This is a genomic window from Pseudomonas sp. 10C3, from assembly GCF_036346185.1.
Classification (GTDB): domain Bacteria; phylum Pseudomonadota; class Gammaproteobacteria; order Pseudomonadales; family Pseudomonadaceae; genus Aquipseudomonas.
This window is the reverse complement of sequence record NZ_JASJVE010000023.1, coordinates 1-57,671: the sequence shown is the minus strand read 5'-3', so window position 1 is coordinate 57,671 and position 57,671 is coordinate 1. Positions and strand designations below refer to the sequence as shown.

Sequence of the window (57,671 nt, the reverse complement as noted above, 5' to 3'; positions counted from 1 at the left end):
ACTGGCCGATGTCGGCGAGCGCTGAGATGCGCGTATTTTATTGGACATTACACGCCCTGCTCAGCCATTGGCGTCAGCACCCGGTGCAGTTTTTCAGCGTGCTGACCGGACTGTGGCTGGCGACCAGCCTGTTGACCGGCGTGCAAGCGCTGAACAGTCAGGCGCGGGAAAGTTACGCCCGTGCCAGCCAGTTGATCGGTGGCGAACCCCAAGCCAGTCTGAGCGCACCGAATGGCGCGTCCTTCTCTCAGGAGGTGTTTGTCAGTCTGCGCCGCGCGGGTTGGCCGGTGTCTCCAGTGCTGCAAGCACGCCTCTCGCTCAAGGGGCATGACGATCAGCGCCTGCAATTGATGGGCATCGAACCGGTGTCGCTGCCAGGCGGTTCGGCGGTGGCCGGGCAAGCCCTGGACATGGCGCAGATCGTTGGATTTTTCAGCCCGCCGGGCAGCACCTGGATCGCCCCGCAAACCCTGCAGGTCTTGGGTTATCACGAAGGTGACCAACCCCTGACCGAGAATGGGCTGGCCTTGCCACCGCTGCACAGTCAGGCCGACATGGCCCCGGGGTTACTGCTGGTGGATATCGGCTTCGCCCAACACCTGCTGGGCATGCCTGACCAAGTCTCGCGGCTGTTGTTGCCTAAAGACTTTGCGGCCACACAACCGGCATTGCCTGCTGAACTGGTCGGGCAACTGGTGCTCAAGAGCAGCGGTGAAGAAAACAACTTGTCGCGCCTGACCGAGAGTTTTCATTTAAACCTCGATGCACTGGGCTTTCTGTCGTTCGTGGTCGGTTTATTTATCGTGCATGCCGCCATTGGCTTGGCACTCGAGCAGCGGCGCGGACTGCTCAGGACTCTGCGCGCCTGCGGTGTCAGCGCCCGTATGTTAATCCTCAGCCTGGGCGTGGAGCTGGGTGGCCTGGCCTTGCTGGGAGGCCTCGCCGGGGTCGTCAGCGGTTACTTCCTGGCCAGCCTGTTGTTACCCGATGTCGCCGCCAGCCTGCGGGGCCTGTACGGCGCCGAAGTGGCCGGACAATTGAGCTTGAGCCCGTTGTGGTGGGCCAGTGGTGTGGGTTTGAGTCTATTCGGTGCATTGCTGGCCGGGGCCAGCAGCTTGTTGCGTGCAGCGCGGTTGCCACTGCTTGCCCTAGCCAACGCACAGGCCTGGCATCAAGCCTATGCTCGCTGGTTGCGACGCCAGGCGTGGGTGGCGGCCATCGCAGGCATGACGGCGTTGTTGGCCTTGTTATTGGGTGACAGCCTGGCCAGCGGTTTTGTGCTGATGGCCGCCCTGATGCTGGGCGCGGCACTGAGCCTGCCGGTGCTCCTCAATGCGCTGCTTAAAGCCTTACTGGGCCGCAGTCGTTCGGTATTGGGCCAGTGGTTTCTTGCCGATTGCCGCCAGCAGTTACCGGCGTTGAGCCTGGCGCTGATGGCGCTGTTGTTGGCCCTGGCCGCCAATATCGGTGCGGGCAGCATGACCTCGGGATTTCGCCAGACATTCAATAACTGGCTGGAACAACGGCTGACCGCAGAGCTGTACCTCAACCCACAGAACCCGGCCCAGGCACATAGCCTCCAGACCTGGCTCAACGAGCAGCCACAGGTGCAGGCCGTGTTACCCACCTGGCAGGTCTCGATCCAGCTACAGGGCTGGCCTGTGGATGCAGTCGGCGTGATCGACCACCCGACCTACCGTCAGCACTGGCCGTTGCTGGACACTCAGGCGGACGATCCCTGGGATCAACTGGCCCGGGACGACACCCTGATGCTCAGCGAGCAACTGGCACGCAGGCTCAAGGTTCAGGTCGGCGATCAATTGACGATTCCCACACCACAAGGTCAGTGGTCGCCGCGCATCGTCGCGATCTACGCCGACTACGGCAATCCCAAGGGCCATCTGCTGGTCAACGCTCAACACCTGCTGCGCTATTGGCCGCAGTTGTCGCCCAATCGCTTCAATCTGCGCATCGCCCCTGTGTCGGTGCCGCCGCTGGTGCGCGAACTTCAGTCGCGCTTTGCCCTGGAAGACAGTCGCATCGTCGATCAAAGTCGGCTCAAGGGCTGGTCCACACAGGTCTTCGAACGCACCTTCGCCGCCACTGCCGCGCTCAATAGCCTGACACTGGGGGTCGCGGGAGTGGCGTTGTTCATCAGCCTGCTGACCCAAAGCCAGAGTCGGCTCGGACAACTGGCGCCGCTGTGGGCACTGGGCGTGACCCGACGCCAACTGATGCTGCTCAATCTGGGACAAACCTGGCTGCTGGCAGTACTAACGCTGTCACTCGCATTGCCATTGGGTCTCCTGCTGGCCTGGTGCCTGGACGCGGTAATCAATGTGCAAGCCTTTGGCTGGCGTTTGCCGTTGCAGGTGTTCCCTGCCCAACTGGTGCAGTTGATGGCCCTCGCCCTGCTCGCGACCTTGCTGGCCTCGGCGTGGCCGTTGATCAAGCTGTATCGCAGTCGCCCGGCAGACCTGCTGAGGACCTTTGCCAATGAGGATTAGATGGCCATGGCTCTTGCTCGGCACCCTGCTCTTGAGTGCCTGCGATGATCAAAAGCCGCCCGCCGATGGTTTTGCCGGGCTGGGTAACCAGGCCTCGATGTTTGCTCGAGTCGTCCCGGGCAAGGTGTTCAGTTTTCCTCGAGATCACGGCGCCCACGACGGTTTCCGCATCGAGTGGTGGTACCTCACCGCCAACCTCAAAGATGACCAGGGCCGGACCTTCGGCGTGCAATGGACGTTGTTTCGCAACGCGCTGAGAGCCGATACCCAGGTGCAGGGCTGGAGCAATCAGACGATCTGGATGGGCCATGCCGCCGTGACCTCCGCCAGCCGGCACTATGCAGCCGAACGCTATGCCCGTGGTGGCGTCGAGCAGGCCGGGGTTAACGCCTCGCCGTTCAAGGCGTGGATCGATGACTGGACATTCGACAGCCGGTCGGGCCTCGAAAACCCGCTGGCAAACATGCAACTGCAAGCCCGTGGACAGAATTTCAGTTATCGACTGCAACTGACAACCAGCCAACCGCTGGTACTGCAAGGCGAGCAAGGTTTCAGTCAGAAGTCAGAACAGGGCCAAGCCTCGTATTACTACAGCCAGCCATTTTTCCAAGCTAAGGGCACCGTCGAAATAGACGGCAAGACGTATCAGGTAGCGGGCCCCGCCTGGCTGGACCGTGAGTGGAGCAGCCAGCCACTGACCGCCAATCAAACGGGCTGGGACTGGTTTTCCATGCACCTGGACAGCGGCGAACAACTGATGCTGTACCGGATGCGGCAGAAAAACGGCGAGCCGTATCTGACAGGCACCTGGATCAGCGCTGACGGCCAGACACAGGTATTGAAGGGGCCAGAGATCCAGCTCACGCCACTGACCTCGAGTGACGTCGCCGGGCACGCGCTGCCAACCCGCTGGGGAGTGAAAATCCCCGAAAAACACCTCGACATCACCACAACCGCGCTAAACCCCAATGCCTGGATGAACCTGCGCATCCCGTACTGGGAAGGCCCGGTGCAGTTGAGCGGAAGTCATTCGGGCACCGGGTATCTGGAAATGACCGGGTATTAAGTCGAGCGAGGGCTCACACCCGACACTTCCCGACAGCCGAAGGCACTTTGGCTGCCGGGCAGTCTGCGGGAGACGATCAAATGACCGTGATCAAATGCCTTCCAACGTCCACCGTTCCAGCAAGGTCAACTCGCTCAACACGCGCAGCTCTTCTTCCTCTCGCTCCTGGCGCAAGGCATTCACCTGATTGAGATACTCACCCTCCATTGCCGGGGGTGCCGCTGTGAGGTCTTCGAGTCGGAGATCGAAAGCCGCCAGTCGTTCCTCGAACCGAGCCACATAGTGCTGGTGCAAGTAATCGCTCCAGAAGCGCTTCTGGATCATCGAGTCAACGTACTCAAGCGCCTGTTCACGCTGCAAAACGGTGCCTTCGGCGCTGATGATCGCATCCTCGCTCACCCCCGCTATCCGCCGATAATTCATGCCGTGGGGCTGTGCAGGCAAACCCAGCCGGTCAGCCAGATCCGTTCGATAAGCCAAACGTACCTCGGCTTCATCGACGAGCAATCTCATGCTCTTCCTGGTGGCGATATCTTTCTCGGCGATTGCTTCGACGGCCTCGAGACGAAACAGACTCTTACCCAGCTTGAACAAAACACCGCCTTTGCCTTCCTCGGGCACGTTCAACAGGGCATTTCGGCTGTAGACCTCCACCTGAACATCGCTGAACAGCAAGCGCGCACCGTCTGTGCAGGTTTCACAACCTTGTGCAGCTCGCGCATTCAGAATGCCTCGCAACTCAGCGTCTTCTGCCGCAGCCTCCAGCACCCCAAGTACTTCAATGGTCAGTTCTTCACGGACCCGGTTGAAATCCTCGCTGCCTCGCAATTGTTGAATCAGCGATAGCAGGTCGGGGGCATCGTTGGTCTCCTCAACCCGTTGCCACGCGAGCTCGATTCGGCTGTTCAGTGAATCACTTCCCGGCACTTGCCAGAGATGCACACCCTCCGCGGCCTGCGGATCTGGAGTCGGTGGCTCCGAGTCTGAAGATTCAGGAGCGGAGAATAGATCGTCCGAAGCCTCAGACTCCGAGGGCGACGAGCGACGTGAGTGAAGCGCCCTAATGTCGTCCGGATAATCCGCAAGCAACGAATATCGCTGATTCCAGCCACTGTCATTGACCCATGCGGTCTGCAGATCGTCATGGGAAATCGGATTCCCGTAGGCCCTGACAGTCAAATGTTGGTTGCTGTGGCGTTGGTTCTGCAAAATATGATCGGGTAAATGCACGATCTGGTTATCGGATATGTCGAGTTCCTGCAGTGGAATGTCCTCGACCCACTGCGGCCATTCGGTCAACCCCATCGACTCAAGGGCTAACACGTCCAGTCTCAATCCGCTGCTACCGGCAAAGCTGCCCAATGTATTGCCCGACAGATCCAGCGTCAGCAACCGAGGCATAGCAACGAATATATCCATGGCCTGCTGATTGATCACCATGTCCTGACAAGCTATGGACACATAATTCAGTTGGGCGAACCCGGTCAGCCCCGCAGGCACACGTGAAAGCCCGCCGTTAGTAATAGACAGCTCTTTTAGCCCTGTAAATTTGCTCAAGAACACATCGAACTGCTCGGCATCAGCCGTCACATTGCTTAGGATGATTTCTTCGATTTTGCTGTAGTAATCCGGCAGATCCGGCAGATCGGAGAGGTCAGGCAAGGTAACGGAATCGAGACTAAACGTAGTGCGCGGCTCTGGCATGACGGCTATCACATGCTCGCTGTAGCGCCAGGCACGAGAAAGTTCGTCTGCGATTCGCCCTCTTGTTTGACGTTCCAGCGCAGTCAGCAGCGGATTGGACTCCGAAATATCGACCCAGCCGTCCAGCGCATTGCGCAAAGTGCCAAATGCTTGAATCTGCTCATTCAAACGCGCACTGACCCGCGCTACATCTCGGCCGGCCAACCGGTCGACGTGGCCCGCATCAGCGCTTTCAGGATAAAACGTGCGCAGTCTTTCGCTGAGCGCCTCTGCGCTCTCTTGCTGGTACACAACAGCCGCTGCCATCGCCCCACGTCCACTCAACAGGTAGCCGATTCGGCTATTGGATAGACGGGACGGCACAGTGAAGCTCTGTTTGGCGCGCGATTGGCCGAGAACCCTGGCCGCGTGATCACGTTGACCCATGGCGACTGCGGCCAAACGCTCTCTGAACTGGCTGACGTTCCAGACGCCGGACACGCCAATCGACTCGCGGGCCGAGTCCGGCAACGCCTGCATGACCGCCGTAAAAAAATCAGCAGGCGCGTGTAGCTCGTTGCCCTCGCTGTCATGAGCCTGATAAGTCTTGCCACGCTTGACCAGCGTTTTAACCTGCGATGCCGTCGGGCTGCCGACACGATTAAGCAACTCGCCGCCCGTCGAGCCCTGTCGGACCTCGATCATCAGGTCTGTCGGCCAGCCCGGCAGTTTTTCAAGCGAGACCAGCGCGAGCTTTAGGGTGTCTGGGTGCGCACTGCCCGAGGCAAGGAAAAAACCTTCATAGGCACGGTTCAGTTGTGTTTCCCGTACATAAACACGGGCTTGTCCCGCCAGTCGCGAAGGAATGCGTTGCTGCCCGGTCATCTGCGCAATTTCGGTCGCATTAGCCTCGACAATGATCTCCTTGGCGGCTGCCGTTGTAATGCTCGGAAAGTCCCGTTTGATCACATTGATGAGCGGATCGGCGGAGGCCTCGCTAGCCTGATACTGCGCGTTGAATATTGCGGGCAAGTCCTCGTGCGCACCGGACTGCACCAACTCTTGGTCCAGTCGAAACCGTTTTATGGTGTCCGCCAACTGTGGTGTCGGAGCCTGGTTTCCCAGGTGGATCCTGCGCAGCAGCGTTTCATCGGTCCCTGTGAGTGCCAGAATGTGCTCGGCTGTTTTTTCGGAAAAGGAATCTACCGAATACCCCAACCGCTTGAATAACGTGTTGATCTGCCAGCTGTGCGGGCTTTCGCCCTCGACCCGCCATGCGCCTGCGCCGTTATGTTCAAGGAGGGGCGAATACGTTTCGACATAGACCGGGGGCTTGAGCCGCCAGGTGTTGATCGCCGGATCAAGCGCTATCCGATAGAGTTTGTCGTTCAATGGCAGGTAGTCCTTGCCCTCAAGCGTGATGCGCCCTTCGGCATCCGCCGCGACCCAATCAGGCAGCAGTACGTCAGACTCAAACGGCTTGAGGTCAACCTTCCACAAACGACTCTGACCATTGGCCAGTTTTACTTCGATCAGCGTGTCGATAAAGGCCGAACCTTCAACGGCCGGCACGTGGGACGCCCCGCTCGCCCCCAACGCAACGATCAAGGCGGCATTGCTTGCCACACCAAAAAGGTGCGCCAGCGCTTCCTCGACTTCCGCATGATTCCAGGCCTCGACACCTTCGAATAACTCGTTGAACAGCTGCGCGCCGGCGACCACCATCATGATTTCGCCCACACCCGGAACGAAAAAGGCCGCGAGATTCAGGACACTCAAACCAATGCTCAGAAACTCATCGTAGAAGGCCAGGCTGCTCTTGAAATCCTCATCGTCGGTGCGCACCACCAAGTAGCGCGCATCATCGAGCACTTGTTGCAGTTGCTGACGGTAAAGGGTCAAGAACAGGTTACCCACCAACGGCGTTTCGCCGAAGCTCAGGGTGGCATTTTTATCCAGCGTTTGCGTCCAGATGGCACTTGGACTGGGGAACATTCTCTTGATCAAGGACGTGCCAACTGCGCCCTTCTGCAGAACAGGGTCTGGGGTGAAGACGCGGTAAGGCAGCGAAGGGAAAAGACGTGTGTTCAGGGCTTTGAAAAAAGCTGGCCGCTGCCGTTGAGTGATAAAACGACTGAAGAACTGCTGATAATCCGCTGACCCCAAACGCTCGGTCAGCGCCTTGGCGAAATCAGCAGTTGAGGCGTACTCCTTCAACGGGTGCAGGGGGTCTCCCGGGATATACGCCACGCAGGGCAACGCCTTTCCATCCTCATGGCTTCGATCCGCGCTGATCACCACTATTTTATGGATCGGCGTCTCGAACAGGGTCAATCGTACGACACTCGGCAGTGACGCCTCCGAGCGCTGAGCGGCCACCTGCAACATCATCTGATGGGCACTTTCGCTGATATCCCCTTTGATGCGCGCGACAGTGATTTCAACCGATAGCGCATCCCGCTCACTGACCAGGAACAGCGCTCGACGATTAGCACGTACCGCCACAGGGTTTTCATCCAGCCCGGTGTAGGGCTGAAATACCGAATCGAGGTGATCCTGATAGAGTTGCCCCAGGTTCAGATTGCGACAGGCACGGGCGAACTGTTCAGGGGTAATAGGCAGACGCTCTCCAGAGTGCTCATTGAGGAATACGCCAGAGCCTGTTTTGAAGGCGCCGTCTTTACCCTCGTGCGCTTCGAAGTTTTGCAGCGCAGCTTCGAGCAGACTGCTGCTGGATGTTCTGTAGTCGACGTTGCGGTTAAAGAATATCGCGGTGCGCACATCGACTTTCACGTTGAACCAGTCTTGCAACGCCTTGGTCAACAAAGGCTCGGCGAATGTGTCAATGCTCTGCAGTTCCTCAAGCACCTCGGCGACCCGCGTTCTCGAAAAACTACTGACTGCCATTTGCACCCGCAGGGTTTCACGTAGCGTGGGGTCTGCCTCTTTTAGCCAGGCGGGGGTATTGCTCTTGATGAAATGGAGGTTGGGTTGAACTGGATTTTTAGCGTTTGAACGAGGTGAAACAGTCATAAAACACAACCTGCTGGCATGAATAGGACTGACCACGTTATGCATTCGAAAGGTTTAACTGAGGTACACAATTAGCACCGACGAAATCAGCCCTTCTGTTTTGCATAACCGTGTGGGAATTGGCTAAACGCAGAGGGTGTGCTCTGGGTCGAAAAAATGGTGCCCGGCACGTCGAGAAATAGCGCCTTCGATGATGACTACCTTTACACTTCACCACTTATCCACTCCCAAAGACCAACGTCCATGTCTGAAGACTTCGAAGTCCCCAGTCCGCACGAACATCACCTGAAACACGTCAACGAACACGCCCATGCCAGCGGCGACAATTTCGCGGGCAAGATAGCGGTGATGACGGCGATTATGGCGACCCTCGGCGCATTGCTCAGCTATCAGGCCGGCTCCACGGAGAGCGAAGCGGCCATGGACAAAAACAACGCCGCGATCAAGAAAACCGAAGCGTCCAACCTGTGGAATTACTACCAGGCTAAATCCAGCCGGCAAAACCTCTCTGAACTGGCGATCCATATCCCCGGCCTCGATGCCGCGCATTACACCGCCGAAGCCCTGCGCTATAAAAATGAGAAAGAAATCGTGCGCAAGAACGCCGAGGCCCTCGAAACAGAGGCTCGAGAGTGGGATGAAAAGTCAGAGTTGGCACTGCATCAGCATCACCGCTGGGCGCAGGCGATGACTGCGATTCAGATCGCTATTTCGCTGGCGGCGATTACCTTGTTGACGCGCAAGGAGTGGCTCAAAAAGGTGGCGTACAGCGCAGTGGGTGTCAGTGTCGTGCTGGGCACACTGGCGTGGTTCCATATTTAAGTCGGACCAGAGTCCCTTCTTATCGTCGGCCACGGCAAAGGCCGATTCAATCATCGAGCCGTCCACCCCGCCAGCAAGAACAGCTGCTGGCGGCATGAGCCCTGTCATCAAACGTTCGGTTTCAGCGACCAAGCCAGGTGAACGCGAGATCAATACCGTGTCGCAAGGCCTCGCCGAAGGTGCGCCACTCGCCCATTTCCTCGCCGAGCTTTACCCTGTCATTGCCAGCCTTGAGCCAAATAGTAATTCCGATAGGCGCCATACTTTTTGGATCTCCCCAAATGAAGTCAATCTTTGCTTGCTCTCCGTTCGGATGGATATAGTCCACGGGATAAGGTCTTTCCACAACCAAATGCATGGCAATCTCCTTGAGCCGGCCCCGCGCCGGAATACACAAATAGACCATGAATTGAAATCACGCCACTCCGCGAAGTCCCCCTCTGCCCCATAAAAACAAGGTCCCCCCCCCAAAAAACCGGGGCCAGAGTAGTGGAGCTTGTCGATTAATTTCCCGATGCATGTGACGCCCTATCCCCCTACGTCATTTCCAGGCGCTTTCTTATACCTGTCGCGCCCGGGAGCGTTGATGGCCCTGCGCGGCAGCGAGGTCGACCCGCGACAGCGAAACGCCCGAACCTGTCGGATACACGTCGATGAAAACGTCCGGGAAAAGCTCCCGACCAAAGCCACACGGGAAATTTTATTGAACGATCGGGCTCTGCATGCACTCGAAAAAGTCAGACCACTTACGGCGGCGCGCTCTGATGAGGCGCTTGCGCCGGAGGGGACGGGTGAAAGATCAGAGCACTATGTCCGTTCCAAAACAGGACCTGAAACAGGCTGTGTGAAAACGACTGCGCTCGGCATGAAGCACCGCGGTGGTACGTACCAAGCACCCATAGCCTTGGAGGGTCCGGAACACATAGGGTTTATGCACCATGTGCGGATTAGCTGGAGAGTTACGTTTCGACCATCAACCGGCAGACATCGCGGCGGTTGAACGGATCACCCATCATTTGGCCCCTCGCGGCCCGGACGCCTGGGGTTTTCATAGCCAGGGACCTATTGCCCTCGGTCACCGTCGACTGAAAATCATGGACCTGTCCGAAGGCTCGGCACAGCCCATGGTCGACAATCAGCTGGGGCTGGCGCTGGCGTTCAACGGTGCCATCTACAATTTCCCGGAACTGCGCGCTGAACTGGAAGCACTCGGCTATCCGTTTTATTCTGGCGGCGACACCGAAGTGCTGCTCAAGGGCTACCACGCCTGGGGCGTCGATCTGCTGCCCAAGCTCAACGGCATGTTTGCCTTCGCCATCTGGGAGCGTGACACCCAGACCTTGTTCATGGCTCGCGACCGACTGGGTGTAAAGCCACTCTACCTGTCACACACCGACAAGCGCCTGCGGTTTGCCTCATCGTTGCCTGCGCTGCTCAAAGGCGGCGATATCAGCCCGATGCTCGACCCGGTCGCCCTGAACCACTACCTGAATTTCCACGCCGTGGTTCCAGCGCCGCGCACCCTGCTCGCGGGCATTGCAAAACTGCCACCTGCCAGCTGGATGCGCATCGACGCCAGCGGCAAGACCGAACAGAAAGTGTGGTGGCATCTGCCCTATGGCCCGCATGCCGACGAAGCGAATCTGACCCTCGAAGACTGGAGTGACCGGGTGCTGGACAGCACCCGTGATGCGGTGGCGATTCGTCAACGTGCAGCGGTGGATGTCGGCGTTCTGCTGTCTGGCGGCGTCGACTCCAGCCTGCTGGTCGGCCTGCTGCGGGAAGTCGGGGTCAAGGAGCTGTCGACCTTTTCCATCGGTTTTGAGGATGCCGGCGGCGAACGCGGTGACGAATTTCAGTATTCGGATCTGATCGCCAAACACTACGGCACTCAACATCACCAGTTGCGCATCAACGAAAGCGAAATCATCGAGCAGTTGCCTGCGGCGTTCCGTGCCATGAGCGAACCGATGGTCAGCCATGACTGCATTGCCTTCTATCTGCTCTCGCGAGAGGTGGCCAGGCACTGCAAAGTGGTGCAGAGCGGGCAAGGTGCCGATGAGCTGTTCGCCGGGTATCACTGGTACCCACAAGTGGACGGCGCCAGCGACCCTTATGCGGCCTATCGCGCAGCGTTCTTCGACCGCACGTATGACGAATACGCCGCCACCGTGCAGCCCCAGTGGCTGACCGCCAATGACGCAGCTGGCGACTTTGTCCGCGAGCATTTCGCCCAACCTGGGGCCGACGCCGCTGTGGATAAAGCACTGCGTCTGGACAGCACGATCATGCTGGTCGATGACCCGGTGAAACGTGTCGACAACATGACCATGGCCTGGGGTCTGGAAGCGCGTACGCCGTTTCTCGACTATCGCCTGGTCGAACTGTCGGCCCGAGTACCGGGGCGCTTCAAGTTGCCCGATGGCGGCAAGCAGGTACTCAAAGAAGCGGCGCGAAGGGTGATCCCGGCCGAAGTGATCGACCGCAAAAAAGGCTATTTCCCGGTGCCGGGGCTCAAGCATTTGCAGGGCGACACGCTGAATTGGGTACGCGACCTATTGCTCGACCCGAGTCAGGACCGAGGCCTGTTCAACCCGGCCATGCTCGACAAACTGCTGACCGATCCCGAGGGCGAATTGACCCCCTTGCGCGGCTCCAAGCTATGGCAGCTCGCAGCGCTGAACCTGTGGCTCAGCGAACAAGGACTTTGATCGATGAAACACAATGCTTCGGCTTTTAGCCAACGCCTGTTGCGCGGCCAGGCGCCCTCTTATGAGCGCCTGCAAGCACGCTTCGCGGAAGACGGCAGCGAGCCTGACGCCCAACCTCTGGCCCTGCATTGCGGCTGGGGCCGGCTGCTGATCGGGCACACCTATCCTGACCCGGCGACGCTGGCTGACGACTTGCTCAATGAGAAGCTCGGCGAGCGTGACATCGCCCTGTATGTCGCGGCGCCCCAGCAGGTGCTGGCGCAATCGCCACAACAGCTGTTCCTCGACCCGTCCGATACCTTGCGCCTGTGGTTCAGCGATTACCGTCCGGCACAGCGGGTGTTTCGGGGTTTTCGTATTCGCCGTGCGCAGAACGATGCGGATTGGCAGTCGATTAACAACCTGTACCTGGCGCGGGGCATGCTGCCCATCGCCCCTGCCCTGCTGACCCCGCGCCATCAAGGTGGGCCGGTGTACTGGATTGCCGAAGATGAGAGCAGCAATGCCGTGATCGGCAGCGTGATGGGCCTCAACCATCAAAAAGCCTTTCATGACCCGGAGAACGGCAGCAGCCTGTGGTGCCTGGCCGTTGACCCGCAATGCACCCGGCCGGGTGTGGGCGAAGTGTTGGTGCGGCATTTGATCGAGCACTTCATGAGCCGTGGCTTGAGCTACCTTGATCTCTCGGTGCTGCATGACAACCTGCAAGCCAAAAACCTGTACGCCAAGCTTGGTTTCCGCAACCTGCCGACCTTCGCCATCAAACGCAAGAACGGTATCAATGAATCCTTGTTTCTCGGGCCAGGACCACAAGCAGACTTCAACCCGTATGCGCGGATCATCGTCGAAGAGGCCCATCGACGTGGTATCGACGTACAGGTCGATGACGTCGACGCCGGCCTGTTCACCCTCAGTCATGGCGGACGTCGTGTGCGCTGCCGTGAATCCCTGAGTGACCTGACCAGCGCCGTCAGCATGACCCTGTGTCAGGACAAGAGCATGACCCACCATGCACTCAAGGCCGCAGGCTTGAATTTGCCGGCCCAGCAATTGGCAGGCAACGTCGATGACAATCTGGATTTTCTGAACGAACACGGGCAGATCGTGGTCAAGCCGCTCGATGGTGAACAGGGTCATGGCGTCGCAGTGGACCTGCGCACGATTGAAGACCTCCAGAATGCCATCGAGCGCGCCCGCCCGTTCGACAGCCGGGTGTTACTCGAGAGCTATCACCCGGGACTGGACCTGCGCATCGTGGTGATTGGCTTCGAGGTGGTGGCGGCCGCTATCCGCAGACCAGCCGAAGTCATCGGTGATGGTCACCATGCAATTGGCGCGCTGATAGAAGCGCAGAGCCGACGTCGTGAGGCCGCTACATCGGGAGAAAGCCGTATTCCGCAAGATGAAGAAACCCAACGCACAGTGCGCGACGCAGGGTTCGACTACAACACCGTGTTACCACCGGGTCAGCGCTTGGCGGTCCGACGCACCGCCAATTTACACACCGGCGGTTGCCTGGAAGACGTCACGGCAATCCTGCACCCCGTACTCGCCGATGCGGCCGTACGTGCGGCTCGAGCGCTGGACATTCCAGTGGTGGGCCTGGATTTGATGGTGCCCGCTGCCGACCAGCCGGAGTACGTGTTTATCGAAGCCAATGAACGGGTCGGCCTGGCAAACCATGAACCGCAACCGACCGCCGAACGTTTCGTCGACCTGCTGTTTCCACACAGCCTGCCGGCACACAGCTAACCGCATCGCTTCAGGAGCGCCCCTCATGACCCCTGCAAAAATCCTCGAACCGGATCTGAATTACCTGCAGAAAGTCCTGCTGGAAATGCTCGCGATCCCCAGCCCAACCGGGTTCACCGACACCATCGTGCGCTACGTCGCCGAACGCCTGGAAGAGCTGGGCATTCCCTTTGAACTGACCCGACGCGGGACCATTCGCGCCACCTTGAAGGGCAAGCAAAATAGTCCCGACCGTGCCGTCTCCGCACACCTGGACACCATCGGCGCCAGCGTACGAGCGGTGCAAGACAATGGGCGTCTGTCCCTCGCACCGATAGGGTGCTGGTCGAGCCGTTTCGCCGAAGGCAGCCGGGTCAGCGTATTCACGGACACCGGGGTGATACGCGGCAGTGTCCTGCCCTTGATGGCGTCAGGGCATGCGTTCAACACGGCGGTGGATGAAATGCCGATCAGTTGGGACCATGTCGAGCTGCGTCTGGATGCCTACAGCACCACCCGTGCCGACTGCGAATCGCTGGGCATCGGCATCGGCGACTTCGTCGCGTTCGACCCCCTGCCAGAGTTTACTGAAAGCGGGCATATCAGCGCGCGACACCTGGACGACAAGGCTGGCGTCGCGGCCCTGCTGGCTGCACTTAAAGCAATTGTCGACAGTGGCGCCGAGCCGTTGATCGACTGCCATCCGTTGTTCACCATCACCGAAGAAACCGGTACCGGCGCGGCAGGCGTGCTGCCGTGGGATGTCAGTGAGTTCGTCGGGATCGATATTGCCCCGGTCGCCCCAGGTCAGCATTCCAGCGAACATGCAGTGAGTGTCGCGATGCAGGACTCAGGAGGCCCTTACGACTACCACTTGTCACGGCACCTGTTGCGCCTGGGAGCCGAGAACGAACTGCCGGTACGCCGGGATTTATTCCGCTACTACTTCAGCGATGCGCACTCTGCCGTCACGGCCGGGCATGACATTCGCACCGCCCTGCTCGCCTTCGGCTGTGATGCGACCCATGGGTATGAACGCACCCACATCGACAGCCTCAGTGCCCTGAGCCGTCTACTGGGCGCCTACATGCTCAGCCCGCCGGTGTTCGCCAGCGATGCACAGCCGGCGAAAGGGTCCCTGGAGCGTTTCAGCCATCAGCTCGAACATGATGCCCAGATGGAATCCGACACCCGGGTACCGGCTGTAGAGAGCTTGATCGGTCAGCGCACCGAGGAGGTTTGAGGCATAGGGCGGTGGGAAACCTCCTGCCGCCCGGATGGAAGCATCGTCCTGGGATGTAGCCTGCTGACCTCAACCGCGCTAGCATCGCGGGAATTCATGCGAGAACCCCATGCTGATCCCCTACGACCAACTTGAAGCCGACACCCTTACCCGTCTGATCGAAGATTTCGTCACCCGTGACGGCACCGACAATGGCGACGAGACACCGCTGGAAACCCGCGTGCTGAGGGTGCGTCATGCCTTGGGCAAGGGTCAGGCGGTGATCGTATTCGAACCGGAAAGCCAGCAGTGCCAACTGATGCTCAAACACGACGTGCCCAAGGAATGGTTCGACTGATACCGGTCACGCCGTGGGCTCCGGCTCTTGCTCCGCCAAACGACTGGCGATGCGTCTGAAGACTTCCGCTCGATTGATTTTGATGTGCTTGGGTGCGGTAATTCCCAGCCGGACCTGATTGCCGTTCACGCTCAGAATTTGCACGGTGATGTCATCACCAATTGAAAAGGTCTCTCCAACTTCCCGCGTCAATATAAGCATTTTCCCTGCCCTCTTTTGTTACAAAGAGCAAAGATTGCACGGCGAAATCGGCCTCTTCAATGCATCTGCAGTAAATCAGTAATGCCCTTCATTCCGGCCAGACCGATCCTACGGAATAGGGCCACATGGCGATCAAAACCATAGGAGAAGTCAGCAACGCAGACAGGTTTTGGGTTTCTCAGGCGTTAGAAAATCGTGGGCCGAACAAGATGATGCTGGCGCCGATTACGCAGAGTGCGGCGCCCAGCCAATCGGACGTCAGTGGCCGAACCCGCTCGATCAGCCCCAGCCAACCAATGGATGCAACGATATAAATACCACCATAAGCCGCATAGGCACGTCCGGCGTATGTGGCTTCGATTCGGGTCAACAGCAACGCAAACAGTGTCAGGCTGAGCAGCGCCGGCAGCACCCATAACACGCTCTTGCCCATGCGTAACCACATCCAGAATGCATAACAACCGGCGATCTCGAACAACGCCGCAAGAAAAAACCACAGATAGTTGAGCACGTCGGCATCTCGTCAAGGTTGCAGGGGCAGATGCCGGCAACCCTAACTGCATGCTGGAGGCGGAGCAAGCCTTCGCGAAAACAGTGGCATGCGATCTACTTACTCGCGACCCGGCTTTGCCTTGGCGCGCATTTTTTCGGCCATGGAAATCATCTCGTCGTAGAGCATCTGCGGATTCTTCTGTTTCAGCTGCCAGGCCATGCGTCCTTGCTCGTGGGGCAGGATCATGAATTCGCCTTGGGCGACATGCTCAAAGATGTAGTCGGCAATATCGCTGGCGGTGATTGGCGAGCTTTCCAGCAGTTTGCCAACCTGGGCTTTCATCGCCGGGGTTGGACCACGGAAAGAATCGAGCAGGTTAGTCTGAAAAAACGACGGGCATACCACGTGAACACTGACTTCCTGTTGATGCAGTTCGACCAGCAGGCTTTCCGACAGCGCCACGACGCCGGCCTTGGCCACGTTGTAGTTGCTCATGGCCGGGCCCTGCATCAAGGCGGCCATTGACGCGATATTGATGATCTTGCCCTTGCTCGTTTCCAGCAACGGTAAAAACGCCTTGCAGCCCTTGACGACGCCCATGAGGTTGATCGCGATCTGCCAATCCCAATCCTCCAGCGACAGCTCGCTGAAAAAGCCACCGGAGGCAACGCCCGCGTTGTTGACGATAACGTCTATGCCGCCAAACTTCTCTTCGCACGCTTGGGCGAAGGCCGTCAGCTGGCTGTAATCCCGCACATCACAGCGTTGGATAAAACCGTCGCCGCCAACCTCGCGTACTGACTTAAGGGTTTCCTGCAAGCCAGGCTCATTGACGTCCGACAACGCCAATTGCCAGCCTTCACGGGCCCAGCGCAGCGCGATTTCGCGACCCAGGCCTGACCCGGCGCCGGTGATCATCATGCGATTTTGCATAGGGGAATGCCTTGTTGTTCCGGGGAAGATGAGTCGCAGTGTAGCGAAGGTCATCCCCGTAACACCTCACCATCCAATTGCTGAATACCAAGGGCAAACCCACGGCTTATAAGGCGTTGCGCTGACGCCAATGACGTCTTATCAAGCAGAAATAAACCACCCCATTGATCACCACAACCCCAGCGCCTAACCACAACTGGGTCTGCGGCGTAAGCCCCGCAGGGTAGATCAGCGGAATCAGGTAATGCTCGATAAACCCACCGCTGAAACCTTGATCACCCGCCTTCACGCGCAACTCGTTTTCCAGCGGTGTAAGCGGGCAGTACAGATGACATATCTCGACAGCCGCGCCCCATGCAACCGCCGGAAGGTGCAGTGCAATAAGCCAGCGCCAACGTATCGCCAGTAATCCACCGAACAAGGCAAAGAGAATAAACAGCACATGCATGAGGACAACGGCATCGGCGGCGATGTGATAAAGCACAGTTCTGCCCCCCCATGAAATATTACGACACAGACCACGGACTTTTTTCAAACAGCCGCAGTCGGATCATTTAAGCAGCACACACTTTACGCATTGGGCGTTAACTGCGTGAACTGCAGAAGCCACTCACCAAGAGGGAACTCGTCATGGGCATCGGCACAATTCTTATCATCATCCTGATCCTGCTGCTCGTTGGCGGCCTGCCGGTATTCCCGCACTCCAGAAACTGGGGTTATGGGCCATCGGGCATCATCGGGACTGTTTTGATCATTCTGTTAATCCTGGTCCTGCTCGGCAGGATCTAGTCCGCTGGCTGCAGAACGCCCCGCTTTATAGCGGGGTTTTTTATGGTTCAGCAAAAATAACCGTTTTCACGTCCATAAAAAAAGCAGCCCGAAGGCTGCTTTTTTCATGACATCAACAGACGTTAGTGAGCGACGGCGCCGGTGGCACCCAAGCCAGTCTGCGAGCGGACAAATTGCGGGAAGAACAAGGCACGTTCTCCCTCTGCCGCTTTGGACTTGTCGGTGATGGAGAAGAACCAGATACCGATGAACGCGATGGCGATGGAGAACAGCGCCGGGTATTCATACGGGAAGATGGCTTTCTCGTGGTGCATGATCGTTACCCAGATGGTTGGGCCAAGGATCATCAAGCCTACTGCGCTGACCAAGCCCATCCAGCCGCCAATCATGGCGCCACGGGTGGTCAAGTTTTTCCAGTACATGGACAGCAACAGGACAGGGAAGTTACAGCTTGCCGCGATGGAGAACGCCAGGCCAACCATGAACGCAATGTTCTGGTTTTCGAACAGAATGCCCAGGAAGATAGCCAGAACACCCAGTGCGAGAGTGGTGATCTTCGATACCCGAATCTCATCTTTCTCGTTGGCTTTGCCGCCCTTGATTACACTGGCATACAGGTCGTGAGACACCGCTGTTGCGCCAGCCAGGGTCAAACCTGCAACCACTGCCAGGATGGTAGCGAACGCTACCGCAGAGATGAAGCCCAGGAACAAGCTGCCACCGACTGCATCGGCCAGGTGAATCGCCGCCATGTTATTACCGCCCAACAGCGCGCCAGCAGCGTCTTTGAAGGTCGGATTGGTGCTTACCAACAGGATCGCGCCGAAGCCGATGATGAAGGTCAGGATGTAGAAGTAGCCGATGAAGCCTGTTGCGTAGAGCACCGACTTGCGAGCTTCTTTAGCGTCGCTCACGGTGAAGAAGCGCATCAGGATGTGTGGCAGGCCAGCGGTACCGAACATCAGTGCCAGACCCAGAGAGAACGCAGACACAGGGTCTTTCACCAAGCCACCCGGGCTCATGATCGCTTCACCTTTAGGGTGAACTTTGATCGCCTCGGAAAACAGGGTGTTGAAATCGAAGTTAACGTGCTTCATGACCATGATTGCCATGAAGGTTGCACCCGACAGTAGCAACACCGCTTTGATAATCTGAACCCAGGTAGTCGCCAACATGCCGCCAAACAGGACGTACATGCACATCAGGACACCCACCAGAATCACCGCGATGTAGTAGTCCAGACCGAACAGAAGCTGAATCAGCTTGCCGGCACCGACCATTTGCGCGATCAGGTAGAACGCAACCACCACCAGAGAGCCGCAGGCAGACAGCGTGCGAATCTGGGTCTGACCTAAGCGATAGGATGCCACGTCAGCGAAGGTGTATTTACCCAGGTTACGCAGGCGCTCGGCGATCAGGAACAGAATGATCGGCCAACCCACCAGGAAGCCGATCGAGTAGATCAGGCCGTCGTAGCCGGTGGTGAACACCAGCGCGGAAATCCCCAGGAATGATGCTGCCGACATATAGTCGCCAGCAATCGCCAGACCGTTTTGCAGACCGGTAATTTTACCGCCCGCCGAGTAATAATCTGCCGCCGACTTGGTGCGTTTGGACGCCCAGTAGGTGATGCACAGGGTGAAGCCGACAAACACCACAAACATGGCAATAGCAGCAACGTTCAGCGGTTGTTTTTGCACTGCACCGGTAAGCGCTTCAGACGCCCACAGAGTCGGTGCGAACACAGCAAGGCCAAGGGCCGTTAGTAGTCGCCGGATCATTGTTGGGCCTCCTTCAGAATCGCTTTGTTCAGGTCATCAAATTCACCGTTCGCACGGTATACATAGATCCCGGTGAGGATAAACGCTGAAAGAATCAGCCCGACCCCTATCAGGATCCCCCACGTGATTGATGATTCAGGGCTGATTTTGCCCCCGAGAACCTGTGGCGCATAAGCGATTAAAAAGATAAAGCCCGCATACAACCCAAGCATGATCGCTGAAAGAATCCAAGCGAACCGCTCTCTTTTTGAGACCAGCTCCTTAAAAAGGGGGCTGTTTTGAATCGAGATGTAAATGCTGTCGTTCATTATTTTTGTCCTCGCAGCACAGATGAGTTTGAACGAATTACACTTTAGTCTGGTCCTGAGCGCACTCCAGACGACCTTAGTATTAGAACGACATTAGCTACGATGCGCGACGACGCACGCTTATTTGAATAAAGCAGGGGGATGATTAAGCGAGATGGCGCGGATGGCGGGCAGTTATAGTCAGGCAAAAGGCCATCTTGCAGGAATGCAAGATGGCCTTGAAAGGTGCGACGTAGACGCGTTTAAGCGCTTTTACTTAGTCCACTCGGCAACACGTTCCGGGTGCTTGGCAACCCAGTCTTTCGCGGCGACTTCAGGCTTGGTGCCGTCCTGGATCGCGAGCATGACTTCACCGATTTCATCCTTGGAGTTCCAGGAGAATTTTTTCAGGAAGGCCACCACTTCAGGTGCCTTTTTCTCTAAACCCTTGCTGCCGATGCTGTTCACTGTCTCGGCTGCGCCATAAACGCCTTTTGGATCTTCAAGGAAGCGCAGTTTCCACTTGGCAAACATCCAGTGCGGAACCCAGCCAGTGACGGCAATGGACTCATGCTTTTCTTCAGCGCGGGTCAACTCGGCAATCATTGCAGCGCCGGAACTGGCCTGCAATTTGTAGCCCTCCAGGTTGTAGTCCTTGATCGCTTGATCGGTCTTCAGCATCACGCCTGAACCGGCGTCGATGCCCACGATTTTTTTCTTGAAGGAGTCATCGGTTTTCAGGTCGGCAACACTTTGCGCTTTGACGTATTCCGGGACGATCAGACCAATTTTGGCATCTTTGAAGTTAGGACCGTAGTCGACAACCTTGTCCTTGTTCTTGGTCCAGTACTCGCCGTGCGTGACTGGCAGCCAGGCCGACAGCATCAGGTCGAGTTTACCGGTCGCAACGCCCTGCCACATGATCCCGGTCGCAACCGGCATCAGCTTGACGTCATAACCAAGCTTCTGCTTGATCACTTCAGCCGCCACATGGGTCGTGGCAACGCTGTCAGACCAACCATCGACATAGCCGATGCTAAGCGTTGATTTAGTTTCTGCAATCGCCAGCGTGGAGCTGATCGCAAGTACCAGAGCGGCACCTGCGCCAAGGATTCGTCGAATCTTCATCGTTACTTCCCCGAAAGTGCTAGGCCCGACGACATGTCGAGCATGTTTAACGTTGTTTTTAGGGACCGCAGTTCATGCCCGGCTTTGGAGCGCTGCCGCCCCTTCACGCTTCGCCTGTTCACCTGCACAGACACATTCACCGTGCTGGCACCTTGATAATCAACCTGCAGGGGGATGCCTCCTGCTCTGTCAGCGACCTCAAGGCACCGAGAAACGACATCACCAATCCATCAACGACAAACCACCCTAAATAAGTGGTCTAGTCCGCCCGAACTTTGCATGTCCCTCTTCAGGTCAGCGCCAAAGAGCTTCTCCTGCCCTGGAAAAATACAGGTAACATGCCGGCCTCAGCCCCATTACGGCCCCATCATGCCTGCGATTTCCCGCTTTCCCGTTGCACCTTATCTGTTCGCGTGTCTGCTTGGTCTGTTCGCCCTTTGCGGCTTCTGGTATGGACTGGGGAAGCCGGTGATTCTGCCGGACGCGGCCACGCCTACGCACAAATTGCAGTGCGCCTCGTACACCCCGTTCGACAAGGATCAATCCCCGTTCGACCAGCCCTTCAAACTTCGACCGGAACGGATGGATGCCGACCTGGCCCTGCTCGCCACCCGATTCCAATGCATTCGCACCTATTCCATGACCGGACTGGAAGCCATTCCGGCGCTCGCGCGCAAACACGGGCTGAAGCTGATGCTAGGCGCCTGGGTTAATGCCAATCCCGTGGACACCGCCAAGGAAGTCGATGCACTGATCGCTTCGGCCAATACCAACGCTGACGTGGTCACTGCGGTGATCGTCGGCAACGAAGCGCTGTTGCGCAAGGAAGTGACCGGCTCGCAGTTGGCGAAGCTGATTCTTCAGGTCAAGGGCCAGGTCAAACAACCGGTGACCTACGCCGACGTGTGGGAGTTCTGGCTGCAGTACCCGGAAGTCGCGCCTGCAGTGGATTTTCTGACCATCCATTTGTTGCCGTATTGGGAAGATGATCCCAAGGGCATCGACGACGCTCTGGAGCATGTCGCACAGATTCGTCAGATCTTCGGCAGTCGCTTTGCGCCCAAAGACATCGTGATCGGCGAGACCGGCTGGCCCAGCGAAGGTCGCCAGCGGGAAACCGCTGTGCCGAGCCGAGCCAACGAAGCACGATTCATTCGTGGTTTTGTCGCCATGGCCGAACAGAACGGCTGGCACTACAACCTGATAGAAGCCTTTGACCAGCCGTGGAAACGCGCCGCCGAAGGCGCGGTAGGCGGTTACTGGGGATTGTTCGATGCAGACCGCCAGGAGAAAGGCGTGCTCGCAGGCCCAGTTTCCAACCTGCCTTACTGGCCTTTCTGGCTGGCCGTCAGTGGGCTGTTATTCGCGATGACTTTGGCAGTTGCTGGCCGCGTGTCCACCACACGCGCGGCGTTGGTCTTACCGCTGCTGGCCGCGCTGGGTGCTTGCTGCGTCGGCACCTGGGGCGAGCTGGCACGGATTACTAATCGTTTTGCGGGCGAATGGGTCTGGGCCGTGCTGTTGGTTGGTTTGAATCTGCTGGTGCTGACCCATGCCGCGCTGGCGCTGTCGGCCAAAGACGGCTGGCGGGCTCGCGCATTCCTCTGGTTTGAGGCCCGCGCCGGTTGGTGGGTAACCGCCACGGGGTTCGCCGCAGCGGTGATGATGCTGGCCATGGTGTTTGACCCGCGCTACCGCAGCTTTCCCACGCCGACCCTGATACTGCCCGCCTTGTTCTATCTATTCCGGCCAGTGCGTGTTCCGCGCCGGGAAGTCGCGCTGCTGACGTTCATCGTCGGTGCCGGTGTCGCGCCGCAGTTGTTCCAGGAAGGGCTCGCCAGCCAGCAGGCATTGGGCTGGGCATTGGTCAGCCTGCTGCTGACCGCTGCGCTGTGGCGTTGTTTGCGGGTCCGTCACGCCTGAACAGGCTGGGAATGTACCCATTGTGTTACCGGCCACACAAAGGCCGGTACCCATTCGGGTAACACGGAAACAAATGCTGATGATTTTTATCGACCGCACCGATACGATTTTATTTAAGTTACTGATTTTAAAGGATTTCTATAAACTGGCACGGCTCATGCTATATCTCTTGCACAACAAAAATAAAAACAAAGCAGCAACCCAATAAAAACAATACGTATCGGCTCTGACATAACAAGAACAACACGGACAGAGACGCAGCTAACAGATTTTTTTGGAGTGGAAGGGCTTTACCGGGGTTTCGATCCCGCAACCGGGCAGAGAACAATAAAACTACCTCAGGTAGCTACCAACGGGTTGGGTCACATCAGTGATCAAAGCAAGTCAGCGCTCAAAAAAATACGTTTGCTCTTGATCCCCAATGGGATCGCACAAAACAGCAGTAAAGGGACAGGTCGCCAAAAACAAGAACAGGCCACCCTACAATAATAAAAAAAGAGCACGCAATACGATTAGAGGGGAGCTTCGGCTCCCCTCAGTGCTGTCTGGGGTTTGAGATTCTGGATGTTGAATCAACGCACAGCGCGCGGTGCTCTGACCAACCGCAACCCGGCAATCACTACGGCAAACACTGCAAGGCTCGCACTGTAGAGCACCAGCGCCGGAATCCCGAACAGCACCGCTAGCACTGCCAAACCCCATCCGGCCCGACCTGGCACACAAAAAGCGATGACCGATGTCACCAACGCCGCCCAGGCGATCACCCCGAAATGAATCATCAACCCAAGGCTCGAACGCATCTGGCATTCCCAGTTCAATGCCTCGTTGGCGCAGAGACCGACCCAGCGGGCATCCTCCATCAACGAATAACGTAAACCATAGCTGGCAGCGAGCCAGAGCGGCAGAACGATCAGCAGCACAATCAGTGGCAGACGGCGGGACATGCAATACTCCAGAAACCAACGCGGCCGAAACCGGAAACGGCGCCCAGCATAATCGCCCGACACCCGTATGCAAGGGGCTCCAGCAATAATAAGACTGGCTTTACTGTCAGTTAACGGTACAGAACGTGTATCGTCTCAAACCTATACACGGCGTTCGCTTGCAAGTACGGCACTTTGGCACTACCCCAGTGGTCATAACCTGCGTACCTCACTCAGCACTTTCCCCAAGGGATTTAGTCATGCTCCGTTTTCTGCGCTGCGCTGCCGTTTTCGGCGGCCTCATTTTGAGTGCGTCCGCTCTGGCGGTCGATGTCGACCCGACCAGTTATGGCTTCCCCCTGACCAACCCCTTCGAAGCGACCATTGCCACAACACCTGCGGACCTGCGTCCAGACCTACCGGCCGATGCCGATATCGATCAAGCCGATTACACCCTTAACTTGCGTCCTGAACGCGATTTCACGCTGCCTGACAATTTCTGGGCAGTGAAAAAACTGCGCTATCGTCTGGCCAAGCAAAATCATCCGGCTCCGTTGGTCTTTTTGATTGCGGGCACCGGCGCGCCGTACACCAGTACGCTCAACGAATTCCTGAAAAAACTGTACTACGGTGCTGGCTATAACGTCGTGCAGTTATCGTCGCCCTCCAGCTTCGACTTCATGAGTGCCGCCTCGCGCTTTGCAACACCCGGAGTTTCCAAGGACGACGCGGAAGACTTGTATCGGGTGATGCAGGCCGTGCGTGCCCAACAATCGAACGTGCAGATCACTGATTACTACCTGACCGGTTACAGCCTGGGCGCACTGGATGCAGCCTTCGTCGCCCACCTGGACGAAACCCGACGCAGCTTCAATTTCAAGCGGGTGCTGCTGCTGAATCCGCCGGTCAACCTCTACACCTCGATTACCAACCTCGACAAACTGGTACAGACTGAGGTCAAGGGCATTAATAACAGCACCACGTTCTACGAACTGGTACTGGCCAAGCTGACCCGTTACTTCAAACAGAAAGGTTACGTCGATCTTAACGACGCGGTGCTTTTTGACTTCCAGCAGTCCAAGCAGCACTTGACCAATGAACAGATGGCGATGCTGATTGGAAGCACCTTCCGTTTCTCGGTGGCCGATATCGCCTTCACCTCCGACCTGATCAACCGCCGCGGGTTGATCACCCCACCCAAATACCCGATCAGTGAAGGGACCAGCCTGACCCCGTTCTTCAAGCGTGCGCTGCAATGTGATTTCAATTGTTACATCACTGAACAGGTCATCCCGATGTGGCGTGCACGCACCGACGGCGGCAGTCTGCTGCAACTGGTGGATCAAGTGAGCCTCTACGCGCTCAAGGATTACCTGCACAACAGCTCGAAAATTGCCGTGATGCATAACGCCGACGATGTAATTCTTGGCCCTGGCGACCTCGGTTTCCTGCGCAAAACGTTTGGTGACCGCTTGACTGTTTATCCCTACGGCGGCCATTGCGGCAACATTAACTACCGCGTCAACAGCGACGCCATGCTGGAGTTCTTCCGTGGCTAAACATCTCTTGTTTATCGCTGCCCTGTTGTGCGCAGGCGTAACCCATGCGGCCGATGTCCCACCAGCGGCCCATCCCCCGATCGTTGCCAGGGTCTCCAATCCGGACGGTTTCACCGAACCGTTGAAGTCACTGAAATTCAACCCGGGCCTGGACCAGCGAGAGTTCGAACGCGCGACCCTCAACGCCCTCAACGTCTATGACCCGTTAGAGTCGTGGAACCGTCGGGTGTATCACTTCAACTATCGCTTTGATGAGTGGGTATTCCTGCCGGTGGTCAACGGCTATCGCTACATCACACCGAACTTTTTGCGCTCCGGCGTCAGTAACTTCTTCAGCAACCTGGGCGATATCCCGAACCTGTTGAACAGTCTGTTCCAGTTCAAGGGCCACCGCTCGCTGAACACTACGGGCCGATTGCTGCTCAACACCACGGTCGGCGTCGCCGGGCTGTGGGACCCCGCGACCATGATGGGCCTGCCACGTCAAAGCGAAGACTTTGGTCAAACGTTGGGCTTCTATGGCTTGCCAAGTGGTCCGTACCTGATCCTGCCAATCCTCGGGCCATCGAACCTGCGTGACACCGCGGGGCTGGTCTTCGACTTTACGGCCGAATCGCAGATCAACTTCCTCAATGTCGCCCAGGTCAGCGACAATCACCCGGAAATCTACCTGTTGCGGGCTATCGACCGGCGCTACACCAACAGCTTCCGCTATGGTCAGGCGAACTCACCGTTCGAGTACGAGAAAGTGCGCTACGTCTACACCGAAGCGCGTAAGTTGCAGATTGCTGAGTAAGCAACTGAGCAACTGAGCAACTGAGCAAGCGTCATAAAACGGCCAGCCTGGGTAACAGGCTGGCCGTTTTATTGCCTGCTTTGTTATTGCCCATAACGATCAACTGCCGCTGACAGGGGAAAGCATCAGAATAATTGATAACCAAGGCATAAAAATCGCACCATTCCCTCAACGGGACAGGCATAACATAGTCGCCATTCCCACCTGATCAGGAGCTGCCGTGATGACTCAATTTCGCAACGTGCTGGCGATTCAAGCCGGTCAGCCTACTTCCGACGGTGCCGGCGTGCGCCTGACTCGTGTGTTCGGCGGCGAAAGCATGGAGCTGTTCGACCCGTTCCTGATGCTCGACGAGTTTGGCTCGGACAAGCCCGACGATTACATTGCCGGTTTCCCTGCGCATCCGCACCGAGGTTTCGAGACGGTCACCTATATGCTCGAAGGTCGGATGCGCCACGAGGATCATCTGGGCAACGTAGGCTTGCTCGAAGGGGGTGGTGTGCAATGGATGACGGCAGCCCGCGGGATTATCCACAGCGAAATGCCTGAGCAGGAGGAAGGTGTGATGCGCGGTTTTCAGCTGTGGCTGAACCTGCCGGCCAAGTCCAAGCTCAACCCCGCCAGCTATCAAGACATTCAACCGCAGAACATTCCCCGGTTGACCACGAAGGCTGGTGTGGAAGTGGTCGTGATCGCCGGGCAGTTCGACGACGGTCAGGTGCAACAGGCGGGTGCAGTGCAGCGCCCGGATACCGAACCGTTTTATTTCGACCTGCACATCCCCGCTGGCGCGAGCATCAGCCCGCAGATTCCACAGGGCCACCGCGTGCTGCTGTACGTTTACGAGGGCACCCTTGAACTTGCTGGTCAGCCACAAACAATCGACACCTGTCGTCTGGTACGCTTGTCTGACGTCGGTGAGTTGCAACTGCACAGCGCCTCAGGGGCAAAGGTGTTATTGATCGCAGGCAAGCCGTTGCGTGAGCCCATCGTGCAATACGGCCCGTTCGTGATGAACACCCGAGAAGAGATCGAGCAGGCATTGCGTGACTTTCGCGATGACCGCCTGACCGCCTGATCGACCGCGTAGTCGTTGGCATTGCAGAGACGGAGGATGACGCAGCATCCATAAAAATGTGGACGAATCCATTCCCCGTTATCGGTCTTATCGTTAACGGGGAATGGATTCATTGCAGAGAGGCGTTCATTGCTGGGTTTTGTGATCCAGTGCCGCGTAGAAATGGGCGCTTTGTTGCAGATATTTGGTGGTGTAGCTCTGGGTGACATTCGATTTTTTGTCGCTGATCTCGACACTGGCGCTGGCAGGCAGGGCGACAGCGGCGGAGATGGCGGATGCTGCAATGACAGAGAAGATATTGAAGTTCATGTCGTAAGCCTCGGATGTTCAGGTTGGATAACTGCCGTTTAAGGCCGTGACTCAAACTTACGCCCGGGGGTCTGATCTCAGAAATGCTTTGTACTGGTAGCCCATATCAACTCAATTAATAACAGGCTGCAGCGCCCGGAAAACGGGGCTTAAGCCTATTATTCAGGGGTTAGCGGGTGAGGAATCTGAAGTCAGAGGGTGAGTCGATGTCCATTTTTTGCACGGTTTCGCCCAAAAGACCGGTCTTGGTGTCGCGGCGGAGGATAACGATCTGGTTGCTTTTCTGATTGGCAATCAACAGAAAATGACCACTGGGGTCAATGCTGAACTCGCGCGGCTCAGTGCCCTCGACCGAGCGCCGCTGGACTTCCTTGAGCTGGCCGGTCGCCGGGGCGATGGAAAATACCACTAGCTGATTGGCCTCTCCCCGATTGGCGACATACAGAAATTTACCGTCCGCCGAGCTGTGTAGGCCTCCTGCGCTATTTTTCTGCTGCACGCTCTTGTCAGCCAGATCAATCAGCTGGGTGCGCTTGAAAACCCCGTCGTGGTAATCGAACAGCGCCACCTGCGCCGACATCTCCAATGTCAGATAGGCGTGCTTGCCGTCGTGACTGAACAACACATGGCGAGGCCCGCTGCCCGCAGGTAATTCCACCGCAGGGTTCCTGACGGGTTGAAGGGGTTGCCTGGCCTTGCTGTCGTATCGATAGACAAACAGCTTGTCGGCCCCCAGATCGCTGGCGATCAGGTACTTGCCGTCCGGTGTCGGTACGACCGAATGCACATGGGACGACGCTTGGCGCTCTGGATCGATATGGCTGGCCGGATGGCTGCTGGTTTGCGCAACGGCGGACAGCTTGCCCGACGAATCCACCGGCACCACTGCCAGCGCGCCGCCCGGATCGGGGTGCACGGCGTAGTTGGACACGAACAGGAAGCGTCCGTCAGGGCTCAGACTGGAATGGGTCGGCTCATCGCCCTTGCTCTCGACCTGATTGATCGGTGTCACTTCATGGCTTTTACCATTGATGGCGAAGCTGCTGACCTTGCCCACGGTGTTGCGCTGACCTGGACCGTTCTCATTGACCACGAACAGGCGGCGCTGATCGTCGGAAAGCGTCAGCCAGGACGGGTTTTCGCTTTTGATCACTTGGCGCGGGTGCAGGTCGATCTTTCCACTCTGACTGTCGAACCGGTAGCGGTAGATGCCTTCACTGTTACCTTGGGTGTATGACCCCACCAGCACATCGTACTCAGTGACATTTTGCGCTAAAACGGGGAAAGCGCTGATCCCACTCACCATCACCAGCCAGGGCAGAGTTTTACGGTTCATGAGCAGTTCTCTAATTGTTGGAGGTGTTGGGCGCCCTACTTGGCCAATCGCGCTATCGCCATCGATTCTATGACAGCGCCCGTGATGCAATCGTTTTATCGCGGCGTGTTATCAAGGTTTGGGCAGCGCGAATGCCATCACGTAATCGCCCTTCCGGGTGCCGAGCGAACCATGACCGCCAGCCATAATCAGCACGTATTGGCGACCGTCTCCACCGGTGTAGGTCATGGGCGTGGCTTGACCGCCCGCTGGCAGGCGGCCCTCCCACAGTTGTTTGCCGTTGCGGATGTCATAGGCCCGCAGGTATTGATCCAGCGTACCGCCGAGGAACGACACGCCACCGGCGGTGCTGATCGTGCCCCCCATGCTCGGCACACCCATGGGCAACGGAACCGGCAGCGGCGCACTGTCGCGAACTGTACCGTTCTTGTGTTTCCAGATCACTTTATGGGTGGTCAGATCAACCGCCGCAACGTAACCCCAGGCCGGTGCCTGGCACGGCAACCCCACGTGTGAAAGCAGTGGCGACAGGATCACCCCATACGGCGCGCCTTTGTTCGGCTGCACGCCTTGGGTTTCACTTTTGCGTGCAGGGCCGCCCTGCATGGCGGAGCGTGGCACCAGTGTCGAGGTGAAGGCCATGTAATTGGGCGAAAGAAAGGCAACCTGCCGCACCGGATCGACGGAGATGCCGCCCCAATTGAAGACGCCGACATTGCCTGGATAGATGATCGACCCCTGAGTCGAGGGTGGCGTGTAAATCCCGTCATAGCGCAGCGAACGAAACGTGATGCGACACAGCATCTGATCAATCGGAGTCACGCCCCACATGTCCGCTTCGCGCAGGCGCGGCGGCATCATGTTCAGCGCCGACATGGGCTGGGTTGGCGAGGTGAAGTCACCCTCCACCGCACCCTGCGGCACAGCGGTTTCCTTGATGGGCACAATGGGCGTACCGGTGCGGCGGTCGAGGACATAAATGCTGCCCTGCTTGGTCGATGCCAGCAGGGCCGGCTTGATCCCGCTCTCGGTCTTGAGGTCCATCAGTGTCGGCTGCCCGCCGACGTCCATGTCCCACAGATCATGGTGGGTGAACTGAAAGGTCCAGCGCACCTTGCCCGTGGCAATGTCCAGCGCGGTCACGCCGGCGCTGTACGGCTCAGGCTGCTGGCGATCACCGCCCCACTGATCCGGCGTATGGTTGCCCATGGGCAGGTAGAGCATGCCCAGCTTTTCGTCGACGCTCATCACCGACCACATGTTGGGCGAGTTGCGGGTGTAGGTCAGGCCGGGCAGGATTGGCTCGGTGTTGTCGGGGTTGCCGCTGTCCCAGTTCCATACCAGCTTGCCGCTGCGCACGTCGAAGGCACGAATCACCCCCGACGGCTCGTCGATGGATTCATTGTCGGTGACATGCCCGCCAATGATCACCAGATCGCGGGTGACCGCAGGTGGCGATGTAGAGTAATACCCGCCCGGGGTGAAGTCCCCGATATTGCGGGTCAGGTCGACCGAGCCTTGATCGCCAAACTCTTCGCACAGCGTGCCGTTATCCGCGTTCAGGGCGATCAGCCGGGTATCTGCGGTGGGCACAAAAATGCGCCTGGGACAGGTGTTCTTCACCGCCACGACGGCTTTGCCAGAGGGGGTTTTGCCAGAAAGCGCTTTACCCTCAGGGCTTGAGGGATACGCCCCGACATCATGGTAGGCCACTCCACGACAGGTCATGTGCGCCCAACCTTTAAAGTTGGCGGCATTCTGCGTGCTGAGTTTGGGATCGAAGCGCCAGATTTCTTTGCCGGAATCCGGGTCCAGGGCAATCACCTGGCTGTGCGGAGTGCACAGATAGAGCATGCCGTTAACCTTGAGCGGGGTGTTCTCGGCAGTGGTTTCCTGCGGATCGTTGGGACCCGGCAGATCGCCAGTGCGAAAAGTCCACGCGAGTTGCAGCTGATGCGCATTGTCCGGGGTAATTTGCGCCAGAGGTGAATACCGGTCACCGAACGCACTGCGCCCGTATGACTGCCAATCGCCGTCAGGCTGCTTTGGCGCACTCTGCTGCACACCCGCATCGGCACGTGCCAACTCACCCTTGATTTCATCGTACTGCGTGTATTGACTGGCCCATGCTGCAGCACCGGCAACCAACACTGCCAGGCTCAGACTGGCAGTGGAAAACCGTTGATGTTCCGGCCTCAAAGGACGCCGAACAGCCGGCAACAACAGTACGATGCCCAGGACAAACCACAAGGACAAGCGCGGAACCAGCTGCCACCAATCCAGCCCGACTTCCCACCACGCCCACAGCGTGCTGACGAGCAGCAGCACGGCATACAGCCCAATCGCCGCACGCCGCGCCAGAATCAGCAACACCCCGCTCAACGCAAAGCCGGCCCCGGCAAGTACGTAATAAAACGACCCGCCCAACTGCGCCAGCTTGACGCCCCCGGTCACCATGACCAGTCCTAACGCCAGCAACACCGTCCCGACCAGAGTCGGTAACAGGCCCGCACGTTTCTTTATTGCACCTTGGGTGCTCATAATGGATCTCCCTATCGTTTGTGGCTCAAATCCGTTGAGCCGATGTGAAACGCAGTATAGCTGCCGTAAGAAACTCGACCCGTCGACGCGAATCAGTCCCGCCCGGAAGCGTCGTCGACGTCGACGTCTTCGTCCACATCATCATCGCTTGGCGTAAACGCGCTGAGGCACACGATCCGGTGATCAGCACTACCATCGCTGAGGGTCCAGCTCTGCAATTGCGTATCAAACGTCGCTGCCTGCACCTGCGCAAGGCTGAAACGCCAGATTTTGCGCTCGCGACCGTCTATTGCCTCAACCTCCAGATGTTCGTCGCCCAGAGAAAACTCCCAGGCATGCAGCCCGTCAATTTCCAACATGTTGGCCGTTTGCAAGGCCGCAAGCAGGGTTTGGTTAGTGCTGGTCATAACGTTCAATCGCCTGAGTTAAAGGACGAATGATAGGCCAAACGGCGGGACGTTCCCACGCACTGCCAATCTCTGTTTATGAATGACCCTGAATTCCCCACCGAATCAGCCCATCGCAGCCGTTGACGCCACCCCATCCACCAATCGCTGAATGCCCAGCGGGTTGGCGTTTTTTAGGGCGGCGGGCAGTGCGCTGTCCGGGTAGTTCTGGAAACACACCGGGCGCAGGAAACGATCGATCGCCAACGTCCCCACCGACGTCCCACGGGCATCGGAAGTCGCGGGATAAGGCCCGCCGTGCACCATCGAATCGCACACCTCGACCCCGGTCGGATAACCGTTAAGCAGGATACGGCCGACTTTCAGTTCCAGCAGCGCAGTGAGTTCGCTGAACTGCTGCAGGTCGCCCGGTTCGGCGATCAAGGTCGCGGTGAGCTGACCGTGCAAGCCGTGCAGGGCTTCGCTGAGTTGGGCTTGATCGACGACTTCCACCACCACGGTGGTCGGGCCGAATACTTCTTCCTGCAACACCGCGTCGCCGTTGAGCAACAGGCTGACATCGGCCTTGAACAGTTGTGGCCGGGCCTGATTACCCTGCTGTTCACTGCCTGCCAGGTGCGCGATGCCAGGGTGCGCCTGCAATGCCTGCAAACCTTTGGCATAGCTGCCTAGCGTGCCCGCATTGAGCATGGTTTGCGGCGCTTGATCGTTGATCTGCGCGCTGAGCTGTTGCACGAATTCGCTGAACGCGGGCGAGCGCAGACCAATGACCAGACCGGGATTGGTACAGAACTGACCACACCCCTGAACCACCGACGCAGCCAGTTCGCCGGCAATGCTTTCGCCGCGTGCAGCCAGGGCCTCGGGAAGGATGATCACCGGGTTAATGCTGCTCATCTCGGCGAACACTGGAATCGGTTGTGGGCGCGCTGCCGCCATGTCGCACAGGGCGCGGCCACCTTTGAGCGAGCCGGTGAAGCCCACGGCCAGAATCGCCGGATGTTTGACCAGCGCTTCACCCACGCCGGCGCCGTAGATCATGTTGAACACGCCGGCCGGCATGCCGGTCTTTTCCGCCGCGCGGATGATCGCATCAGCGACCTGTTCGGCGGTTGCCATGTGCCCGCTGTGGGCCTTGAACACCACCGGGCAACCGGCCGCGAGGGCCGAAGCGGTATCGCCACCGGCCGTCGAGAACGCCAGCGGAAAGTTACTGGCGCCGAACACGGCAACCGGGCCCAGGCCGATGCGGTACTGACGCAGGTCCGGGCGTGGCAAAGGTTTGCGTTCCGGCAGCGCCTGATCGATTCGCGCACCGTAGAAATCTCCACGGCGCAGGACCTTGGCGAATAAGCGCATCTGGCCACTGGTACGTCCGCGTTCGCCCTGGATACGCCCGGCAGGCAGCGCGGTTTCACGGCAAACCATGGCAACGAAGTCATCGCCCAGCGCGTCGAGTTCATCGGCGATGGCGTCGAGGAATTCAGCCCGTTTCACTGCGCTCAATTGACGATAGATCGGGTACGCGGCAGCGGCTGCCTTGGCGGCGCTGTCGACTTCTTCGAGGGTGGCCTGATAGAAGTCGTGGGGCAGCTTTTCGCCGGTGCTGGCGTCGACGCTGTGCACGATGACCTGGCCGGCAGCGCTACGCTGGCCGCCGATGTAGTTGTAACCAAGAATGTGGGACATGAACGGTGCTCCTTAAAGGGTGCCAATGGCGCCGGGCTGAAAAGCCGCTTCAGCCGGGGCGATGCCGTTGATCAACGGGGCGCCGAAGTCGGCCTGACTGATTTCGAACGTATCCCCTGGCCGAGCGCACACGCCGTCGGCAAAAGACAAGGTCGCGGTGCCGAAGAAATGAATGTGCACATCGCCCGGACGCAGGAATTGGCTGTACTTGAAGTGGTGGTATTCGAGGTTCTCGAAGCTGTGGCACATATTGGCCTCGCCACTGAGGAACTCTTTTTCCCAGAGCACCGTGCCGTCACGAAGGATCCGGCTGGTGCCCGACAGGTGTTGCGGCAGTTCGCCGACCCGTAACTCCGGGCCAAATGAACAGGCGCGTAATTTGGAGTGAGCGAGGTACAGGTAGTTCTTGCGCTCCATCACATGGTCGGAAAACTCATTGCCGATGGCGAAGCCCAGACGGTACGGCGTGTGGTCAGGACCAATCACATACAAACCGCTCAACTCCGGCTCTTCGCCAGCATCTTCAGCGAACGGCGGCAGCGGGAACGAACGCCCTGGGCGAACGACGATGCCGCCGTCGCCTTTATAGAACCATTCTGGCTGCACTCCGGCCTGGCCAGCGGTCGGTTTACCACCCTCAAGACCCCATTGAAAAATGCGCATGCTGTCGGTCAATGTCGCGTCATCAACCGTGTGCTGGTGCATTTTGTCCCGCGTCGCAGCACTGCCCAAATGTGTCAAGCCAGTACCGCTAACCAGCATGTGTGCCGGATCGGGATGGTCCAGCGGTGACAGAATGCGCAGGTCTTGCAGCAGTTGCGGGTAATCGTGATCGGTACCCAGCCCTTGACGTTCGACCTGTTGCACCAGACTGACGCCCGCCTCAATGGCGGCCAGCGCCAGTTCGCGAACGCTGGCAGCGCCCACCACTTCGCGCACCCGCTCGCCGTCCACCACGCCAACCCGACGCTGGCCATTGCTCAATTCGAACTGTACTAAACGCATGTGCATGCTCCCTTCTTTGCAGGATTCAAGGACGGCTGGCAGGCTGAGCCCTTTGGCTTCGGGCGCTGGCAGCAAATTCGGTCGGAGCCAGAGCGTGTTTACGCTCAAGCAGGCGGTAGACGATGCCAGTCAGGAACAAACCGAAGACCATGACGCCAGACAGGAAGTACAGGCCCGACGCAAGGTTGCCGGTGTACTCCTTCAGCGCGCCGATCACGAACGGTCCGATGTAACCGCCGAGGTTGCCGACCGAGTTGATCAGGGCGATACCGGCCGCCGCGCTGGCCCCGGCAAAGAATCGTCCCGGCAAGGTCCAGAACACTGCCGTGCAGGAAAACAACGCAAACGCTACCAGGCACAGAGCGGCCAGTTGTAGCACCGGCATCGTCAGCCAGGCGCTGAGAAACAGGCCAATGGCGCCGAGCACATACAGCACCGCCAGGTGTCCGTAGCGGTCATTCAATCGGTCGGAGCTGCGCGGGATGATCAGCAAACCGATGATGCCGAAAATATAGGGCACCGCCGAGACGAAACCGGTGCTCAGGTCGCTGCCGCCGAACTGCTTGATCAAGGTCGGCAGCCACAAGCCCAGTCCATAAATGCTCAGGGTCACGGGCAGGTAGAACAGCGCCAGGAGTAACACGCGCTTGTCTTTAAGGGCATGCAACGGATTGCCGTGACGGGTCTGGCCGTACTCTTCCTGGTCCTTTTTCAGCTCACCGGCCAACCAGTTCTTCTCGGTCTGGTCCATCCACTTCACCTGTTTCGGACCATCCGGCAACCAACGCAACACCGGCCAGGTCAGCAGAATCGCCGGGGTGCCTATGACGATGAACAGCCACTGCCATCCGTGCAGACCCAACACACCATCCATCCCCAGCAGGCCACCGGAAACCGGCCCGGTGATCATCATGGCAATGGGTTGCGACAGGATGAACAAGCCGAGGATTTTGCCGCGATGGCGAACCGGGAACCATTGGGTGATGTAGTACAGCACCCCCGGAAAGAAGCCCGCCTCCGCCGCGCCCAGCAGCAAGCGCATCACGTAGAAACTGTGCGGCCCTTGGACAAACGCCATGCCGATGGTGATCGCGCCCCAAGTGATCATGATGCGGGCGAACCAGCGGCGGGCACCGAAGCGCTCAAGCATCAGGTTGCTGGGGATCTCCAACAGGAAGTAGCCGATAAAAAACAGCCCGGCGCCCAACCCGTAGGCGGCATCACCGATGCCCAGGTCCGCGCCCATGTGCAGTTTGGCGAAGCCGACGGCAGAGCGATCAACGTAAGCAATCAGGTACAGCAGGATCAGGAAGGGAATCAGTTTCAGGGTGATGCGGCGTATAAGCCGGAGTTCCTGGCTCATGAAGGTGGTCTCCAATTGTTTTTGTTATGGAACCTCGGGGATCGCCTCTGCACCTTACAGCACTGGCAGGGTCGTCCCTCGCTGGAAATCGACTATATAGTATTACTATTTAAGCCACAACTCTTCCAAATACAGGTTTTTAGGCTTACTTTAACCAAAGAAAACGCCATTAAGTCTTACAATAAGAGTGATGATCATGTCTGATTCCGAAAAAAAACCACCCCTGCGTTCTGCCCAATGGTTTGGTACTGCCGACAAAAACGGCTTTATGTACCGCAGCTGGATGAAGAATCAGGGCATCGCCGATCATCAATTCCATGGCAAGCCCATCATTGGTATCTGCAATACCTGGTCGGAGCTGACGCCGTGCAACGCACATTTCAGGCAGATCGCCGAGCACGTCAAACGTGGGGTGATCGAAGCCGGCGGCTTCCCGGTGGAGTTCCCGGTGTTTTCCAACGGCGAATCCAACCTGCGCCCTACCGCCATGTTCACCCGTAACCTGACGAGCATGGATGTCGAAGAAGCGATCCGTGGGAACCCTATCGATGGCGTAGTGCTGCTGACCGGCTGCGATAAAACCACCCCGGCACTGCTGATGGGCGCCGCCAGTTGCGACGTGCCTGCCATCGTCGTCACCGGCGGGCCGATGCTCAACGGCAAACACAAGGGCAAGGACATCGGCTCCGGCACCGTGGTCTGGCAACTCAGCGAACAGGTAAAGGCCGGGCAGATCAGCCTCGACGACTTCCTCGCGGCTGAAGGCGGCATGTCCCGTTCGGCAGGCACCTGCAACACCATGGGCACCGCTTCGACCATGGCCTGCATGGCCGAAGCCCTCGGCACTTCCCTGCCCCATAACGCGGCGATTCCCGCAGTCGATGCACGACGCTACGTGCTCGCGCATATGTCGGGCATGCGTGCGGTTGAAATGGTCCGTGAAGACCTGCGTCTGTCGAAAATCCTCACCAAAGAAGCCTTCGAAAACGCTATTCGGGTCAACGCCGCCATCGGTGGCTCGACCAATGCGGTCATTCACTTGAAGGCGATTGCCGGACGTATCGGCGTCGAACTGGACCTCGACGACTGGACCCGCATGGGTCGCGGTATACCGACCATCGTCGACCTGCAACCCTCGGGGCGCTTCCTGATGGAAGAGTTTTACTACGCGGGGGGGCTGCCTGCGGTGCTGCGTCGCCTCGATGAAGCCAATCTGTTGCCCAACCCGGATGCCCTGACCGTCAACGGTAAAACCCTACGCGACAACAACAAAGCCGCGCCAATCTATGGCGAAGATGAAGTGATCCGTACAATCGACAACCCGATTCGCGCCGACGGCGGCATCTGTGTGCTGCGCGGCAACCTTGCACCACTGGGGGCCGTACTCAAACCTTCAGCCGCCAGCGCCGAATTGATGCAGCACCGTGGCCGGGCCGTGGTGTTCGAGAACTTCGACCACTACAAGGCACGGATCGACGACCCTGAACTGGACATCGACGCCAGCTGCGTCATGGTGATGAAAAACTGTGGACCGAAGGGTTATCCAGGCATGGCCGAAGTCGGCAACATGGGTTTGCCTGCGAAACTGCTGGCTCAGGGCGTGACCGATATGGTGCGCATCTCCGACGCGCGCATGAGTGGCACCGCCTATGGCACGGTGGTCTTGCATGTGGCACCGGAAGCCGCTGCGGGCGGACCGTTGGCGGTGGTGCATGAAGGTGACTGGATCGAACTCGACTGCGCCAACGGCCGTTTGCACCTGGACATCTCCGATGCTGAACTGGCCGGGCGCCTGGTCGACTGGCAAGCGCCAGAGGGATTACTGCTGGGCGGTTATCGCCAGCTGTACATCGACCATGTGATGCAAGCCGATCAAGGCTGCGACTTCGACTTCCTGGTCGGCTGTCGTGGCGCCGACGTGCCACGTCATTCGCACTGAGTTTGCGGGATAAATAACAGGGCGACGATACTATCGTCGCCCTGTATGCCCCCCTGCGCGATGCTATTATGCGCAGCACTTATTGCTCAGGAACGACTCGCCCCTCATGGACTACCGTAAGCCCTCCGTCCGCAAAAGCATGCATGCCCGAATCGTTCAGGACATCGGCATGCAGATCGTATCCGGCCGCTTCAAGCCCGACGATAAACTGCCTGCCGAAACGACCCTGTGCGAAGAGTACGCAGTTAGCCGGCCGGTGCTACGTGAAGCCACGCGGGTGTTGGTCGCCAAAGGTCTGGTGTATTCCCGGCCGCGGGTCGGCACAGTGGTCAAACCACGTCGCGAATGGCATTTGCTCGACCCGGACGTGCTGCATTGGGTCATGCAAAGCAGCCCGCAAAATGAATTCTTCAACCTGCTGACCAGCGTGCGCAGCATCATCGAGCCCGCTGCGGCCGCCCTCGCCGCCCAATACGCAACCGATCAGGACATTGCTTCGATTGGCGAGGCCTACCAACGCATGGAAGCCGCGCCGACGCCTGAAGCACTGTTGCAGCCAGACTTGGACTTCCACAGCAGGATCGCCGACGCCACCCATAACGACCTGCTCGCCCACCTGTGCAACATGCTGTCACTGGCCCTGCGCGAAGCGTTGAAACACTCCAACCAACGACCAAACCTCCATGAGCTGGCGATGCCGCGCCACAAAGCGATCCTGACCGCCATCGAAAACCGCGACGCCCTCGGCGCACGCCATGCCACGCTGGTACAACTGGATGACGCAAGAAGCGCCCTGAACGTGGTGTTGGGGCAGGATGTGGCGTTGTAACAGAAACCAATCCTAACTCGGCAATAAAAAACCGCAGCCCTTGAGCTGCGGTTTTTTTATTGCGGACGACTTCAGTGAGAGAACAACGAGTTCCCGACCTTGCCCGCCATGCTCTCCGGTTTGATCAGGAACCGCGCCAGTGCTGGCAGTAGCCACAGGGCACCGAACATGTTCCACAGGAGCATGAAGGTCAGCATCAGGCCCATGTCAGCCTGAAACTTGATTGCCGAGAAGATCCAGGTGCAAACCCCGATAGAGAGGCACAAGCCGGTAAACAGCACCGCTTTACCGGTGGACTTCAAGGTCTCGTAATACGCTTCCTGCAGAGGCAGACCGGCACGCAGGAAGCTTTCCAGACGGCTGTAAACGTAGATCCCGTAATCCACACCGATGCCCACACCCAGCGCGACCACCGGCAAGGTCGCGACTTTCACCCCGATGCCCATGAAGGCCATCAAGGCGTTGCCCAGTACGGACGTCAGCACCAGCGGCAGGACGATGCACAAGGTCGCCGCCCATGAACGGAAGGTGATCATGCACATGGTCGCCACGCAGAGGTAGACCAGGATCAGGATCGTCAACTCCGACTCCTTGATCACTTCGTTGGTGGCCGCCTCAATCCCGGCATTGCCCGCGGCGAGGAGGAATTGCAGACCATCCTTGTCGTTGTCTCTGGCGAAGTCCTTGACTGCATGCACCGCGCGATCAAGGGTTTCGGCCTTGTGGTCGTTGAGGAACACCAACAGCGGTGCCAGCGAGCAATCGTTGTTGTACAGGCCGTCAGCGCGGGAGATGGAGTTGTTCAGCACGTCCTTGTTACGCGACAGGGATTCCCATTTCAGGTTGCCCTCGTTCATGCCCTTGATCATCTGCTTGGACACGGTCACCAGGGAAATCGCCGACTGCACGCCTGGGGTGTTCTCCATCTTCCAGGTCAGTTCGTTGATGGCAGACATCGTCGGATAGGCCGAGCAGCCTTCTGGCGGGGTCTTGACCATCACCACCAAGACATCCGAGCTGGTGGAGTAGTTTTTGATGATGAAACTGTTGTCTTTGTTGTAGCGCGAGTCCGGACGCAGTTCCGGCGCCCCCTGATCGAGGTCACCGATTTTCAGGTTCTGGCTGTACCAGAGCCCACCACCGAAGGCCAGCAACGCCAGGCCAATAGACACCGGCGCAACTTTTGCGCTGGCGAAATTCGACAGCAGGCGCCAGAACGGATGCTCACGCACCGCATCCTTTTTGCTGCGTTCAACGGCTTTCTTGCTGATGCCGACATAGGAAATCGCCACCGGCAACAGGATCAGGTTGGTGAAAACGATGACCGCGACACCAATCGACGCGCCGATGGCCAGCTCGCGGATCACGCCGATGTCGATAATCAGCAAGGTGATGAAACCCACTGCGTCGGCAAGGATCGCGATCATCCCCGGCAAAAACAGTTGGCGGAACGTCCGTCGAGCAGCGGTCAAGGCGTTGTCGGCATCGCTGGACTGCATGGCGATGCCGTTGATTTTTTGTACGCCGTGGGAAATACCGATGGCGAAAATCAGGAACGGCACCAACATCGAATACGGGTCCAGGCCGAAGCCCACCACGTGCATCAACCCCAATTGCCAGACCACCGCAATCAGCGTGGTGCTGAGCACCGCGATGGTGCTGCGGATACAGCGCGTGAACCAGATGAGCAGCACCAGGGTGATCAGGAAAGCCACACCAAAAAACAGGACCACCATGATCAGGCCATCGATCAGGTCGCCGACTTTCTTGGCGAAACCGACGATGTGCACCTTCACATTAGGGTTCTGCGCCTGGAACTTGTCGCGAATTTTCTCTTCGAGCTGATGGGAAAACTGCCGGTAATCGAGGGCAAGCAGCTTGCCTTGATCATTCGGGTCCGGGTAGGACTCGAGCAACGGAATATCCACGATGCTCGATTTGAAATCGTTGGCCACCAGTCGACCGACCTGACCCGACTTGAGCACGTTGTTGCGCAGTTGATCAAGGCTGTCTTCGGACCCGTTGTAGCTTTGCGGGATGACTTCACCACCAGCAAACCCTTCTTCGGTCACTTCGGTCCAGCGCACGCTAGGACTCCACAGCGACTTCAACCCGGATCGATCAACGCCGGAGATGTAGAACACCTCGTCATTGATCAGTCGCAGGGTCTCCATGTACTCCTTCGTGAAGATGTCGCCGTCCACCGCTTCCACGGAAACCCGTACGGTATTGCCGAGGTTGGCCAGATCGTTGCGGTGTTCAAGCATCTTCTGGATGAAGGGATGCTCGAGCGGAATCATTTTTTCGAAACTGGTCGAGGGCCGAACCAACGTCGCCTGATAGAACAGAAAGGTACTGACCAGCAGGCAGATAAAGACCACTACCGGGCGATTGTTGAAAATCAACCGTTCAAGGAACGTCGCCTTGTCTTGATGATGAAGTGGTTGATGATTGGTCATGCGAAAACTTCCTCGCCTTAATAGGTCTTATTGTTGGACCAGCTCAGCGCCGGTTGGCGAGGTAACGCGAACGCCACCCTGTCCTACCAGAATCAGATCGCCCTTATCGTCGGCGGTCACGCCTGCCAGGGAGATGCGGTCAGGACGATTGGACACCTTGAACGAAACGCCGTCGTCAGTGCTGCGCATCACACTGCCGCCATTGCCCACCACTACCAGCGAGCCGTCAGACAGCAGGGCCGCATTCGACAGGCCGAACTCCAGCGGGCCACGTGCGCCCTTGAGTTCGATGGTGGTCCAGGTAGTGCCGAAGTCAGTGGACCGAAACAGGTTACCGCGCAGGCCGTAGGCCAACAGCGTGCCGGATCTGGCAGTGCCGATCACACCGAACAGGGAACCCTGATAAGGGCTTTGTACGCGCTCCCAGGTTTGTCCCTCGTCGGCAGAACGGAACATGCTGCCCATTTCCCCAACAATGAACAGACCCGAATCCTTGACCTGGGCGATGCCGTTGTAGTGGTACTGGTCCTGGTTGTCGATTCGGTCGCTGACATCGGCCCAATGCGCGCCGCCATCAGTGGTCGTCAGCAAGGCGCCATAGGCTCCCACGGCAAAACCTGTCTGGGCGTCCTTGAACCAGACATCCAGCAAGGGTGCTTCGCGGTTGAGGTCTTCGAATTGCTTGGTCCAAGTCGCGCCTGCATCGGCACTGGCAAGAATCTGTGCATCGTGCCCGACTGCCCAACCATGCGTGTCGTCGACAAAATAGACCGCCGTCAGCAACTGCCGGCTCGGCACTTTGGCCTGAGTCCAGGTCTTGCCCTGATCATCGGAATACAGAATGTGGCCCCGGTCGCCCACAACGATCAGCCGCGCACCGGCATGGGTCACGTCGAGCAATAACCCGTGAGAGGATTTGGGCGATTCGATGGAAAAAGTAGAGTCTTCAGCCGTGCTTTGCGCAGCCTGCAAGGGCGCGGCAAAACCAGATACCGACAGCGCGCCGAGCAGCGAGATGGTCACTGAGAGTGCCGCCGCCAGGGACTTGCCTTTACGTAACGCCGATGGACGACCTATAGCCGCATCCACATCGGACTGGGTGCGCCGATTTACAGGCTCACTCATAGACCTCTCCCCCGTTATTGTTATTAGGTCGACCTCAAGGTGTCCCAGAGGGCCGCAACCGCTCTAGAAAAACCCTTTGGAAGCAGACCTATCCTATCCAGCTTTAGAAACGTATGACAATCGACATGACGTTATCTTTTGTTAAGCCGGGCATGCGTGATTGATGGCTTATTCGTTTGCTTGATGACCAGGGTGCGAGCGGACATACCCTATCAAGAAGGGCACGCCTGATTGCAAGACTGCCCGTCCCGGCAGATCGCGCACCTGTGTGGTGACACGCGAGACTGCGATGAAGGGGCCAGGGCAGTCTCACTGCCCCCTACCGGGTACCGCGCCGGCGCAAGGCAGCTGGTTTGAACTCGCTTTCATCAGGGCTGATCTGGCTGAAGTCGATGGTATTAGGCTCCTCATTGTCCAGGTTCTGCACGTGATAGCGACGGGCCTGAAGATCGTGAAATACGTCCAGTGCAGACCAGGTGGTGGGCAGTTCGTAGTAGTTTTTCAAGTAGGCCATCGATACCCGCCACAATTCGCCGCGGCTGTCGTACTGATCGACCACCGCCGCTTGCCAGCTGTCCTCATCCAGATACAGGGTCCGTCTGGAATAGATATGCCGTGCGTTCGGTTTGAGCGTGCCCTCCACCACCCACACCCGATGCAACTCGTGACGCGTATAGGCAGGGTTCAAATGGCCCGCCTGCAACAATTGCTTGTAACTGACCTCCGGGCTGGACACCTTGTAGTTGTTGTAGGGGATGTAAATTTCCTTTTTGCCCACCAGCTTCCAGTCGTAACGGTCCGGCGAACCGTTGAACATGTCGGTGTCATCAGCCGTGCGTAAACCGTCGGCAGCGGGGATTGGCGTGTCATAAGCCAGATTCGGTGCGCGCCGCACCCTGCGCTGGCCTGCGTTATACGCCCAGGCCTGACGTGGCTCCTTAACCTGATCAAGGGTTTCATGCACCAGCACCGCAGAACCGGCAAGACGCGCCGGGCTTTTGGTGAACGACAGGTAATAGAACATCACGTTGCCCAAGCCGGCGTAAGAGCCATCGGGTTCATAAAACTTGAACTTGGCCTCCTGCTGCGACGTGATCGGACTGAAACTGCCATTACGCTGTACAGCCACTTCCGACGCACGACGCACCACATAGGTACCGCGGTAGCGGGCAATGTGGTTCCACAGCGCTTCAACCCCGCTTTGCGGCATCGGGAACGGAATACCTCCGTATGCATCGACAAAGCCGTTGCCGCCACCGATCAATTTGGCGCTGCCGGCGTTCTTGCGGGTGTTGTCATAGACCCATTGCGGTGCCGCTCCGGTGCGGCGAGTGGTGTAAACCGGCATCTGGTAGCTGTTCGGGTACGTTTCGAACATCGCGATCTGACCCGGCGTCAGACTTACTTTGTATTGGTCCAGATTGGCCTTGGTGATGGTGAACAACGGCGTGTCTGTGCCAAAGGGATCGACATGCGGTTTGCCGGGGCCTTTGTAACCCGCAGGCGCTTGGGTGAGACCACCACTCCAGGCCGGAATGGTGCCCGCCGCGTTGCCAGCCTTTTCAGCGCCCAGTGGGGTCAGGCTTTTATCCCACGCAGCAGCGTCCGCGGCCTGGACAGTGTTGGCCGTCAGCGTCAGGACAAAGGCGACTGCCATTGACCGATGCGTCTTGAGCATCTGTTTCATGAGCATCTGCACTCTCCTTGATTTCAAAACGAATATTTGACGTTCAGCCCGATGTTGTCCCGGTCGCGAATGGCACTGTTCTGCCCTGCCCCGTAAAACTCGGTGTATTGCAGCTCGGCTTCCAGACGGTTCTGGTAGTTGGCCCTAACGCCGAGGGTGTAAGCCTTGCGTCCCTCGATGAAATTGCCGGTCTGGTGAGAGTTGCCCTCGAAGTCATCCTTGTAGATAACGAAGGGCGACAGGTTGACCCCCGCATACGCATCGTTCCAGGTGCCCTGGAACATCAGCGTGTAGCCAAAAGCGTTTTTATTGACCTGGTCGTCTCGGTCATGGCCATTGATGTACGGAACGTTGCCACGGCTGGAGTAATAACGAGTGCTGCCATCCCAAGCGGTATATTTCAAGCTGCTACCGCGCAAGTGTTCGGAAGACAGCTCGGCGACGCCGGTCAGCGAATCAAAACTCATTCGTGGGCCGAAGTTGTAGATCGTGCCCAATGAGGTGTTGAACATTTCGACGCGTTCGGCGTTATGGATCCTGTCCCCCAGCCTGACGTCATTACCGCCGATATTGACCAGGGCACCCGAGGCCATTTGTGGGGCCTGCATCAGCAAATCGCCGAGTAAATCGCTGGTGGTGGCGATACCAATCGGCATGTTCGGCCGATAAGCCAGTTCCCCGAACAACGAGGCGTCACCCAGAGTCGTGTTGAAGCTGACACCAAACATGCGGATGTCTTCAGCGTATTCGCGACGCCCCTGGACCTGATTGGCGACGTCCATGGTGGCCATTCCCCCCACCGCCGAGGTCAGGGTGCTGCGATAGGCTTGGGCCAGTGGCGAATTGGGGGCGGCAGCCAGTGCCGCCTGCAATTGCGCCACGCTGATACCGGCCTGAGCGGCCACCGCCTGTTGAATCGCAGGCGTGGTCGCGGCGGTCAGCTCGGCCAGATTCAACCCACTGTAGCTGCCCAGGTCAGCGTAAATGGTCGGTTCTTTGGCGTGATAGTTGACGAAGTAAAAGCCGAATTCGGTGGCGTTGAGCTGTTCGGCCAGATAGCGGAAAGCCACGCCGTATTGCCCGTCGTTTCTCGCGTTGATATCAGGCCCGATCGAGGCCACCTTGAAATTGCCGACGGCGTCAGCACCACCTCCGCCTTGCAGGCCCCCGGCACCCGCCGCACTGAGGCCCTGATACAAACCGTTGAGTTCGGTCAGCTGCGGCATCACCGCATAGGCCGTATTGCCACCATCGGCAAACAGATCGGTTTCCGAAAAATAGGTGCCCACCGGATCAACCTGGGTTTCCTTCCAGCTGAATTGGTAGAAGGTTTCCATCGACAGGTTGTCGCTCAACCCCACGTTGAAATTCAGCGCCTCGATGGGCACCAGTACCTCCTTGAGTTCAGAGCCAGGCAACCGGAATTGCGCAGCATTGATCGGGTTGGTGGTGTTGACTCCACCTCGATAGAAAAGCCCCTCGCCCCAGTTGAATACTTGTCGGCCCAGACGCGCCGTCAGCGGCAAATCACCGACCTCCCAATTACCGTAGACATAGGCATCGAGAATTTGTGCATCGCGCCCGGCACTGTGACGAGTGGCATAAGTGAAGCTGTCGTTATGCGGAAAGTTCTGACTGGGTTGCGACGGATTATTGTTACCCGAGTAATCGGTGCGCTTATCCATAATCTGTGTGTCATAGAACGCCGAGCCACGTACGAAAGCTCCATAGTTCTTGTAGGAAACTTCCAAGTCACTCGTAACTTTATAAACCTCCGAGACCAATCCGGTATCAAAGTTACGATTACCGTCATTGATATTGACATCATCATTAGTCTTGTCCCGGCCTTGCACTCGCCAAAGCTGCCCATAAGACAATGTGGTATCGAACGAGCCTTTGATTTCATCATCGGCGAAACTGAACTCGACAGCCTCGACCTCCACGCCGCCCAGCAAGGGCAAAAGCCCGGCAAAGGTAAAGCCCGCAACCCTTGGTGCGAAAAGCAACCGCGCCCTGACAGGTCCCTTCTCCATAATGACTTACTCCCTGAAGTTACTTATTTACATGCATTAATTATTTTTATAAGAAACATCCCTTTAGCTTGTAGGAAATTTCACAAGTTAAACGCACGCAAGCCGTTCTCAAGTTAAAAACCCGCAATCCGGATGCCAAATGTAATAACAAAGGAGAGGATAAGTGTTACAGAACAAAAAACCAATCATTAAGGCAATAACATACGCCGTTCAACGCACGGAGAATATCCCAAGCAGTATTTCAGGAGCGAATACAATCCGACACACACCGAAAAGTTAGTAACTGCATGTGAGTTATCCGTCCAAGACAGGCCGTCGATACTTTCTTTACGCAAAAAAATGTTACCCCATTGTTTGCGGGTAACACTTTTCAGAGGGGACTATCCATTGTGCCTGTTGCTGGCGAAGGCGATGAATCAAGCCAGACTTTTGCTCACCACCTCATACACGTCGCTCGACAGATCGCCCGAAGCACGAATGCGCTCCAGTTCGGCCTTCATCAGGGCCTGACGGGCGCTGTCGTATTTGCGCCAGCGTGTCAGCGGTGCCAATTGGCGCGAGGCGATCTGTGGATTGAAGGCGTTCAGCTCAATCACCAGGTCCGCCAGGAAGCGATAGCCCGAGCCATCCGCCGCATGGAAGTTGATCAGGTTCTGACCGGCGAATGCGCCGACCAACGCACGAACCTTGTTCGGATTTTTCATCGTGAAGGCCGGGTGCGCCATCAACGCTTTAACCCGTTGCAGGCCACCGGGCAAGGTGCTTGCAGCCTGGACGCTGAACCATTGGTCCATGACCAGCGGATTGTCCTTGAAGTTGTCGGCAAACGTGGCCAGGGCCTTGGCTTTCTCTTCGGCGAATGGCGAGTTCACCAACACCGCGAGCGCAGTCAAGCGCTCGGTCATGTTGTCGCACGTATCGAACTGCTCAAGGCAGGCCGCAAGCACCTGCGGTTTGCCACTGAGCATCAGGTACGACAGGGCGATGTTTTGCAGGCCACGACGGGCAAAATGCTCGGCCTCGGCGACATAAGCGGTCTTTTTCGACAGCTCGCGGTTGGCCTGGTAACGCTGCCATAAGCCCTCGAACAGGCTGTCGGCCAATTGCTTGCGGGCAAACTCGCGGGCGGCATGGATCGCGTCCACGTCGGCGACTTCGCTGATTTCTGTCAGATAGGCCTCGCCCGGCAACGACAGCATCTCGGCAACCATGGCCTGATCAAGCTGATCGTCAGCCAGCACGCTGTTCAACGCAGTGACCAGACGCTGATCGAGCACCAGGGCCTCACCCTTCTGGTGTTGGCCGATCAATTCCTGCAGCACCTGTACCGACAGTTGCTGGCCTGCTTCCCAGCGATTGAAGCCGTCACTGTCATGCTGCATCAGGAACATCAGTTGGTCACGGTTGTACGGGAAGCTCAGTTTCACCGGTGCCGAGAAACCACGCAGCAACGACGGCAGCGGCTTTTCAGCGATGTCGACGAAGGTGAAGGTCTGCTCGGCTTCGTTCACCGAAATCACCCGCGAGGTGCCCGACGCCGTTGCTTCTCCGGACAGACGCAAGGCGATTTCGCCGCCCTGCGCATCCATCAAGCCGAGCGCCACCGGGATCACGAAGGGTTGTTTTTCCTGTTTGTCCGGGGTCGTCGGGTAGCTTTGACGGAAAGTCAGGCTGTAGGTTTTCGCCGCGCTGTCATACGCCTCGCTCACCGCCAGACGTGGGGTGCCCGCCTGGCTGTACCAGCGTTTGAACTGGGTCAGCTCGACGCTATTGGCGTCTTCCATGGCTTTGATGAAGTCATCACAGGTCACGGCTTGACCGTCATGGCGTTCAAAGTACAGGTCGCTGCCTTTACGGAAGCCCTCGGTACCGAGCAAGGTGCGCAACATGCGCACCACTTCCGAGCCCTTCTCGTACACGGTCAGGGTATAGAAGTTGGAAATCTCGATGAAGCTGGCCGGGCGCACGGCGTGGGCCATCGGGCCGGCATCTTCGGCGAACTGGTGGGTACGCAGGTAAGCGACGTCTTCGATGCGCTTGACCGTGCGCGAGTTCATGTCGGCCGAGAACTCAGCGTCACGGAAGACCGTGAAGCCTTCCTTCAACGACAGCTGGAACCAGTCGCGGCAAGTCACGCGGTTGCCCGACCAGTTGTGGAAATATTCGTGGGCGACCACCGCTTCGACCCGCTGGTGCGCGGCATCGGTGGCGGTTTCGGCGCGGGCCAGCACACAGCTGGAGTTGAAGATGTTGAGGCCCTTGTTCTCCATGGCGCCCATGTTGAAGTCGTTGACCGCCACGATCATGAAGATGTCCAGGTCGTATTCGCGACCGTAGGTCTCTTCGTCCCAGCGCATGGACTTCTTCAGGCTGTTCATGGCGTGCTCGCACTTGTCGACGTTTTCAGGCTCGACATAAATGCGCAGTGTCACGTCGCGCTGGTTCATGGTGGTGAACACGTCTTCGATGCACCACAGATCGCCGGCCACCAGCGCGAACAGGTACGCCGGCTTCATGAACGGATCTTCCCAGGTCGCCCAATGCCGACCGTCCTCTCCCGGGCCACTGGCAATCGGGTTGCCGTTGGACAGCAGTACCGGATAGCTGTGCTGCTCGGCGCTGACGGTGGTGGTGAACTTGCTCATCACGTCAGGTCGGTCGAGGTAATAGGTGATCTTGCGGAAGCCTTCGGCCTCGCACTGGGTGCAGAACATCCCGCTGGACTTGTACAAGCCTTCCAGCGCGGTATTGGTTTCCGGGTGAATCCGTACCGAGGTGTCGAGGGTGAATTGCGCAGCCTTGGGTTGCACGGTCAGCTGGTCGGGAGTCTGTTGGTAGTCGCCGACACCCAGTTCAGTGTCGTCGAGCTTGAGCGACAGCAGTTCGAGCAACTGCCCATCCAGCACCAGCTGCGGCAGACCGGCACCGCGCGCCGGGTTACGACGCATCACCAGTTGCGCATGGACCAGAGTGTGGTCCTCGAACAGTTCGAAGGTCAGGTGCGTCTCGTCAATGAGGTACTCAGGCGCCTGATAGTCTTTCAGATAGATCATTTTCGGTTGTTCTGTGCGCATGCTGGAGTCCTTACTGATGCACGGCGAGCTGATAAGCCGTGTACTTACGAATATTGATCACGCCGGTATCGAAGATCAGGTACTGCCCCTTGATCCCCATCAGCGTGCCTTCAGCGATCGGGTTCTTGTCCAGATTGAAGCTGACGATCTTGGTCGGATAAGCCTCGACCGGGTAACGAATTTCAATTGGCTCGACGTCATGCAAGAGTTGGACGGCCTGCAGGCCGAATCGTTCTTGCAAGCCGAGCAAGCCTTCGCCACAGGTGTCGAACAGTTGCTGGCGAACGGCTTTAAGGTCCACCGGCGGTGCATCGCCCTTGAGCAAGGCACGCCAGTTGGTACGGTCGGCCACCTGACTGCGCAACAGGTCTTCGACAAAACCGGACTGCTGCCGCGTCGCGACGCGCACAATCGGCACCGCCTGACTGGCCCCCTGATCAAGCCAGCGGGTGGGCAATTGCGTGGCGCGGGTGATGCCTACCTTGACCCCGGAAGAGTTGGCCAGATAAACCACATGATCGGTCATGCAGAACTGCTCGCCCCACGCCGGATCACGGCAGGTGCCCTGTTCGTAGTGGCATTTTTCCGGGCTCATGATGCAAATATCGCATTGCGCCAGTTTGGTCATGCACGGGTAGCAATACCCTTGGCTGAAGCTGGTCTTGGTCTTGCGCCCGCAATGGGTGCAATTGATCGCGCCCAGGTATTCCAGGCGCACCGTCTTGCCGATCATGGGGTTGACCGGTATGTCCGTGTCGCCCAGACGAAAACCGTACTGCACCCACGGCGCGTCGAGACGCGCCGACATTTTGCTGATTGCACCGCGGCCAATCTCGATCAATGGATAGCATCCGACTTGAACAGGATGTTAGGCACTGTTATCGATTTTGAACTGCATTCCTGCGGTCCCATATAGCCGGTGCGTTGTTCCTCGGGCAAGTTCTGGACTTCCCAGGCGATCAACGCTTGCAAGGACAACTCACGCTGTTCCTGGGACAGCTTGCGACCGTCGGACCACTTGCCGATTTCCACTGCCAATTTCAGGCTTTGGTAAATGTCCGGGGTAATGTTTTCGATCATTTCAACAAAAGAGGACATATCACTCTCCACAGTAAGGACACAATTTTAACCAGCCCGGCGAGCTAAAGCTCCGCCTACAAGACCCGTAACACAACCGATGATCAGGCCGCCGACATGAGCGCCGTTGGCGATGGCGCCGAAGCCCAGCATGCTGATCAGACCCGACAGGCACAGCAGCAGCCAGACCAGCATCATGATCAGTACGCCGCGAGGCAGACGATAAACAGGGTTCGGCGCCAGCCACTGGAAGATCCAGCAATGGCCGAGCAGGCCGTAGAGTACTCCCGAAAGCCCGCCAAACAGGGTCGGCCCACTGACCAGATATTGGGTGTAGTTGGACACCAGGCTGAACAGCAAGGTCAGCCCGAGCAAGTGCCAACTGCCCTCGCGCGACTCGATCCGCCGCCCCAGTTCCCAGTACCACATGCCGTTCATCGACAGATGGAGAATACCGAAATGCACCAGCATCGGTGTGACCAGCCGCCACCACTGCCCCGCTGCCAGACTGTCGGCCAGTGGCATGAAGGTGATGTAGTCACCCCGCACGCGGAAGTCGAGAAAAGTCAGCCAGCTCAGGGTGTCAAACCGGTCACCGAGCAGGGTGACGGCGCCAACCACCAGGCACAGCAGCAATACCAGTGTCGTAACCGGGCTGTTGCGCAATTGTTGGACAAAGCCCGGCCGGGCGTAGGTCGCCCCCAGCTCGACAGCGGGCAATTCATAGGCGGGATCGCCTTCGGGGAAGCGTTGATACAGCACTCGGATGTCATCTGCCAACTGCGCATTTGGCACCCACAAGACCTGCTCGCCCGCCTCCTCGCTGACCCGATGGGGCACGCGCAGGCGTCGCAACAAACCGACGAAGCCGCTCAAGTCAGTGGTCAACGGCAAGCGTAGTACTGCGACAGGACTCATTGCACAGCCTCTGGACGTTCAACATCGACCCAGACGAATTTGCGTGGGTCGATGCAGGTTTCCTGGTCCAGCCGATAGGCGACCAGCTTGCCGTAAAGCACGGCGCTGTAATCCAGACAGGCCAGGTTCGGCCGGATTGGGGCGGGGTTGCCACTGCGCCAATAATGGCCAACGAACAGCAAGGGTTCGTCGATGCCGTAGCGTAACAAGGCATTTTTTTCGAGTGGCGACAACGGTGTCTTCGCGACCAGATCAGGCAAGGCGTCCGGCTGAAACACGACGTCGCCGTACGTTTGCGGGTCGTCTTCCCAAAACTTGGTGCGGAAAAACGCACGGGTCAGGCCATCGCCGCCGGTCAGGGTCAGGCCATGCGGCAGGCGCATGTCTGTCCCCCGCAGCAGACGGTCGAAGACGTTGCTGGCGAAACTGCCGGGCTCGGCGGACGCCTGAACAAAGTGCTCATCTATACAACCGTCGCTGTACTGCGCCCGTAGCGGCTCGATCAAACCCGCGTCCCAACAGGCGTGAACCATGCGAAACCGCCCGGCATCGATAAACAGCGGCATCGTGTAGAACCACGCGAGGAAGTCATGCCAGTCCTGAGGATGCTGGTCGAACTGGCTCAGGGTTTCCTCAAGCAGCCGCGCGTGACGCGGCGTATGTTCGCGCACGAATTGCTTGTGGCTGCCCGGCAAAGCCGGCGTGCTCCAGCCCAACGCATTGAATTCATGGTTGCCCATGATGCAGTGGGCCTGGCCCGCTTCGACCATGTCATGAACGATGTGCAGCGCTTCGCGGATTCGCGGGCCACGGTCGATGATGTCGCCAAGAAACAGCGCGATACGTTCAGGGTGACGCCAGACGCCCGCCTGAAAACGGTAACCGAGGGTGTCGAGCAAGTGCTCAAGGGTATGGGCACAACCATGCACGTCACCGATCAGATCATAGCTACGCGCGGGATCGAGCATCAATCGCCTCCACCACCGAGCCGGCTGCCCCAGCCAAGCTTGGTGCGGCAGACTTCGTAATAATTGTGATCAAGCGGATGAATCAACCGCAGCTTTTGCGGCTTCTTGCTGATGTTGATCGTATCACCGGGAGCGCAGGTGAAATGGTTCTGCCCGTCACACGAGACTTGCGGGTAGATCTGCATGTCTTTGGACACGACGATCTTCAATTCGCTGTTGCCATCGACCACGATCGGCCGGCCTGACAGGGTGTGCGGGTACATTGGCACGATGACGATCGCGTCGAGTTTGGGGTGCATGATCGGCCCGCCCGCCGACAGCGCATAGGCAGTCGAACCGGTCGGCGTGGCGACGATCAGGCCGTCGGCCTTCTGGCTGCAGACGAACTGGCCGTCGATATACAGCTCGAACTCGATCATCCGCGTCGATTTACCGGGGTGCAGTACCACATCGTTGAGCGCATCACCCTGACCAATGGCGTCGCCATGGCGCCGTACTTCGGCCTGAAGCAGGAAGCGGTTCTCCACCAGATAGTGGCCGTCGAGCACTTCGGCGACTTTCACTTCCAGCTCATCGGGACGGATATCGGTGAGGAACCCCAGGCTGCCCCGGTTGATCCCCAGCACCGGCACGTTATGACGCGCCAAGGCCCGGGCAGCACCCAAAAGGCTGCCATCACCGCCGACGACGATGACCATGTCGCAGACTTCGCCCAGCATTTTACGCGTCGACGTCTGCAGACCATGCCCCGGCAAGACTTCGGCGATGGTGTCTTCGAGGATCACGTGCATGTGCCGCTCGAGCAGAAACGCCTTCAGTCGGCGAACGGTATCAAGCACCTGCGAACTGCCGAGGCGACCAATGATGCCGATATTGCGAAATTGCTCCATGGGGCTCCTGCGGGATTCGATACGACTCAAAGAAAGCGATTATGGGTGAAAGGCCTGCCCAGCGGCAAACCGGTGCGGATTATTTGCCTGCCCGGACATCCTCGCGAATGACCCAACCCCCTCAACACAGGCTATTCTCGCTGAATGACTTTATTCCCGAGCCTACTCGACCTGCCCCGCCAGTTGCGCCACCCCGAAGTGCGCGACCTGGCGTGGGTCATCCTCGCACCGCCGATGCTTGCCGAAACGCCCTGGCCCCAGCGTCACCCCCTGACGGGCAGTGATTGGGTGCAAGCGCCGCACACCCTGGCCGACTGGTTACTGCGTCTGGATCAGGACAGCAGCGCCCTGAATCACTGGCTGGCACTGGGCGCGACCCGACGCCTGGGTCTGTATTACGAGCGGCTGTGGCAATTTGCCGTGCAGCAGGCACCCGGCGTTGAAATGATCGCCGCCAATTTACCTATTCGCCTGGCCGGTCACACGCTGGGGGAGCTGGACATGCTTCTGCGTGACCGGGACGGCGTGCACCACGTGGAGTTGGCGATCAAACTCTATCTGGGGCCGCAACGGGGCGATGGCAAGGACCCCGCGCAATGGTTGGGGCCCGGTTGTCATGACCGACTGGACCGCAAGCTCGCGCACCTGAGCCAGCATCAACTGCCAATCTCGGCACGACCCGAGGCCCGTGAAGCCCTTGATGCACTGGACATTCGCCAGTTCAGCGCTGAACTGTGGCTGGGGGGTTACCTGCTTTATCCATGGCCCGGGAAAGCACAATCACCGGCGGGCGCGCACCGTCAGCACCTGAATGGACGCTGGCTGCATCAGCATGACTGGGCAGATTTCATCGCGCAAAGCCCCGCAGGTCGTTGGCAACCCCTGCCGCGCCATGCCTGGCTGGCTCCCGCCCATTACAGTGAAGCGCAGACCTGGCAGGCCGATCAGTTACAGGAGTGGCTGCTGCAACTGGACCCGCTGGCGCCAGCACAGCTCTTGGTGCGCTTGACCGAAAACGGTGGCGGCGATTGGGAAGAGGCCGAGCGCCTGTTCCTGGTCTCGGATCAGTGGCCCTATCTAGGGAATACCACCAACGCCGTCGCCTCAGTCGCCGTACCAATGCCGCCGGCTTGAGCGTTCGGCCGGAATCTATGCAGTGATAGGTGATCAGACTTTTTTGGTATTGGGCAACAGAACCGTAAAAATCCCCAGCAGTGGCAGGAACGAGCAGAGCGAGTACACGTAGATGATTCCGTGGATATCGGCCAGGTAGCCGAGCAACGCTGCGCCAATCCCACCGAAACCGAACATCAAGCCAAAGAACACCCCAGCAATCATCCCCACGTTGCCCGGCACCAGCTCTTGAGCAAACACCACAATGGCGGAAAACGCCGAGGCCAGAATGAAGCCGATGATCACGCTCAGCACGCTGGTCCAGAACAGGTCCGCATAGGGCAGCATCAAGGTGAACGGCGCCACCCCAAGGATCGAGAACCAGATCACCGTTTTACGCCCGACTTTGTCGCCTATAGGGCCGCCAAAGAACGTACCGGCGGCCACCGCACCGAGAAACAGGAACAGGTGTAGTTGCGAACTGGCCACCGACAGGTCGAATTTCTGGATCAGGTAAAACGTGAAATAGCTGGTGAAACTGGCCATGTAGAAGTATTTGGAAAACACCAGAAAGCCGAGGACCATCAACGCGCCGGTCACCCGCTTTTTCGACAGGCCATGGGTCGCTTGCTGCCCTGCCTTGAGTTTGAACAGGTTCAGGTGCGCGCGGTACCAACGACTGATCGCGTACAGCAAACCGATGGCAAACACCGCGAACAGCCCGAACCAGGCGACATTGCCTTGGCCAAACGGAATGATGATGGCTGCAGCCAGCAGTGGGCCAAATGCCGACCCTGCGTTGCCACCGACCTGAAAGGTAGACTGAGCCAGGCCAAAGCGGCCACCCGAGGCCAGTCGGGCGATACGCGACGCTTCCGGGTGAAATGTCGAAGAACCAACGCCGATCAATGCCGACGCCAGCAGAATGAGCGGAAAGCTGCCGACCATCGACAGCATGACAATCCCTACCAGCGTACAAATAGCACCGGCCGGCAATAGCAGCGGGTTCGGATGACGATCCGTGTAATAACCCACCCAAGGCTGCAACAGCGACGCCGTGATCTGAAAGGTCAGGGTAATCAATCCGACCTGAGTGAAGGTCAACCCGTAGTTGGCCTTGAGCATTGGATAGATCGACGGCAGTACCGCCTGAATCAGGTCATTGATCAAATGCGCCAGAGCCACGGCACCAATGATGCGCATGACCAGAGGACTGCTTTGGCTCGCTGCCAAGGGCGGGACCGGGCTGGACTGAATATTGCTGATAGCCATGAAGATCATCCGTAACAATGGGTATGCGCTTTACAACCGTGATTGCAAAGGATGCCGCCAACAGTGGCGGCGCCAATGTGCCACTTTTTAGCGCATGAATGCCATTTTTTGTTGCGGACTCTGCCTGGCTGGCAAAATTTATCCTCCCTGATGCCAGTGCATCCAAAAGCATCAGTAGAGGTATTCGCTAAGCGACAGATCCCTGCGGCGACACTTCGAATTCATCTGAGCCATCAGCCCCGTGCAAGGAAACCTTCGACGTCTCCGGCAACGCCAATCCGCCCGCCAGCGCCAGCACTGCGACGGCCATCAGGTAAAAAGCCGGGGACAGGTTGCTGCCGGTCGTGGTGATCAGCCAGGTGGCAACCAGTGGCGCGGTACCACCAAAAATCGTGTAGGCCATGTTGTAGGTGATCGCCGAGGCGGTGTAGCGCGTACGTGTAGGAAAGGTTTCGGAGAGCAAGGCCGCCGTGACCACACCACAGAGCACTGCTCCCACCGCCAACAACATTACGCCGATGATCGACGCAATGAACGAGCCGGAACTGGCCATCAGGAATGCGGGATACACCACCACAAGCAACAACACGCCAGCGCTCGCTATTGTCGCCCGCCGCCCGACCCTGTCGGAAAACATCCCGGCCAATGGGCAGATCGCGGCGGCAAAAATCAGCGCAACCACCGACACCAGCAATGCCGTGGCCCGGCTCAGACCGCCTGCGACTTGCAGGTACGTGGCGAAATAGGTGGTGAACATATAAAACGAAAGCGCCGTCAACGACACGAACGCGCCCAGGCAGCAGATCGCGGCACCATGGGTACGCAGGGTTTCGCGCAATGGGGAATGGGCCACTGCAGCCTCGTTGGCGACGGCTTGAAACGCCGGGGTTTCATCCAGTTTCCAGCGCAGATACAGCCCGACCAACCCCAACGGGGCTGCCAGCAGAAACGGCAAACGCCAGCCCCAAGTGCTCATGGCGTCCAGCGACAGCGACGACTCCAGCGCATAGGCCACCACCGCCGCGCAGGCAAAGGCGGAGAACGTCGAGACCGGCACAAAGCTGCCATACCAGGCGCGCTGGGTGCGCGGTGCATGCTCCATCAGATAAGCGCAGGCGCCAGCGTATTCACCCCCGGCGGAAAACCCCTGGGCACAGCGAATCAACGTCAACAACACCGGCGCCAGCACGCCAATTGCCGCGTAATTGGGCAGCACGCCAATCAACGTCGTCGCACCCGCCATCAGCAGGATGGTCAAGGCCAGGGTTTTCTTGCGCCCTACCCGGTCACCGAGCATGCCGAAGAAAATACCGCCCAAGGGCCGAAAAGCGAACGCCACAGCAAAGACAGCGAACGTCTTCAACAACGCGGCGCTGGGGTCGCTGCTGGGGAAAAACTGCTGAGCGATAGTCGTTGCCAAAAAGCCGTACACCGCAAAGTCGAACCACTCGACAAAATTGCCAATGGCCGCCGCACAGATCACGCGTCTCAAGGTGGCAGGGTCTACAGCCTTCATTGCTTGGGTTGTCATGCTGACCTCGGCGCGCTCATCAGGAAGGTATCGATTAGAAGTTATCGATTATCGGGGCCGCGCCGAGATGTACGTGCTCCACATGTGTCATCCGCATACTCAGGGCCGACCCGTTACCAAATGAGATTCGCAGGATTCATGCCATGAGACTCAGAGCGTGGTCCTCGCCGCCATCCCGCGCCGCCCCTGCAAGCCGCCGGTGTGCACAAAAATCAAGCGAGTGCCTCGGGCCAATAACCCTGCTGCCACCCGATCATGCAAAGCCAGTAGCGCTTTGCCGGTATACAGCGGCTCCAGTGGCAGGCCGCTGTCGGCTTCACTGACGGAGATGAAGTCCAGCAAGTGCGGATCGGTCCTGGCAAAGCCGCCGCGGCTCGCGTCCAGCAGGTAATAGCTGCAATGGCGCTCGTTAGCCCGCTCGATGACAGCAGAGACGTGCTCGGCGACACCGTGGTCGTCCGGCACCGCCAGAGCGCCATAGACCGGGTGGGCGCCCGTTTCAGCCAGGACCAGCCCGGCCAGGGTGGTTCCGGTGCCTGCCGCCAACCACCAGGCGTGATAATCGTCCCAACCCAGTTGACTCAATTGGCTGCGCGCTTGAACCACCAAATCGGCACAGCCCAAAGCACCGGGCAATCCACCACCGCCTTCCGGTACCGGGTGCAGGTGCGGGTAAAGTGCTTGCCATGGCAACCAGAAATCCGCCTGATGCCGAGCCCGATAACCGGCGTAACCCAACCAGTGCAGCTGCATGCCAAATGCCTGCAAATCAAGACTTGTCGGGGTGTCTTGCGCATGGCCGCGCAGCAGGCCGACGGTGGGGAAACCGAAGCGTTTGCCCGCTGCGGCCAAGGCATGCAGGTGATTGGAATGCGCACCGCCGAGGCTGATCACGCCTTCAGCACCGGCCTCGGCTGCCGCCGCCAGATGATGAGTCAGCTTGAACCACTTGTTGCCGGAGATCAGCGGGTCGATCAAGTCCAGACGAAGGACAGCCACCTCGACACCAGCCTGTTTTAGCCAAGGCAGATGCAAGGGTTGGAGGGGGGCGTTGGGCGGGTGGCTGTCTCTTATACACATCT

General features: G+C 58.3%; 45 protein-coding genes (1 of these 45 running past the window's edge). 16 read left to right on the top strand and 29 right to left on the bottom strand.

Annotated elements, in window-relative coordinates:
- The 3 genes in view from QN399_RS20820 to QN399_RS20810 are tightly spaced (at most 1 nt apart) and all read left to right on the top strand, a layout consistent with a single transcriptional unit that may run on beyond the window.
- Positions 1–25, top strand: the final stretch of a protein-coding gene (locus QN399_RS20820; protein ID WP_322217272.1) for an ABC transporter ATP-binding protein. The gene continues 644 nt to the left of window position 1, outside the view; 25 of the gene's 669 nt are visible here — the last part of the coding sequence; its start codon lies beyond the left edge, outside the window; it ends in the stop codon at positions 23–25.
- 1 nt (position 26) lies between these two features.
- Positions 27–2,507: an FtsX-like permease family protein gene (locus QN399_RS20815; protein ID WP_330201548.1), complete on the top strand. Its 2,481-nt coding sequence runs from the start codon at positions 27–29 to the stop codon at positions 2,505–2,507.
- Positions 2,497–3,573 carry a lipocalin-like domain-containing protein gene (locus tag QN399_RS20810; RefSeq protein ID WP_330201547.1) on the top strand — a complete coding sequence of 359 codons (1,077 nt, stop codon included), beginning with the start codon at positions 2,497–2,499 and terminating at the stop codon, positions 3,571–3,573. The genes QN399_RS20815 and QN399_RS20810 overlap by 11 nt, the downstream gene beginning before the upstream one ends.
- A gap of 90 nt (positions 3,574–3,663) precedes the next feature.
- Here the strand turns inward: QN399_RS20810 and QN399_RS20805 are convergent, their stop codons facing one another.
- Positions 3,664–8,289: an NEL-type E3 ubiquitin ligase domain-containing protein gene (locus QN399_RS20805; protein WP_330201546.1), complete on the bottom strand. Its 4,626-nt coding sequence runs from the start codon at positions 8,287–8,289 to the stop codon at positions 3,664–3,666.
- Between the two features lie 243 nt (positions 8,290–8,532).
- Between QN399_RS20805 and QN399_RS20800 the strand changes: the two genes are divergently transcribed.
- A complete protein-coding gene (locus QN399_RS20800) occupies positions 8,533–9,111 on the top strand; it encodes a DUF4337 domain-containing protein (RefSeq protein WP_322180538.1) in 579 nt (192 codons plus the stop codon).
- A 121-nt stretch (positions 9,112–9,232) separates the two neighbouring features.
- Here QN399_RS20800 and QN399_RS20795 read toward each other — a convergent pair whose 3' ends face one another.
- The gene (locus tag QN399_RS20795) at positions 9,233–9,469 is read right to left on the bottom strand and encodes a hypothetical protein (RefSeq protein WP_322180540.1); all 237 of its coding nucleotides are present in this window, start codon (positions 9,467–9,469) and stop codon (positions 9,233–9,235) included.
- Between the two features lie 580 nt (positions 9,470–10,049).
- On the opposite strand from QN399_RS20795, the gene QN399_RS20790 reads away from it, so the two are divergent.
- From QN399_RS20790 to QN399_RS20775, 4 genes are all read left to right on the top strand, one after another.
- Positions 10,050–11,822, top strand: a complete 1,773-nt coding sequence (locus QN399_RS20790; protein ID WP_330201545.1) for an N-acetylglutaminylglutamine amidotransferase — start codon at positions 10,050–10,052, stop codon at positions 11,820–11,822.
- A 3-nt stretch (positions 11,823–11,825) separates the two neighbouring features.
- The gene (gene ngg, locus QN399_RS20785) at positions 11,826–13,574 is read left to right on the top strand and encodes an N-acetylglutaminylglutamine synthetase (RefSeq protein WP_330201544.1); all 1,749 of its coding nucleotides are present in this window, start codon (positions 11,826–11,828) and stop codon (positions 13,572–13,574) included.
- Between the two features lie 25 nt (positions 13,575–13,599).
- Positions 13,600–14,796 (top strand): osmoprotectant NAGGN system M42 family peptidase, encoded by a 1,197-nt coding sequence (locus QN399_RS20780; protein ID WP_322180692.1) that lies wholly within the window; start codon positions 13,600–13,602, stop codon positions 14,794–14,796.
- Positions 14,797–14,905: 109 nt separating this feature from the next.
- A complete protein-coding gene (locus QN399_RS20775; protein ID WP_219061558.1) occupies positions 14,906–15,133 on the top strand; it encodes a YheU family protein in 228 nt (75 codons plus the stop codon).
- Between the two features lie 6 nt (positions 15,134–15,139).
- On the opposite strand, the gene csrA is transcribed toward QN399_RS20775, so the two are convergent.
- The 4 genes from csrA to QN399_RS20755 form a co-directional block, all read right to left on the bottom strand.
- The gene (gene csrA, locus QN399_RS20770; protein ID WP_322180696.1) at positions 15,140–15,334 is read right to left on the bottom strand and encodes a carbon storage regulator CsrA; all 195 of its coding nucleotides are present in this window, start codon (positions 15,332–15,334) and stop codon (positions 15,140–15,142) included.
- Positions 15,335–15,512: 178 nt separating this feature from the next.
- Positions 15,513–15,845, bottom strand: coding sequence for a YnfA family protein (locus QN399_RS20765; RefSeq protein ID WP_322180698.1), 333 nt, complete (start codon positions 15,843–15,845; stop codon positions 15,513–15,515).
- 99 nt (positions 15,846–15,944) lie between these two features.
- Positions 15,945–16,760, bottom strand: a complete 816-nt coding sequence (locus QN399_RS20760; protein WP_322180700.1) for an SDR family oxidoreductase — start codon at positions 16,758–16,760, stop codon at positions 15,945–15,947.
- A gap of 106 nt (positions 16,761–16,866) precedes the next feature.
- Positions 16,867–17,244, bottom strand: a complete 378-nt coding sequence (locus QN399_RS20755) for a DUF2784 domain-containing protein (protein ID WP_322217357.1) — start codon at positions 17,242–17,244, stop codon at positions 16,867–16,869.
- A gap of 146 nt (positions 17,245–17,390) precedes the next feature.
- Here QN399_RS20755 and QN399_RS20750 point away from each other — a divergent pair, with 146 nt between their 5' ends.
- Complete coding sequence (locus tag QN399_RS20750) at positions 17,391–17,549, top strand: DUF3309 family protein (RefSeq protein ID WP_322180704.1); 159 nt, start codon at positions 17,391–17,393, stop codon at positions 17,547–17,549.
- Between the two features lie 122 nt (positions 17,550–17,671).
- Here the strand turns inward: QN399_RS20750 and QN399_RS20745 are convergent, their stop codons facing one another.
- The 3 genes from QN399_RS20745 to QN399_RS20735 all read right to left on the bottom strand — a co-directional run bounded on the left by QN399_RS20745 (position 17,672) and on the right by QN399_RS20735 (position 20,745).
- Positions 17,672–19,330, bottom strand: coding sequence for a cation acetate symporter (locus tag QN399_RS20745; protein WP_322180706.1), 1,659 nt, complete (start codon positions 19,328–19,330; stop codon positions 17,672–17,674).
- Positions 19,327–19,638: a DUF485 domain-containing protein gene (locus tag QN399_RS20740; RefSeq protein WP_322180708.1), complete on the bottom strand. Its 312-nt coding sequence runs from the start codon at positions 19,636–19,638 to the stop codon at positions 19,327–19,329. Before QN399_RS20740 ends, QN399_RS20745 begins: the two co-directional genes overlap by 4 nt.
- Positions 19,639–19,890: 252 nt before the next feature.
- On the bottom strand, positions 19,891–20,745 hold the full coding sequence (locus QN399_RS20735; protein ID WP_322180710.1) for a glycine betaine ABC transporter substrate-binding protein: 855 nt from the start codon (positions 20,743–20,745) through the stop codon (positions 19,891–19,893).
- A 369-nt stretch (positions 20,746–21,114) separates the two neighbouring features.
- Here QN399_RS20735 and QN399_RS20730 point away from each other — a divergent pair, with 369 nt between their 5' ends.
- Complete coding sequence (locus QN399_RS20730) at positions 21,115–22,668, top strand: glycosyl hydrolase family 17 protein (protein WP_322180712.1); 1,554 nt, start codon at positions 21,115–21,117, stop codon at positions 22,666–22,668.
- Between the two features lie 572 nt (positions 22,669–23,240).
- Here QN399_RS20730 and QN399_RS20725 read toward each other — a convergent pair.
- Positions 23,241–23,612, bottom strand: a complete 372-nt coding sequence (locus tag QN399_RS20725; protein WP_322180714.1) for a hypothetical protein — start codon at positions 23,610–23,612, stop codon at positions 23,241–23,243.
- Between the two features lie 239 nt (positions 23,613–23,851).
- Here QN399_RS20725 and QN399_RS20720 point away from each other — a divergent pair, with 239 nt between their 5' ends.
- The 3 genes from QN399_RS20720 to QN399_RS20710 all read left to right on the top strand — a co-directional run bounded on the left by QN399_RS20720 (position 23,852) and on the right by QN399_RS20710 (position 27,024).
- On the top strand, positions 23,852–25,150 hold the full coding sequence (locus QN399_RS20720; RefSeq protein ID WP_322180716.1) for a serine/threonine protein kinase: 1,299 nt from the start codon (positions 23,852–23,854) through the stop codon (positions 25,148–25,150).
- A complete protein-coding gene (locus QN399_RS20715; protein ID WP_322180718.1) occupies positions 25,143–25,946 on the top strand; it encodes a VacJ family lipoprotein in 804 nt (267 codons plus the stop codon). Before QN399_RS20720 ends, QN399_RS20715 begins: the two co-directional genes overlap by 8 nt.
- Positions 25,947–26,169: 223 nt before the next feature.
- Complete coding sequence (locus QN399_RS20710; RefSeq protein ID WP_322180720.1) at positions 26,170–27,024, top strand: pirin family protein; 855 nt, start codon at positions 26,170–26,172, stop codon at positions 27,022–27,024.
- Positions 27,025–27,150: 126 nt separating this feature from the next.
- Here QN399_RS20710 and QN399_RS20705 read toward each other — a convergent pair whose 3' ends face one another.
- The 7 genes from QN399_RS20705 to QN399_RS20675 all read right to left on the bottom strand — a co-directional run bounded on the left by QN399_RS20705 (position 27,151) and on the right by QN399_RS20675 (position 35,674).
- Positions 27,151–27,333, bottom strand: coding sequence for a hypothetical protein (locus QN399_RS20705; protein ID WP_322180722.1), 183 nt, complete (start codon positions 27,331–27,333; stop codon positions 27,151–27,153).
- Between the two features lie 169 nt (positions 27,334–27,502).
- Positions 27,503–28,669, bottom strand: coding sequence for a lactonase family protein (locus tag QN399_RS20700; protein ID WP_330201543.1), 1,167 nt, complete (start codon positions 28,667–28,669; stop codon positions 27,503–27,505).
- A 111-nt stretch (positions 28,670–28,780) separates the two neighbouring features.
- Positions 28,781–31,210: a glucose/quinate/shikimate family membrane-bound PQQ-dependent dehydrogenase gene (locus QN399_RS20695; protein ID WP_330201542.1), complete on the bottom strand. Its 2,430-nt coding sequence runs from the start codon at positions 31,208–31,210 to the stop codon at positions 28,781–28,783.
- 92 nt (positions 31,211–31,302) lie between these two features.
- Positions 31,303–31,617 carry a DUF5629 family protein gene (locus tag QN399_RS20690; protein ID WP_322180728.1) on the bottom strand — a complete coding sequence of 105 codons (315 nt, stop codon included), beginning with the start codon at positions 31,615–31,617 and terminating at the stop codon, positions 31,303–31,305.
- A gap of 105 nt (positions 31,618–31,722) precedes the next feature.
- Positions 31,723–33,306 carry an aldehyde dehydrogenase (NADP(+)) gene (locus tag QN399_RS20685; RefSeq protein ID WP_322217370.1) on the bottom strand — a complete coding sequence of 528 codons (1,584 nt, stop codon included), beginning with the start codon at positions 33,304–33,306 and terminating at the stop codon, positions 31,723–31,725.
- Positions 33,307–33,318: 12 nt separating this feature from the next.
- Positions 33,319–34,311 carry an AraD1 family protein gene (araD1, locus tag QN399_RS20680; RefSeq protein ID WP_330201541.1) on the bottom strand — a complete coding sequence of 331 codons (993 nt, stop codon included), beginning with the start codon at positions 34,309–34,311 and terminating at the stop codon, positions 33,319–33,321.
- 25 nt (positions 34,312–34,336) lie between these two features.
- On the bottom strand, positions 34,337–35,674 hold the full coding sequence (locus tag QN399_RS20675) for an MFS transporter (RefSeq protein WP_330201540.1): 1,338 nt from the start codon (positions 35,672–35,674) through the stop codon (positions 34,337–34,339).
- Positions 35,675–35,870: 196 nt separating this feature from the next.
- Between QN399_RS20675 and QN399_RS20670 the strand changes: the two genes are divergently transcribed.
- Both QN399_RS20670 and QN399_RS20665 read left to right on the top strand, forming a co-directional pair.
- The gene (locus QN399_RS20670) at positions 35,871–37,613 is read left to right on the top strand and encodes an IlvD/Edd family dehydratase (RefSeq protein WP_330201539.1); all 1,743 of its coding nucleotides are present in this window, start codon (positions 35,871–35,873) and stop codon (positions 37,611–37,613) included.
- A 106-nt stretch (positions 37,614–37,719) separates the two neighbouring features.
- The gene (locus tag QN399_RS20665) at positions 37,720–38,442 is read left to right on the top strand and encodes a FadR/GntR family transcriptional regulator (RefSeq protein WP_322180738.1); all 723 of its coding nucleotides are present in this window, start codon (positions 37,720–37,722) and stop codon (positions 38,440–38,442) included.
- Between the two features lie 71 nt (positions 38,443–38,513).
- Here QN399_RS20665 and QN399_RS20660 read toward each other — a convergent pair whose 3' ends face one another.
- The 10 genes from QN399_RS20660 to QN399_RS20615 all read right to left on the bottom strand — a co-directional run bounded on the left by QN399_RS20660 (position 38,514) and on the right by QN399_RS20615 (position 52,673).
- Positions 38,514–40,901, bottom strand: a complete 2,388-nt coding sequence (locus QN399_RS20660; RefSeq protein ID WP_330201538.1) for an RND family transporter — start codon at positions 40,899–40,901, stop codon at positions 38,514–38,516.
- Between the two features lie 27 nt (positions 40,902–40,928).
- Positions 40,929–42,026, bottom strand: coding sequence for a YCF48-related protein (locus QN399_RS20655; protein WP_330201537.1), 1,098 nt, complete (start codon positions 42,024–42,026; stop codon positions 40,929–40,931).
- A 319-nt stretch (positions 42,027–42,345) separates the two neighbouring features.
- On the bottom strand, positions 42,346–43,704 hold the full coding sequence (locus QN399_RS20650) for a DUF1329 domain-containing protein (protein WP_330201553.1): 1,359 nt from the start codon (positions 43,702–43,704) through the stop codon (positions 42,346–42,348).
- Between the two features lie 32 nt (positions 43,705–43,736).
- Positions 43,737–45,746, bottom strand: coding sequence for a DUF1302 domain-containing protein (locus QN399_RS20645; protein WP_330201536.1), 2,010 nt, complete (start codon positions 45,744–45,746; stop codon positions 43,737–43,739).
- A gap of 416 nt (positions 45,747–46,162) precedes the next feature.
- Positions 46,163–48,820, bottom strand: a complete 2,658-nt coding sequence (pepN, locus tag QN399_RS20640) for an aminopeptidase N (RefSeq protein WP_330201535.1) — start codon at positions 48,818–48,820, stop codon at positions 46,163–46,165.
- 10 nt (positions 48,821–48,830) lie between these two features.
- Entirely contained in the window at positions 48,831–49,661 is an 831-nt protein-coding gene (locus QN399_RS20635; protein WP_322180749.1) for a DUF2797 domain-containing protein, read from the bottom strand.
- The gene (locus QN399_RS20630; protein ID WP_219061586.1) at positions 49,658–49,918 is read right to left on the bottom strand and encodes a YeaC family protein; all 261 of its coding nucleotides are present in this window, start codon (positions 49,916–49,918) and stop codon (positions 49,658–49,660) included. Before QN399_RS20630 ends, QN399_RS20635 begins: the two co-directional genes overlap by 4 nt.
- A 27-nt stretch (positions 49,919–49,945) precedes the next feature.
- Positions 49,946–50,815, bottom strand: a complete 870-nt coding sequence (locus QN399_RS20625) for a rhomboid family intramembrane serine protease (protein ID WP_322180752.1) — start codon at positions 50,813–50,815, stop codon at positions 49,946–49,948.
- A complete protein-coding gene (locus QN399_RS20620) occupies positions 50,812–51,783 on the bottom strand; it encodes a metallophosphoesterase (protein ID WP_219061588.1) in 972 nt (323 codons plus the stop codon). Before QN399_RS20620 ends, QN399_RS20625 begins: the two co-directional genes overlap by 4 nt.
- Positions 51,783–52,673 carry an NAD(+) kinase gene (locus tag QN399_RS20615; RefSeq protein ID WP_219061589.1) on the bottom strand — a complete coding sequence of 297 codons (891 nt, stop codon included), beginning with the start codon at positions 52,671–52,673 and terminating at the stop codon, positions 51,783–51,785. Before QN399_RS20615 ends, QN399_RS20620 begins: the two co-directional genes overlap by 1 nt.
- 144 nt (positions 52,674–52,817) lie before the next feature.
- Between QN399_RS20615 and QN399_RS20610 the strand changes: the two genes are divergently transcribed.
- On the top strand, positions 52,818–53,807 hold the full coding sequence (locus QN399_RS20610) for a DUF1853 family protein (RefSeq protein ID WP_322180754.1): 990 nt from the start codon (positions 52,818–52,820) through the stop codon (positions 53,805–53,807).
- A gap of 33 nt (positions 53,808–53,840) precedes the next feature.
- Here the strand turns inward: QN399_RS20610 and QN399_RS20605 are convergent, their stop codons facing one another.
- Entirely contained in the window at positions 53,841–55,058 is a 1,218-nt protein-coding gene (locus QN399_RS20605; protein WP_322180756.1) for an MFS transporter, read from the bottom strand.
- A gap of 187 nt (positions 55,059–55,245) precedes the next feature.
- The gene (locus QN399_RS20600) at positions 55,246–56,589 is read right to left on the bottom strand and encodes an MFS transporter (protein ID WP_330201534.1); all 1,344 of its coding nucleotides are present in this window, start codon (positions 56,587–56,589) and stop codon (positions 55,246–55,248) included.
- Positions 56,590–57,671 lie beyond the last annotated feature (1,082 nt).

What these genes read in the sequence shown, in the direction of transcription:
- QN399_RS20725 (WP_322180714.1), bottom strand. Translation starts at nt 23,612, where the DNA reads ATGTCCCGCCGTCTGCCACTGATTGTGCTGCTGATCGTTCTGCCGCTC.
- QN399_RS20775 (WP_219061558.1), top strand. Translation starts at nt 14,906, where the DNA reads ATGCTGATCCCCTACGACCAACTTGAAGCCGACACCCTTACCCGTCTG.
- QN399_RS20780 (WP_322180692.1), top strand. Translation starts at nt 13,600, where the DNA reads ATGACCCCTGCAAAAATCCTCGAACCGGATCTGAATTACCTGCAGAAA.
- QN399_RS20645 (WP_330201536.1), bottom strand. Translation starts at nt 45,746, where the DNA reads ATGGAGAAGGGACCTGTCAGGGCGCGGTTGCTTTTCGCACCAAGGGTT.
- QN399_RS20685 (WP_322217370.1), bottom strand. Translation starts at nt 33,306, where the DNA reads ATGTCCCACATTCTTGGTTACAACTACATCGGCGGCCAGCGTAGCGCT.
- QN399_RS20745 (WP_322180706.1), bottom strand. Translation starts at nt 19,330, where the DNA reads ATGATCCGGCGACTACTAACGGCCCTTGGCCTTGCTGTGTTCGCACCG.
- QN399_RS20665 (WP_322180738.1), top strand. Translation starts at nt 37,720, where the DNA reads ATGGACTACCGTAAGCCCTCCGTCCGCAAAAGCATGCATGCCCGAATC.
- QN399_RS20740 (WP_322180708.1), bottom strand. Translation starts at nt 19,638, where the DNA reads ATGAACGACAGCATTTACATCTCGATTCAAAACAGCCCCCTTTTTAAG.
- QN399_RS20720 (WP_322180716.1), top strand. Translation starts at nt 23,852, where the DNA reads ATGCTCCGTTTTCTGCGCTGCGCTGCCGTTTTCGGCGGCCTCATTTTG.
- QN399_RS20630 (WP_219061586.1), bottom strand. Translation starts at nt 49,918, where the DNA reads ATGTCCTCTTTTGTTGAAATGATCGAAAACATTACCCCGGACATTTAC.
- QN399_RS20600 (WP_330201534.1), bottom strand. Translation starts at nt 56,589, where the DNA reads ATGACAACCCAAGCAATGAAGGCTGTAGACCCTGCCACCTTGAGACGC.
- QN399_RS20605 (WP_322180756.1), bottom strand. Translation starts at nt 55,058, where the DNA reads ATGGCTATCAGCAATATTCAGTCCAGCCCGGTCCCGCCCTTGGCAGCG.
- ngg (WP_330201544.1), top strand. Translation starts at nt 11,826, where the DNA reads ATGAAACACAATGCTTCGGCTTTTAGCCAACGCCTGTTGCGCGGCCAG.
- QN399_RS20800 (WP_322180538.1), top strand. Translation starts at nt 8,533, where the DNA reads ATGTCTGAAGACTTCGAAGTCCCCAGTCCGCACGAACATCACCTGAAA.
- pepN (WP_330201535.1), bottom strand. Translation starts at nt 48,820, where the DNA reads ATGCGCACAGAACAACCGAAAATGATCTATCTGAAAGACTATCAGGCG.
- QN399_RS20805 (WP_330201546.1), bottom strand. Translation starts at nt 8,289, where the DNA reads ATGACTGTTTCACCTCGTTCAAACGCTAAAAATCCAGTTCAACCCAAC.
- QN399_RS20625 (WP_322180752.1), bottom strand. Translation starts at nt 50,815, where the DNA reads ATGAGTCCTGTCGCAGTACTACGCTTGCCGTTGACCACTGACTTGAGC.
- QN399_RS20730 (WP_322180712.1), top strand. Translation starts at nt 21,115, where the DNA reads ATGCCTGCGATTTCCCGCTTTCCCGTTGCACCTTATCTGTTCGCGTGT.
- QN399_RS20815 (WP_330201548.1), top strand. Translation starts at nt 27, where the DNA reads ATGCGCGTATTTTATTGGACATTACACGCCCTGCTCAGCCATTGGCGT.
- QN399_RS20615 (WP_219061589.1), bottom strand. Translation starts at nt 52,673, where the DNA reads ATGGAGCAATTTCGCAATATCGGCATCATTGGTCGCCTCGGCAGTTCG.
- QN399_RS20750 (WP_322180704.1), top strand. Translation starts at nt 17,391, where the DNA reads ATGGGCATCGGCACAATTCTTATCATCATCCTGATCCTGCTGCTCGTT.
- QN399_RS20790 (WP_330201545.1), top strand. Translation starts at nt 10,050, where the DNA reads ATGTGCGGATTAGCTGGAGAGTTACGTTTCGACCATCAACCGGCAGAC.
- QN399_RS20705 (WP_322180722.1), bottom strand. Translation starts at nt 27,333, where the DNA reads ATGAACTTCAATATCTTCTCTGTCATTGCAGCATCCGCCATCTCCGCC.
- QN399_RS20670 (WP_330201539.1), top strand. Translation starts at nt 35,871, where the DNA reads ATGTCTGATTCCGAAAAAAAACCACCCCTGCGTTCTGCCCAATGGTTT.
- QN399_RS20675 (WP_330201540.1), bottom strand. Translation starts at nt 35,674, where the DNA reads ATGAGCCAGGAACTCCGGCTTATACGCCGCATCACCCTGAAACTGATT.
- QN399_RS20610 (WP_322180754.1), top strand. Translation starts at nt 52,818, where the DNA reads ATGACTTTATTCCCGAGCCTACTCGACCTGCCCCGCCAGTTGCGCCAC.
- QN399_RS20620 (WP_219061588.1), bottom strand. Translation starts at nt 51,783, where the DNA reads ATGCTCGATCCCGCGCGTAGCTATGATCTGATCGGTGACGTGCATGGT.
- QN399_RS20795 (WP_322180540.1), bottom strand. Translation starts at nt 9,469, where the DNA reads ATGCATTTGGTTGTGGAAAGACCTTATCCCGTGGACTATATCCATCCG.
- csrA (WP_322180696.1), bottom strand. Translation starts at nt 15,334, where the DNA reads ATGCTTATATTGACGCGGGAAGTTGGAGAGACCTTTTCAATTGGTGAT.
- QN399_RS20650 (WP_330201553.1), bottom strand. Translation starts at nt 43,704, where the DNA reads ATGCTCAAGACGCATCGGTCAATGGCAGTCGCCTTTGTCCTGACGCTG.
- araD1 (WP_330201541.1), bottom strand. Translation starts at nt 34,311, where the DNA reads ATGCGTTTAGTACAGTTCGAATTGAGCAATGGCCAGCGTCGGGTTGGC.
- QN399_RS20710 (WP_322180720.1), top strand. Translation starts at nt 26,170, where the DNA reads ATGACTCAATTTCGCAACGTGCTGGCGATTCAAGCCGGTCAGCCTACT.
- QN399_RS20695 (WP_330201542.1), bottom strand. Translation starts at nt 31,210, where the DNA reads ATGAGCACCCAAGGTGCAATAAAGAAACGTGCGGGCCTGTTACCGACT.
- QN399_RS20690 (WP_322180728.1), bottom strand. Translation starts at nt 31,617, where the DNA reads ATGACCAGCACTAACCAAACCCTGCTTGCGGCCTTGCAAACGGCCAAC.
- QN399_RS20735 (WP_322180710.1), bottom strand. Translation starts at nt 20,745, where the DNA reads ATGAAGATTCGACGAATCCTTGGCGCAGGTGCCGCTCTGGTACTTGCG.
- QN399_RS20760 (WP_322180700.1), bottom strand. Translation starts at nt 16,760, where the DNA reads ATGCAAAATCGCATGATGATCACCGGCGCCGGGTCAGGCCTGGGTCGC.
- QN399_RS20660 (WP_330201538.1), bottom strand. Translation starts at nt 40,901, where the DNA reads ATGACCAATCATCAACCACTTCATCATCAAGACAAGGCGACGTTCCTT.
- QN399_RS20810 (WP_330201547.1), top strand. Translation starts at nt 2,497, where the DNA reads ATGAGGATTAGATGGCCATGGCTCTTGCTCGGCACCCTGCTCTTGAGT.
- QN399_RS20700 (WP_330201543.1), bottom strand. Translation starts at nt 28,669, where the DNA reads ATGAACCGTAAAACTCTGCCCTGGCTGGTGATGGTGAGTGGGATCAGC.
- QN399_RS20655 (WP_330201537.1), bottom strand. Translation starts at nt 42,026, where the DNA reads ATGAGTGAGCCTGTAAATCGGCGCACCCAGTCCGATGTGGATGCGGCT.